Source organism: Agrococcus sp. GW821-FHT14H11 (genome assembly GCF_058803545.1).
In genome coordinates, this window is the sequence record NZ_JBXAPA010000003.1 from 1 (window position 1) to 55,096 (window position 55,096).

55 protein-coding genes and 2 tRNA genes (1 of these 57 cut by a window edge) are annotated in these 55,096 nt (G+C 74.0%); 39 read left to right on the forward strand and 18 right to left on the reverse strand.

What is annotated here, in order from left to right; translation table 11 throughout:
- A partial coding sequence (locus tag AC1RNL_RS03920) for a DUF8185 domain-containing protein (RefSeq protein WP_492934509.1) occupies nt 1-218 on the forward strand: 218 nt, incomplete at its 5' end.
- A gap of 12 nt (nt 219-230) precedes the next feature.
- Here the strand turns inward: AC1RNL_RS03920 and AC1RNL_RS03925 are convergent.
- Genes AC1RNL_RS03925 through AC1RNL_RS03935 form a run of 3 tightly spaced genes read right to left on the reverse strand, consistent with a single transcriptional unit; the run spans nt 231 to nt 2,434 of the window.
- Nucleotides 231-662, reverse strand: a complete 432-nt coding sequence (locus AC1RNL_RS03925; RefSeq protein ID WP_246991352.1) for an NUDIX domain-containing protein — start codon at nt 660-662, stop codon at nt 231-233.
- 4 nt (nt 663-666) lie between these two features.
- Nucleotides 667-1,704 (reverse strand): App1 family protein phosphatidate phosphatase, encoded by a 1,038-nt coding sequence (locus AC1RNL_RS03930; protein ID WP_128189625.1) that lies wholly within the window; start codon nt 1,702-1,704, stop codon nt 667-669.
- 34 nt (nt 1,705-1,738) lie between these two features.
- The gene (locus AC1RNL_RS03935; RefSeq protein WP_400530592.1) at nt 1,739-2,434 is read right to left on the reverse strand and encodes an SOS response-associated peptidase; all 696 of its coding nucleotides are present in this window, start codon (nt 2,432-2,434) and stop codon (nt 1,739-1,741) included.
- Nucleotides 2,435-2,483: 49 nt separating this feature from the next.
- On the opposite strand from AC1RNL_RS03935, the gene AC1RNL_RS03940 reads away from it, so the two are divergent.
- From AC1RNL_RS03940 to cydC, 5 genes are all read left to right on the forward strand, one after another.
- The gene (locus AC1RNL_RS03940; protein ID WP_192575870.1) at nt 2,484-3,125 is read left to right on the forward strand and encodes a TetR/AcrR family transcriptional regulator; all 642 of its coding nucleotides are present in this window, start codon (nt 2,484-2,486) and stop codon (nt 3,123-3,125) included.
- A 104-nt stretch (nt 3,126-3,229) separates the two neighbouring features.
- Complete coding sequence (locus tag AC1RNL_RS03945; RefSeq protein ID WP_128189622.1) at nt 3,230-4,654, forward strand: cytochrome ubiquinol oxidase subunit I; 1,425 nt, start codon at nt 3,230-3,232, stop codon at nt 4,652-4,654.
- A gap of 9 nt (nt 4,655-4,663) precedes the next feature.
- On the forward strand, nt 4,664-5,698 hold the full coding sequence (cydB, locus tag AC1RNL_RS03950; RefSeq protein ID WP_128189621.1) for a cytochrome d ubiquinol oxidase subunit II: 1,035 nt from the start codon (nt 4,664-4,666) through the stop codon (nt 5,696-5,698).
- 92 nt (nt 5,699-5,790) lie between these two features.
- Complete coding sequence (gene cydD / locus AC1RNL_RS03955; protein WP_492934510.1) at nt 5,791-7,401, forward strand: thiol reductant ABC exporter subunit CydD; 1,611 nt, start codon at nt 5,791-5,793, stop codon at nt 7,399-7,401.
- Nucleotides 7,398-9,029, forward strand: coding sequence for a thiol reductant ABC exporter subunit CydC (gene cydC, locus AC1RNL_RS03960; RefSeq protein WP_492934511.1), 1,632 nt, complete (start codon nt 7,398-7,400; stop codon nt 9,027-9,029). Before cydD ends, cydC begins: the two co-directional genes overlap by 4 nt.
- A gap of 13 nt (nt 9,030-9,042) precedes the next feature.
- Here cydC and AC1RNL_RS03965 read toward each other — a convergent pair whose 3' ends face one another.
- Together AC1RNL_RS03965 and AC1RNL_RS03970 are read right to left on the reverse strand one after the other, a co-directional pair.
- A complete protein-coding gene (locus AC1RNL_RS03965; RefSeq protein ID WP_310124796.1) occupies nt 9,043-9,687 on the reverse strand; it encodes a DedA family protein in 645 nt (214 codons plus the stop codon).
- Complete coding sequence (locus tag AC1RNL_RS03970; protein ID WP_492934512.1) at nt 9,684-10,469, reverse strand: aminotransferase class IV; 786 nt, start codon at nt 10,467-10,469, stop codon at nt 9,684-9,686. The genes AC1RNL_RS03965 and AC1RNL_RS03970 overlap by 4 nt, the downstream gene beginning before the upstream one ends.
- Before the next feature lie 12 nt (nt 10,470-10,481).
- On the opposite strand from AC1RNL_RS03970, the gene AC1RNL_RS03975 reads away from it, so the two are divergent.
- Nucleotides 10,482-11,780 carry an anthranilate synthase component I family protein gene (locus tag AC1RNL_RS03975; protein WP_492934513.1) on the forward strand — a complete coding sequence of 433 codons (1,299 nt, stop codon included), beginning with the start codon at nt 10,482-10,484 and terminating at the stop codon, nt 11,778-11,780.
- Nucleotides 11,781-11,801: 21 nt separating this feature from the next.
- On the opposite strand, the gene AC1RNL_RS03980 is transcribed toward AC1RNL_RS03975, so the two are convergent.
- The 3 genes from AC1RNL_RS03980 to AC1RNL_RS03990 form a co-directional block, all read right to left on the reverse strand.
- Complete coding sequence (locus AC1RNL_RS03980; RefSeq protein WP_240671340.1) at nt 11,802-12,152, reverse strand: metalloregulator ArsR/SmtB family transcription factor; 351 nt, start codon at nt 12,150-12,152, stop codon at nt 11,802-11,804.
- Nucleotides 12,149-13,087: an SRPBCC domain-containing protein gene (locus tag AC1RNL_RS03985; protein ID WP_492934514.1), complete on the reverse strand. Its 939-nt coding sequence runs from the start codon at nt 13,085-13,087 to the stop codon at nt 12,149-12,151. The genes AC1RNL_RS03980 and AC1RNL_RS03985 overlap by 4 nt, the downstream gene beginning before the upstream one ends.
- A 93-nt stretch (nt 13,088-13,180) precedes the next feature.
- The gene (locus tag AC1RNL_RS03990; protein WP_128189615.1) at nt 13,181-13,654 is read right to left on the reverse strand and encodes an SRPBCC domain-containing protein; all 474 of its coding nucleotides are present in this window, start codon (nt 13,652-13,654) and stop codon (nt 13,181-13,183) included.
- Nucleotides 13,655-13,742: 88 nt separating this feature from the next.
- Here AC1RNL_RS03990 and leuS point away from each other — a divergent pair, with 88 nt between their 5' ends.
- From leuS to holA, 4 genes are all read left to right on the forward strand, one after another.
- A complete protein-coding gene (gene leuS / locus AC1RNL_RS03995) occupies nt 13,743-16,325 on the forward strand; it encodes a leucine--tRNA ligase (protein ID WP_492934515.1) in 2,583 nt (860 codons plus the stop codon).
- 235 nt (nt 16,326-16,560) lie between these two features.
- On the forward strand, nt 16,561-17,139 hold the full coding sequence (locus AC1RNL_RS04000; protein ID WP_146356385.1) for a ComEA family DNA-binding protein: 579 nt from the start codon (nt 16,561-16,563) through the stop codon (nt 17,137-17,139).
- Between the two features lie 16 nt (nt 17,140-17,155).
- The gene (locus tag AC1RNL_RS04005) at nt 17,156-19,378 is read left to right on the forward strand and encodes a ComEC/Rec2 family competence protein (protein WP_492934516.1); all 2,223 of its coding nucleotides are present in this window, start codon (nt 17,156-17,158) and stop codon (nt 19,376-19,378) included.
- Between the two features lie 9 nt (nt 19,379-19,387).
- Complete coding sequence (gene holA / locus AC1RNL_RS04010) at nt 19,388-20,377, forward strand: DNA polymerase III subunit delta (RefSeq protein WP_492934517.1); 990 nt, start codon at nt 19,388-19,390, stop codon at nt 20,375-20,377.
- A 6-nt stretch (nt 20,378-20,383) separates the two neighbouring features.
- Here the strand turns inward: holA and AC1RNL_RS04015 are convergent, their stop codons facing one another.
- Entirely contained in the window at nt 20,384-20,968 is a 585-nt protein-coding gene (locus tag AC1RNL_RS04015; RefSeq protein WP_310124820.1) for a helix-turn-helix domain-containing protein, read from the reverse strand.
- A 97-nt stretch (nt 20,969-21,065) separates the two neighbouring features.
- Here AC1RNL_RS04015 and speB point away from each other — a divergent pair, with 97 nt between their 5' ends.
- The 4 genes from speB to AC1RNL_RS04035 are packed head-to-tail and all read left to right on the forward strand — an operon-like array spanning nt 21,066 to nt 24,505.
- Nucleotides 21,066-22,049: an agmatinase gene (speB, locus tag AC1RNL_RS04020; protein ID WP_128189609.1), complete on the forward strand. Its 984-nt coding sequence runs from the start codon at nt 21,066-21,068 to the stop codon at nt 22,047-22,049.
- Complete coding sequence (locus tag AC1RNL_RS04025) at nt 22,036-22,425, forward strand: nuclear transport factor 2 family protein (protein WP_128189608.1); 390 nt, start codon at nt 22,036-22,038, stop codon at nt 22,423-22,425. Before speB ends, AC1RNL_RS04025 begins: the two co-directional genes overlap by 14 nt.
- 30 nt (nt 22,426-22,455) lie before the next feature.
- Complete coding sequence (locus tag AC1RNL_RS04030) at nt 22,456-23,829, forward strand: purine-cytosine permease family protein (protein WP_492934518.1); 1,374 nt, start codon at nt 22,456-22,458, stop codon at nt 23,827-23,829.
- Nucleotides 23,819-24,505 carry a cyclase family protein gene (locus AC1RNL_RS04035; RefSeq protein ID WP_492934519.1) on the forward strand — a complete coding sequence of 229 codons (687 nt, stop codon included), beginning with the start codon at nt 23,819-23,821 and terminating at the stop codon, nt 24,503-24,505. The genes AC1RNL_RS04030 and AC1RNL_RS04035 overlap by 11 nt, the downstream gene beginning before the upstream one ends.
- 375 nt (nt 24,506-24,880) lie before the next feature.
- On the opposite strand, the gene rpsT is transcribed toward AC1RNL_RS04035, so the two are convergent.
- On the reverse strand, nt 24,881-25,141 hold the full coding sequence (rpsT, locus tag AC1RNL_RS04040; protein ID WP_128188623.1) for a 30S ribosomal protein S20: 261 nt from the start codon (nt 25,139-25,141) through the stop codon (nt 24,881-24,883).
- A 222-nt stretch (nt 25,142-25,363) separates the two neighbouring features.
- Between rpsT and lepA the strand changes: the two genes are divergently transcribed.
- The 3 genes from lepA to hemW are packed head-to-tail and all read left to right on the forward strand — an operon-like array spanning nt 25,364 to nt 29,071.
- Nucleotides 25,364-27,214, forward strand: coding sequence for a translation elongation factor 4 (gene lepA, locus AC1RNL_RS04045; RefSeq protein WP_128188624.1), 1,851 nt, complete (start codon nt 25,364-25,366; stop codon nt 27,212-27,214).
- A gap of 13 nt (nt 27,215-27,227) precedes the next feature.
- Complete coding sequence (locus AC1RNL_RS04050; protein ID WP_492934520.1) at nt 27,228-27,863, forward strand: DUF1990 domain-containing protein; 636 nt, start codon at nt 27,228-27,230, stop codon at nt 27,861-27,863.
- Nucleotides 27,864-27,865: 2 nt separating this feature from the next.
- On the forward strand, nt 27,866-29,071 hold the full coding sequence (gene hemW / locus AC1RNL_RS04055; RefSeq protein WP_492934521.1) for a radical SAM family heme chaperone HemW: 1,206 nt from the start codon (nt 27,866-27,868) through the stop codon (nt 29,069-29,071).
- A gap of 6 nt (nt 29,072-29,077) precedes the next feature.
- Here the strand turns inward: hemW and AC1RNL_RS04060 are convergent, their stop codons facing one another.
- Nucleotides 29,078-29,962 (reverse strand): DUF4870 domain-containing protein, encoded by an 885-nt coding sequence (locus AC1RNL_RS04060; protein ID WP_492934522.1) that lies wholly within the window; start codon nt 29,960-29,962, stop codon nt 29,078-29,080.
- 217 nt (nt 29,963-30,179) lie between these two features.
- On the opposite strand from AC1RNL_RS04060, the gene hrcA reads away from it, so the two are divergent.
- The 8 genes from hrcA to era are packed head-to-tail and all read left to right on the forward strand — an operon-like array spanning nt 30,180 to nt 37,034.
- Entirely contained in the window at nt 30,180-31,193 is a 1,014-nt protein-coding gene (hrcA, locus tag AC1RNL_RS04065; protein ID WP_128188628.1) for a heat-inducible transcriptional repressor HrcA, read from the forward strand.
- Entirely contained in the window at nt 31,194-32,279 is a 1,086-nt protein-coding gene (locus AC1RNL_RS04070; protein WP_128188629.1) for a DnaJ C-terminal domain-containing protein, read from the forward strand.
- Nucleotides 32,279-33,004, forward strand: a complete 726-nt coding sequence (locus AC1RNL_RS04075; protein ID WP_310124849.1) for a 16S rRNA (uracil(1498)-N(3))-methyltransferase — start codon at nt 32,279-32,281, stop codon at nt 33,002-33,004. Before AC1RNL_RS04070 ends, AC1RNL_RS04075 begins: the two co-directional genes overlap by 1 nt.
- 24 nt (nt 33,005-33,028) lie before the next feature.
- A complete protein-coding gene (locus tag AC1RNL_RS04080) occupies nt 33,029-33,373 on the forward strand; it encodes a histidine triad nucleotide-binding protein (RefSeq protein WP_492934523.1) in 345 nt (114 codons plus the stop codon).
- Nucleotides 33,374-33,407: 34 nt separating this feature from the next.
- Nucleotides 33,408-34,379: a PhoH family protein gene (locus tag AC1RNL_RS04085; protein WP_128188677.1), complete on the forward strand. Its 972-nt coding sequence runs from the start codon at nt 33,408-33,410 to the stop codon at nt 34,377-34,379.
- Nucleotides 34,379-34,855: an rRNA maturation RNase YbeY gene (gene ybeY, locus AC1RNL_RS04090; protein ID WP_146356362.1), complete on the forward strand. Its 477-nt coding sequence runs from the start codon at nt 34,379-34,381 to the stop codon at nt 34,853-34,855. Before AC1RNL_RS04085 ends, ybeY begins: the two co-directional genes overlap by 1 nt.
- Nucleotides 34,855-36,132, forward strand: coding sequence for a hemolysin family protein (locus AC1RNL_RS04095; RefSeq protein WP_492934524.1), 1,278 nt, complete (start codon nt 34,855-34,857; stop codon nt 36,130-36,132). The genes ybeY and AC1RNL_RS04095 overlap by 1 nt, the downstream gene beginning before the upstream one ends.
- Complete coding sequence (gene era, locus AC1RNL_RS04100; RefSeq protein ID WP_146356358.1) at nt 36,129-37,034, forward strand: GTPase Era; 906 nt, start codon at nt 36,129-36,131, stop codon at nt 37,032-37,034. The genes AC1RNL_RS04095 and era overlap by 4 nt, the downstream gene beginning before the upstream one ends.
- A gap of 12 nt (nt 37,035-37,046) precedes the next feature.
- Here the strand turns inward: era and AC1RNL_RS04105 are convergent, their stop codons facing one another.
- Nucleotides 37,047-37,544, reverse strand: coding sequence for a DUF3592 domain-containing protein (locus tag AC1RNL_RS04105; protein ID WP_492934525.1), 498 nt, complete (start codon nt 37,542-37,544; stop codon nt 37,047-37,049).
- A gap of 35 nt (nt 37,545-37,579) precedes the next feature.
- Nucleotides 37,580-38,359, reverse strand: a complete 780-nt coding sequence (locus tag AC1RNL_RS04110) for an FkbM family methyltransferase (protein ID WP_492934526.1) — start codon at nt 38,357-38,359, stop codon at nt 37,580-37,582.
- A gap of 169 nt (nt 38,360-38,528) precedes the next feature.
- On the opposite strand from AC1RNL_RS04110, the gene AC1RNL_RS04115 reads away from it, so the two are divergent.
- The 5 genes from AC1RNL_RS04115 (at nt 38,529) to AC1RNL_RS04135 (ending at nt 43,845) form a co-directional block, all read left to right on the forward strand.
- A complete protein-coding gene (locus AC1RNL_RS04115; RefSeq protein WP_492934527.1) occupies nt 38,529-39,749 on the forward strand; it encodes a sensor histidine kinase in 1,221 nt (406 codons plus the stop codon).
- Nucleotides 39,746-40,393 (forward strand): response regulator, encoded by a 648-nt coding sequence (locus AC1RNL_RS04120; protein WP_246991301.1) that lies wholly within the window; start codon nt 39,746-39,748, stop codon nt 40,391-40,393. The genes AC1RNL_RS04115 and AC1RNL_RS04120 overlap by 4 nt, the downstream gene beginning before the upstream one ends.
- 177 nt (nt 40,394-40,570) lie before the next feature.
- The gene (gene leuA, locus AC1RNL_RS04125) at nt 40,571-42,334 is read left to right on the forward strand and encodes a 2-isopropylmalate synthase (RefSeq protein ID WP_364194198.1); all 1,764 of its coding nucleotides are present in this window, start codon (nt 40,571-40,573) and stop codon (nt 42,332-42,334) included.
- Nucleotides 42,335-42,337: 3 nt separating this feature from the next.
- Entirely contained in the window at nt 42,338-43,069 is a 732-nt protein-coding gene (recO, locus tag AC1RNL_RS04130) for a DNA repair protein RecO (RefSeq protein ID WP_128188640.1), read from the forward strand.
- Nucleotides 43,066-43,845, forward strand: a complete 780-nt coding sequence (locus AC1RNL_RS04135; RefSeq protein ID WP_146356344.1) for an isoprenyl transferase — start codon at nt 43,066-43,068, stop codon at nt 43,843-43,845. Before recO ends, AC1RNL_RS04135 begins: the two co-directional genes overlap by 4 nt.
- 7 nt (nt 43,846-43,852) lie before the next feature.
- On the opposite strand, the gene AC1RNL_RS04140 is transcribed toward AC1RNL_RS04135, so the two are convergent.
- Entirely contained in the window at nt 43,853-44,461 is a 609-nt protein-coding gene (locus AC1RNL_RS04140) for a nucleotidyltransferase domain-containing protein (RefSeq protein WP_146356342.1), read from the reverse strand.
- Nucleotides 44,462-44,647: 186 nt separating this feature from the next.
- Here AC1RNL_RS04140 and AC1RNL_RS04145 point away from each other — a divergent pair, with 186 nt between their 5' ends.
- The 4 genes from AC1RNL_RS04145 to dnaG are packed head-to-tail and all read left to right on the forward strand — an operon-like array spanning nt 44,648 to nt 50,299.
- The gene (locus AC1RNL_RS04145) at nt 44,648-46,027 is read left to right on the forward strand and encodes a glycine--tRNA ligase (RefSeq protein ID WP_400530535.1); all 1,380 of its coding nucleotides are present in this window, start codon (nt 44,648-44,650) and stop codon (nt 46,025-46,027) included.
- The gene (gene dusB, locus AC1RNL_RS04150) at nt 46,024-47,178 is read left to right on the forward strand and encodes a tRNA dihydrouridine synthase DusB (protein ID WP_492934528.1); all 1,155 of its coding nucleotides are present in this window, start codon (nt 46,024-46,026) and stop codon (nt 47,176-47,178) included. The genes AC1RNL_RS04145 and dusB overlap by 4 nt, the downstream gene beginning before the upstream one ends.
- On the forward strand, nt 47,168-48,424 hold the full coding sequence (locus AC1RNL_RS04155; RefSeq protein ID WP_492934529.1) for a deoxyguanosinetriphosphate triphosphohydrolase: 1,257 nt from the start codon (nt 47,168-47,170) through the stop codon (nt 48,422-48,424). The genes dusB and AC1RNL_RS04155 overlap by 11 nt, the downstream gene beginning before the upstream one ends.
- 9 nt (nt 48,425-48,433) lie before the next feature.
- Nucleotides 48,434-50,299 carry a DNA primase gene (gene dnaG, locus AC1RNL_RS04160; RefSeq protein WP_492934530.1) on the forward strand — a complete coding sequence of 622 codons (1,866 nt, stop codon included), beginning with the start codon at nt 48,434-48,436 and terminating at the stop codon, nt 50,297-50,299.
- A gap of 3 nt (nt 50,300-50,302) precedes the next feature.
- On the opposite strand, the gene AC1RNL_RS04165 is transcribed toward dnaG, so the two are convergent.
- The 3 genes from AC1RNL_RS04165 to def form a co-directional block, all read right to left on the reverse strand.
- Nucleotides 50,303-51,001 carry a hypothetical protein gene (locus AC1RNL_RS04165; RefSeq protein ID WP_492934531.1) on the reverse strand — a complete coding sequence of 233 codons (699 nt, stop codon included), beginning with the start codon at nt 50,999-51,001 and terminating at the stop codon, nt 50,303-50,305.
- Nucleotides 51,002-51,120: 119 nt separating this feature from the next.
- Nucleotides 51,121-51,193 (reverse strand) — tRNA-Asn (locus AC1RNL_RS04170).
- Nucleotides 51,194-51,256: 63 nt separating this feature from the next.
- On the reverse strand, nt 51,257-51,820 hold the full coding sequence (gene def / locus AC1RNL_RS04175; RefSeq protein WP_492934532.1) for a peptide deformylase: 564 nt from the start codon (nt 51,818-51,820) through the stop codon (nt 51,257-51,259).
- A gap of 41 nt (nt 51,821-51,861) precedes the next feature.
- On the opposite strand from def, the gene AC1RNL_RS04180 reads away from it, so the two are divergent.
- The 4 genes from AC1RNL_RS04180 to AC1RNL_RS04195 all read left to right on the forward strand — a co-directional run bounded on the left by AC1RNL_RS04180 (nt 51,862) and on the right by AC1RNL_RS04195 (nt 54,532).
- Nucleotides 51,862-52,803, forward strand: coding sequence for a DMT family transporter (locus tag AC1RNL_RS04180; protein WP_492934533.1), 942 nt, complete (start codon nt 51,862-51,864; stop codon nt 52,801-52,803).
- Complete coding sequence (locus tag AC1RNL_RS04185; RefSeq protein ID WP_492934534.1) at nt 52,800-53,999, forward strand: glycosyltransferase; 1,200 nt, start codon at nt 52,800-52,802, stop codon at nt 53,997-53,999. The genes AC1RNL_RS04180 and AC1RNL_RS04185 overlap by 4 nt, the downstream gene beginning before the upstream one ends.
- Before the next feature lie 26 nt (nt 54,000-54,025).
- Nucleotides 54,026-54,099: transfer RNA gene (locus AC1RNL_RS04190), tRNA-Ile, on the forward strand.
- A gap of 112 nt (nt 54,100-54,211) precedes the next feature.
- Nucleotides 54,212-54,532, forward strand: coding sequence for a hypothetical protein (locus AC1RNL_RS04195; protein ID WP_492934535.1), 321 nt, complete (start codon nt 54,212-54,214; stop codon nt 54,530-54,532).
- Between the two features lie 23 nt (nt 54,533-54,555).
- On the opposite strand, the gene AC1RNL_RS04200 is transcribed toward AC1RNL_RS04195, so the two are convergent.
- Nucleotides 54,556-55,096, reverse strand: partial view of a 4a-hydroxytetrahydrobiopterin dehydratase gene (locus AC1RNL_RS04200; RefSeq protein WP_492934536.1) — the 3' portion only. The gene runs 164 nt beyond the window's last position; 541 of the gene's 705 nt are visible here — the last part of the coding sequence; its start codon lies off the right edge, out of view — the gene reads right to left on this strand; the stop codon is at nt 54,556-54,558.

Here is a 55,096-nt window from a genome sequence, read left to right on the forward strand (position 1 = left end):
CCGTCGAGGCCGCGCTGCCGCGCTCGCCCGGCGAGGCGGTGCGGCGCCGCGCGGAGCGCGCGGTCTGGGCGCGCGCGGTCGACCCGAGCGGGCTGACCGCCGGGCAGGCGGCGGCGCTCGTGGCGATGCGCTTCCTCGGCGACGCGCCGGTGCGGGTCACCGAGGCCGGCGGCTGGGTGCGCGCCTCGGGGCACGCGGGCGAGGTGCTCGCCCGCTAGGCAGGCGCTCGGTCAATCGAGGCCGAGCAGCTCGGCGAGCCCCTCGGGCACGAGCGTGAGGTCGGGGTCGGCGCGGTGCTCGGCGGTCAGCCACCACACCGGATGGCCGGCGTCGGTCGTGCACGGCAGGATCGCCTCCGCATCGACGTGCACCTCGAAGACGAACACGATCTCGTGGCGCAGGCCCTGCGGCAGCCGCAGGGGGCTCTCGAGCACGCCGAGCAGCCGCGGCTCGACCGCCTCGAGGCCGAGCTCCTCGCGCAGCTCCCGCACCACCGCATCCGCCGCCCGCTCGCCGAGGTCGATGCCGCCGCCGGGCGGCCGGGCGTAGGTGCGTCCGTCGACGCCCGCGCTCGTGACGAGCAGCCGCCCCGCGGCGTCGCGGATGGCCGCGACCGCGATGGCACGCGGCCCGTCGTGGGTGCCCGAGATCTGCAGCCTCACGGCGTCACAGCACCGCGAGCTCGGGGATGGCGCCGAGCTCCTTCGCCAGGCCGCCGCCGTTCGACGACCACACCCACGGGTGCATCGACCGCGTCTCGGCGTGCTTGCGGCCACCGGCCAGCACCGCCTCCTGTGTCGACAGGGCTCGGATCGCCACGGCGCGCACGTTCTGCGGGTGGGCGTTCGCGAACTCGCCGTAGAGCTCCTCGTCGTGCTGGCCGTCGTCGCCGACGAGCAGCCACTGCATGTGCGGGAACTCGCGCGCGAGCCGCCGCAGCTGCGCGCGCTTGTGCTCCTTGCCGGAGCGGAAGAAGCGGTCGTGCGTGGGCCCCCAGTCGGTCAGCAGCAGGCTGCCCGCGGGGTAGAGGTTGCGCGAGAGGAAGCGCGTGAGCGCGGGCGCCGCGTTCCAGGCGCCGGTCGAGAGGTAGATGAACGGGCTGCCGGGATGCTGCTGCGCGATGCGCTCGTAGAGCACCGCCATCCCGGGGACCGGCGTGCGCCCGTGCTCGTCGAGCACGAAGGCGTTCCAGGCGGCGAGCAGCGGCCGGGGGAGCGACGTCACCATCACCGTGTCGTCGATGTCGCTGACGATGCCGAAGCGCGTGGCGGGATCGACGACGAAGACCGGCGCGACGACGGGCGCAGAGCCGGGCACCGACACCGTCACCTCCTGCCAGCCGGGATCGAGGCGGATGGGCACGATGGCGTCGAGCACGCCGCCGCGGTCGGCGGTCACCACGTGCCGCACGCCCCCGCCCTCGATCGTCACGTCGACGTCGTTCAGGGAGAGCGACGTGAACGAGCGCCAGCCGCGCACGTCCTCGTACTGCGCGCCGCGCTCGCCGCCGGGCTCCACGAGCAGCACGCGCGCGAGCACGCGCACCCAGCCGTCGCCGCCGTACCCGGGGTAGGCGACGATCGCGGGCAGCCGGCCGGCGCGCAGCGCGATGGCCTCGCGCTGCTCGTGCAGCCAGTCCTCGACGCGCGCCGCGGTGTGCTTGATCGGTTCAGGGATGCGCGCGAGCGGATCGAGCTCCTCCATGCGTGACCTCCCGAGCCGTGGATGCGACTCGACCCTACTCGGTGGGAGCGGGCGCGATGAGGTCGGGCCCCTGCTCGCGCACGCTGCCCACCCGTCGGTCGACCGGGTGCAGCGCGAGCGAGGCGACGACGTCCGGCGCCTCGGCGACGACCGCCTCGAGGGCGGCCTCGCCGTCCTCGGTCGGGTCGAGCCACGCGTCGCGCAGCTCGGGCGAGACCACGAGCGGCATGCGCTCGTGGATGCCGGCGAGCTGCCCGGCCGACGCCGTGGTGAGGATGCTGGTCGAGAGGAGCCACGTGCCGTCGGGCTGCTTCCACCACGCGTACAGGCCGGCGAACGCGATGGGCGCGTCGCCGTGGATGTAGAACGGCGTCTTCTCGTCGCCGGCGCGCCGCCACTCGTACCACCCGTCGGCCGGCACCAGCGCGCGCCGCTCGCGCACCGCATCCCGGAACATCGGCTTCGAGGCCGCGGTCTCGCTGCGGGCGTTGAACGCGCGCTGGCCGACCGAGACGTCGTCGGCCCACGCGGGCACGAGCCCCCAGCGGGCCGACTCGAGCCGTCGCGCGGGCGGCGCGTCGTCGCGCGGCCGAGGCTCGACGACGATCGGCACCTGCGTGGTCGGCGGGATGTTCCAGCTCGGCTCGGGCAGGTCGGCGCCCGACTCGTCGATCTCGAAGAGCGCCACGAGGTCGGGCGTGGGGGTGGCGAGGACGTAGCGGCCGCACATGGATGAAAGGGTCTCACCTCGCGGCGCCGCCATGCGAGATGATGTGCCCATGAACGATCGCAGCGACGACGGGCCGTCAGTCCCGTCGGTCACCGTCCGCCACGAGCCGGTGCAGGCCAGGGCGGCGCAGCGCGTCGAGGCGCTGCTCGACGCCGCGGCGGCGGTCGTCGTCGAGCACGGCATCGAGCACCTGACGACCGCGCTGGTCGCCGAGCGCGCCGGCGCGTCGATCGGCACCGTCTACCGCTACTTCCCCGACCGCGTCGCGGTGCTCGTCGCACTCGCGGAGCGCAACCACGAGCGGATGCGGCACGCCGTCGGGCGGGTGCTGGCGATGCCGCACGAGACCTGGCAGGAGGCCGCGGAGGCGCTCTTCGACACGATGATCGAGATCTTCCGCGAGCTGCCGTCGTTCCGCTCGCTGCGCGCGGGCGAGGGCCTCGACCTCGGCCCGCAGCACCGCGAGCCGGTCGCGCCGCAGTTCGCCGCGGTCGTCGAGGCCCACGTGCGGGAGCGCTGGGGGATCGAGCTCGACGACGCGGGCCGCATCGACCTGGAGAAGGCGATCGGCGGGCTCGACGCGCTCGTGACGTACGCGTTCCTGCACGACGCCGACGGCGATGCGCGCTACCTCGAGCTCGGCCGCGAGTGCGCGCTCCGGCACCTCACGGCCGCCTTCGGCGAGGCCTGAGCGACCCCTCCCTCGGGGACCCGGGAGGTATCAGACAGCGCTCGGCGTGTCTTTGCCGATCGATGGGCGACCGGCGTTGAATGGAGGGTGTCGAAAGGCGGCCCATGCCCATCGTTCCCCTCGCGCAGGAGCTCGATCCGCTCGTCCTGTCCCAGTGGCAGTTCGGGCTGACGACGGTCTACCACTTCCTGTTCGTGCCCATCACCCTGGGCATGGTCTGGCTCACGGCGGGCTTCCAGACCGCGTGGGTGCGCACCGGCAACGTCGAGCACCTGCGGCTGACGCACTTCTTCGGGAAGCTCTTCCTCATCAACTTCGCGATCGGCGTCGCGACGGGCATCGTGCAGGAGTTCCAGTTCGGCATGAACTGGTCCGACTACTCGCGGTTCATCGGCGACGTCTTCGGCGCCCCGCTCGCCTTCGAGGGGCTCATCGCCTTCTTCTTCGAGGCGACGTTCATCGGCCTGTGGATCTTCGGCTGGAACCGGCTCTCGCCCAAGGTGCACCTGCTCACGATCTACATGACGGCGCTGGGCACGATGGCGAGCGCCTACTTCATCCTCGCGGCGAACGCCTTCATGCAGAACCCCGTCGGGTTCGTGATCAACGAGGACCGGCAGCGCGCCGAGCTGACCGACATCGGCGCGGTGCTCACCAACCCCGTCGCGCTCGCGTCGTTCCCGCACACGATGTTCGCCTCCGTGATGGTGGCGGGCGCGGTGATGGTCGGCGTCTCGGCCTGGCACCTCAAGCGCGGCCAGCACACCGGGATGATGCACCGGTCGCTGCGCGTCGGCCTCTGGAGCGTCGTCGGCGGCGGCATGCTCACCTTCATCACCGGCGACATGGTGTCGCTCGCGATGGTCGCCGCGCAGCCGATGAAGATGGCCGCTGCCGAGGCCCTCTACGACACGGCCTCGGGCTACGACGCATCCTTCTCCCTCTTCAGCCTCGGCACGCCCGACGGCGAGCACGAGATCTTCTCGGTGCGCGTGCCCTACCTGCTCGCGCTGCTGTCGACACACGACCCGCTCGGCACCGTCGAGGGCATCAACGATCTGCAGGCCGAGTACACCGCCCTCTGGGGCGAGGCCGACTACACGCCCATCATCTGGGTCACGTACTGGTCGTTCCGCTGGATGATGGGCCTCGGCTTCCTCTCGTTCGGCATCGCGCTCGTGGGCCTGTGGCTCACGCGCAAGGGCCGCGTCGACCTGCCGCGCTGGGTGTGGACGGTCGCGATCTGGAGCCTGCCGCTGCCGCTGCTGGGCATGACCGTCGGGTGGATCTTCACCGAGATGGGCCGGCAGCCGTGGCTCGTCTTCTCGCAGATGCGCACCGAGGACGGCGTGAGCCCGGGCGTCACCGGCGCCGAGGTGCTCACCTCGCTCATCGCGTTCACCCTCATCTACGGCATCCTCGGCGTCATCGAGTTCCGCCTCATGCAGCGCGCGGCTCAGCGCGGCCCGGCCGACGCCCCCGAGCTCGACGAGACCGGCAGGCCCGCGCAGCCGGTGACGGTCTACTAGGAGGCGGCGATGGACCTCTCGCTCATCTGGTTCCTGCTCATCGGGTTCATGTTCGTCATGTACTTCGTGCTCGACGGCTTCGACTTCGGCGTCGGCATGAGCCTGCCCGTGCTCGGGCGCTCCGAGACCGACCGGCGCCGCATCATCAACGCCATCGGGCCGGTGTGGGACCTCAACGAGACCTGGCTGATCGTGGCCGGCGCGAGCCTGTTCGCCGCGTTCCCCGAGTGGTACGCGACGATGTTCTCGGGGTTCTTCCTCGCGCTCCTCGTGCTCCTGCTCGGCCTCATCGTGCGCGCGGTGTCCTTCGAGTTCCGGCATCAGCGCGACTCGGCCCGCTGGCGCGCGGGCTGGGACCTCTGCATCGTCGTCGGCTCCGCCATCCCGGCGCTGCTGTGGGGCGTCGCGTTCGCGAGCCTCGCCCAGGGCCTGCCGATGGAGCCGCACCAGGGCGGAGCGCTCATGACCGGCGGCCTGCTGTCGCTGCTGAGCCCCTACGCGCTGCTCGGCGGCATCACGACGCTCGGGCTCTTCCTGGCGCACGGCGCCGTGTTCCTCGCGCTCAAGACCGACGGCGACCTCAAGCAGCGCGCGCACGCGCTCGCCGGCCGGGCGCTGCTCGGCACCGGCGTCGTCGCCGTCGTGTTCCTCGCGTGGACGGTCGCCCAGAACCCCACGCCGCTCGTCGTCGTGCTCTCGGCGCTCGCCGCGGTGGCGCTCGTGGGCGCCTGGCTCATGAACGGCGTGGGCCGCGACGGGCGCGCGTTCGCCCTCACCGCCGCGACCGTCGCCTTCGCCGTGCTCGCGCTCTTCGGCTCGCTGCTGACTCGCGCGGGCGGGCCGTTCGTCATGCCGGCGTCGAACCCGACCGCCGACTTCGTCGGGCTCACCGTCGCGAACGCCTCCTCGAGCCCCTACACGCTCGAGGTGATGACGTGGGCGGCGCTCATCTGCCTGCCGCTCGTGCTGGCCTACCAGGCGTGGACCTACTGGGTCTTCCGCCGGCGCGTCACCGTCGCGGCCGTCGAAGCGGCAGCGCACTGACCGAGCCGAGCCTCCCGATCGCCGACGTGCCGAGGGCCCACCGGCCGCAGCCGCCCGCGCGCGCCAGCCGCGCCCCGCTCGATCCGCGCCTGTTGCGGCACGCCCCCGGCGCGCGAGCTCACCTGCTGCGGGAGGGGGTCGTCGCGCTCGTGCAGACGGGCGCGATCGTCGCGTTCGCGTGGTTCGCGGGGCACGCGATCGGCGCCGTCGTGCAGGGAGCGCCGCCGGCGTCGGTCGTGCCCGACGTCGCGCTCGCGGCGGTCGCCGTACTCGTGCGGGCCGCGACCGCGTGGCTGTCGGGCTCGCTGGCGCCGGCAGCCGCCGCGCGAGTGCAGTCGCAGCTGCGCACCGCGGCGCTCGCGCGCATCGGCGAGCACGGCAGCCCCGCCGGGGCCGCCGACACCGCGACGGCGCTCGGCCGGGGGCTCGCGGCGCTCGACGGCTGGTTCGGCCAGTTCCTGCCGCAGCTCGTGCGCACGGTCGTCGCGACGCCGATCGTGGTCGCGGCGCTGTGGCTGCAAGACCCCTTCAGCGGCATCGCGGTGCTGCTGTGCCTGCCGCTCATCCCCGTCTTCATGGTGCTCATCGGCCTCGCGACCGAGCGGCTGCAGCGCGAGCAGTGGGCGTCCACCGCCAAGCTCGCCCGCTCGTGGCTCGACACCCTCGAGGGGCTCGCGACGCTGCGGCTGTTCGGCCGCGACCGGCGCGCGGCCGCGCGCGTCGACGCGCTGAGCGACCAGCACCGCGAGCGCACGATGGCGGTGCTGCGCGTCTCGTTCGTGTCGTCGATGGTGCTCGAGCTCGCCGGTGCGCTCTCGGTGGCGCTCGTCGCCGTCTCGGTCGGCATCCGACTCGTCGAGGGCGACATCGCGCTCGGGCTCGCCTTCAGCGTGCTCATCCTGGTGCCGGATGCGTTCCTGCCGGTCCGGCAGGTCGGGGCCGCGTACCACGCGTCGACCGAGGGCCTCGAGGCGTCCCGCGCGGTGCTCGACCTCATCGAGGCGCCGGCGAGCACCGTGCGGCCGGCGCCCGCCGCGGGGCCCGGCCTCGTCGTCGAGTCGCTCGAGGTGCGCCGCGGGGAGCGCTGGCTGCCGCCGGTGTCGCTGCGCGCGATGCCCGGCGAGCTCGTGGTGCTCGCCGGGGCGTCGGGCGCGGGCAAGTCGAGCGCCTTCGCGGGGCTGCTCGGCCTCGCCCCGGCGCGCGGCCGGGTCGGCCTCGACGGCGCGGTGCCGGATGCGTCGGCGCTGGCCTGGGCGCCGCAGGGCGCCTGGGACGCCGTGGTGACCGGCACGGTGCGCGACAACGTCGCGCTCGGCCGGCCCGACGCATCCGGCAGCGCCGCCGGATCCGACAGTGCCGCCGAAGTCGACCGCGCCGTCGAGGCCGCGCTCGCCCGCGCCGGCATCGCCGTCGACCTGCAGGCCCGGCTCGAGCCGGCGACCGGCGGCTCGCTGGGGCTCTCGGGCGGCCAGGCGCAGCGCGTGGTGCTCGCGCGGGCGCTCCACCGCGTCGCGACCGGCGCCGCGGTGCTGCTCGCCGACGAGCCCACGAGCGCGCTCGACGCCGACAGCGAGCTGCGGGTGCTCGAGGGGCTGCGCGCGGCGGCCGACGACGGGGCGATCGTGCTCGTCGCGAGCCACCGGCCCGCGGTGATCGCGGCCGCCGACCGGGTCGTGCGACTGGGCGCGGAGGTGGCGGCGTGACCGGCCGCGAGGTGCTCAGGACCCTCGGCCAGCGGCGGCGCATGGCCGGCGGCATCGCGGCGGCGGCGCTCACCGCGACGCTCGCGATCGCGCTCATGGCCACCGCCGGCTGGCTGCTCGCCGCCGCGTCGTCCCAGCCGCCGATCCTGCACCTGCAGATGGCGATCGTGGGCGTGCGCGCCTTCGCCATCGGGCGCGCCGCCGGTCGCTACCTCGAGCGGCTCGTCTCGCACGAGGCGGCGTTCCGGATGCTCGGCTCGGCCCGGCGCGCGGCCTTCGACCGGCTGCGGCCGGTGGCGCCCGTCGGGGTCGGCCGCTCGAGCGAGCTCATGCCGCGGCTCGTGGGCGACGTCGACCGGCTGCAGGACTGGCCGCTGCGCGTCGTCGGGCCGCTGACGGCGAGCGGCATCGCGGTCGGGCTCGCGATCGCGACCGTGGCATGGATCCTGCCCGCCGCCGGGGCGGCGCTGCTCGTGGCCGTGGTCGTCGCGGGAGGGCTCGCGGCGCTCGTGACCGCGCGCATCGCCGGCAGCGCCGACGCGGCGCTCGGGCCGCTGCGGTCGCGGCTCGAGGCGGCGCTCGTCGACCACGTGCGCGCCCTCGACCTGCTGCGCGCCTACGGTGCGGAGCGCGAGCGGCGCCGCGCGCTCGAGGCGCTCGACGCCGAGCTCGTGCGCCGCGCCCGCCGGCACGCGCTCGCCGCCGGGGCGGGAGCCGGGCTCATCGCGCTCGCCGCCGGCGGCAGCGTGCTCGCCGCCGTGCTCATCGCGGCCCCGGCGGTCGCGGAGGGCGGCCTCTCGGGCCCGCTCGCCGCGCTCGTGGCGCTCATCGGGCTCGCGGTCTTCGAGGTGTGGGGCGCCGCGCCGCCGGCGGTGATCGCCTGGCGCGAGTCGCGCGCCGCCGCCGAGCGGGTCGCCGAGGCACTGCCCGATGAGGCCTCGGCGGCCGCCGTGCCCGCCGACGGCGGAGACGCGGTGCCGCCGTCGGGCGCGCTCGAGCTCTCCGGCCTGCAGGCCGCGTGGCCCGGGCGCGCACCCGCCTTCCGGCCGGTCGACCTCGTCGCGCAGCCGGGCGAGACGGTCGCGGTCGTCGGCCCCTCGGGCGCCGGCAAGTCGACCCTCGCGCTCGCGCTCGTGCGGCTGCTCGAGTCGACCGGCGGCTACCGCATCGGCGGGCGCGATGTGCGGGGCATCGACCCGGACGCGCTGCGTCGCTCGGTGCTGCTGGTCGAGCAGCGCCCGCACATCTTCGACGAGGACCTCGAGCAGAACCTGCGCTTCGCCCGCGACACCGCCGACGACGCCGAGCTGTGGGCGGTGCTCGAGCGGGTCGGCCTCGCCGACTGGGCGCGCGAGCGCGACGGGCTCGCGACGCAGCTGGGGGAGCGCGGCGGCCTCGTCTCCGGCGGGCAGGCGCAGCGCATCGCGCTCGCCCGCGCGCTGCTCGCCGACGTGCGCGTCCTCGTGCTCGACGAGCCCACCGCATCCGTCGACCGCGAGCTCGCCGAGCCGATGCTCCGCGACATCCTCCAAGCTGCCCGCGGCGACGGCCGCATCGTGCTCGCCATCAGCCACGCGCCCCTGCCGGCCGACCTCGTCGATCGCACGGTCGCGGTGCGCGCCGCGTGAGCGCGGGGCAGGCTCAGTCCTCCATGTGGCGCGCCTCGCCCCGCGAGACGAGGTGCTTCACGAGCCACACGAGCAGCAGGAACGCGACGACCGCGCCGACGAGCACGAAGCCGGCGCCGTGGAGCTCGTCGGCGAGCTCTCGGTACGTGCCGCCCGCGAGCCAGCCGGCGGTGGCGTAGGCGCTCGCCCACAGCACGCACGCGGGGAGCGTCCACGCGAGGAAGCGCCGGTACGGCATGCCCGCGCCGCCGACGATGAGCGGCACAAGCGAGTGCGCGACCGGCAGGAACCGCGAGAGGAAGATGGCGATGCCGCCGCGGCGGGAGAGGTAGCGCTCGGTGCGGCGCCAGCGCTCCGAGGCGCGCGGCCAGCGGCGGGCGAGCCACCGGTCGATCGAGGGCCCGAGCCACCGGCCGATCGCGAAGCCGATGGTCTCGCCGCAGAGCGCGCCGACCACGGTCGCGCCGATGAGCGCGAGCCACCACGGCCACTCCTCGACGGCGAGCGCCGCGATGATGACGATCGTGTCGCCGGGCACCACGAGCCCCAGCAGCACGCTCGTCTCGAGCAGGATCGCGAGCCCGGCGATGAGGGTGCGCAGCCACGGGTCGATCGAGCCGATCGTCTCGAGCGCGACGTCGATGAGGTCGTCGATCACGGCCGGCCCGCCGGCATCGTGCGCGCGGCCTCGAGGCGCGCCCGCCAGGCGGCCGCTCGGCTTCCCGGGCCGGTGTCGCCGGGGGCGAGCGCGGGGCCGCCGTGCCATGCCGACACGACGCGGATGCCGCGCAGCGCGTTCGTGAGCCACACCTCGGCGCCCGCGAGGTCCTCGGGTCGCGCCCGCTCCTCGCGCAGCGCGACGCCCGCGTCCCGGGCGAGCTCGGCGAGCACCGCGGCGGTGACCGACGGCAGCCGCGGGATCGCGGCATCCGGCACGTGGAGCGCGTCGCCGCGCCACCACACGAGCGCCGACCAGGTGCCCTCGGCGACGAGCCCCTCGTGCGTGAGCACGGGCTCGACGTCGGCGCCCACGCGCGCCCGCTCCTCGGCCTGGAGCTCGCCGAGCGCGGCGAGGTCGGGGCCCTTCCGCAGCGGCAGCGTGCGCGGGTCGCGCGACGCGGTGACGACCTCGACCGTGCCGCCCGCGGGCGGCGGCGTGCGGAGGCGCAGGCGGATTCCGGCGGGGGTCAGGTCGAGGCGCGGCGACCAGCGCCCGACGGGCACGAGCTGCGCGACGGCGTCGGTCGCGGCGAGCGCGTCGTGCCGGTTGCCGCCCGCGTCGGCCACGGCATCCGCGAACCGCGCCCGGTGCCGCTCGAACGCGAGCACCGCGCCGTCGACGCTCAGCCACGAGTCGGCGGCGAGGGTGGTGCCGACCGGCTCGTCGACGGGGGAGAAGCGGGTGCCCGTCCAGGCGCGCACGCCCCCGTCCCCGCTCATAGGATGCACCTTATGCCAGCGACCTCTGCGGCTCTCCTGCCGCACCTCGGCGCTCGGTGGACGGCTCCCGTCGAGACGAGCCCGGAGGCCGCGTTCGCCGCCCTCGAGGCCGCGGCGGCCGACGTCGTGTGGCTCGACTCCTCCTCGTCGGGCGCCCATGTGCTCGGCACGGGCGAGCACGTGCTCGTCGTGCGCGACGGCGCCGCGACGCTCGACGGCGCGCCGCTCGAGGCCGACGACGCGGTGGCCGCGCTCGAGGCGGCCCGCGCCGCGCTGCCGGGCGCCTGGGTGGGCTGGCTCGGCTACGAGGCGGGGGTGCGGATGCTCGGGCTCGAGCCCGCCGCGGGGCGCTTCCCGGAGGCGGCGTGGCTGCTGCTCGACCGGTGGGTGGTGGTCGAGGGAGGGCGGGCCCAGCTGCAGTCGCGCCTCGGCGAGCCCTGGGCGCTGCCACCCGCGCCGCCGGTCGCGCTGCCGCCGATCGCGCACGTCGACGCGCGTCGGCTGCGCTGGCGCGACGACGACGCAGGCTACGCCGAGAAGGTCGAGCGCTGCCGCGAGCACATCCACGACGGCGACTCGTACGTGCTGTGCCTCACGACCGCCATCGAGGCGCCGCCGCTCGACATGGTCGCGACCCACGCGCGGCTGCGTGCCGCGAGCCCCGTGCACCACGGCGGGCTGCTGCGCATCGCCGGGGTGACGCTCTCGAGCGCGAGCCCCGAGACGTTCCTCCGCGTCGAGCACGGCATCGCCACCACGCGGCCCATCAAGGGCACGCGCCGCCGCGGCGCCGACGACGACGCGGCGCTCGCGACCGAGCTGTTCGAGAGCGAGAAGGAGCGCGCCGAGAACGTCATGATCGTCGACCTGTGCCGCAACGACCTGCAGCGCGTCTGCGTGCCGGGCACCGTCGAGGTGACGAGCCTGCTCGGCGTCGAGACCTACCCGACGGTGCACCAGCTGGTCTCCACGGTGCAGGGCCGGCTGCTGCCGGGCCGCGGGCCGCTCGACGCCGTGCGCTCGCTCTTCCCCGCCGGCTCGATGACGGGCGCGCCGAAGCGCCGCACGGTCGAGCTGCTGCAGGCGCTCGAGGGCGCGCCGCGGGGCGTGTACGCCGGATGCTTCGGGCTGGTCGCCGGGGAGTCGTGCCAGCTGGCGATGACCATCCGGGGCGTCGTCGCCGACGCGGCGGGTGCCCACATCGGCGTCGGCGGCGGCGTGACGGCGCTGTCGGAGGCGGCGTTCGAGGTCGACGAGCTGCACGTGAAGGCCGCCGCGATGCTCGCGTCGCTCGTGCCGCTCGGCGCCTGAGCCGCGCGGGAGCCGCCCGGGTCAGTCCCCGCCGGCCCCCGCTCGCGCCTCGGCGCGCTGCGCGAGCCGGTCGAGCCGCGACTCCCACTGCCGCCCGATCGCCTCGAGCCGGTCGGCGAGCGCGCTCAGGCTCGCGCCGATCGCCCGGTGCCGCACCGAGCGGCCCTCGCGCACCGAGTCGACGAGGCCCGCGGCCTCGAGGATCGCGAGATGCTTCGCGATCGCCTGGCGGCTCACCGGCAGCTCGGCTGCGAGCTCGCTCGCCGAGCGTGCGCGGCTGCCGAGCAGCTCCAGGATCGCCCAGCGCGTGTCGTCGGCGAGCGCGGCGAGCTGCCGGGTCGGCGCATCGGGGGCCGTCGGGCGCGCGCTCACGAGACCGCCGCGAGCACGTGCGCGCGGAGGCCGTCGAGCACGAGCTCCCAGCCGACCCTGTTGCCCTCCATGCGCTCGTCCCGCTCGTCGGCGGGCACGCGCATCCATCCCGACTCCACCACGGTGACGCGCGTGCCGCTGTGCTCGGTCTCGTCGAGGTCGAACCGCACGTCGCACGACTCGGGGCCGGGCTCCGCCTCGTCGAGCTCGCCCCAGCGGAACGCGAAGGCGTCCGGCGCGCGCAGCAGCCGGATCGCGACCGGCCACCGGCGCCCCTCGTGCTCGAACGTGCCGGTGACTCCCTCCCGCAGCCCGCCGGGGAAGTCGGCCGGATGCCCCCACCAGGCCTCGATCGACGCGGGGTCGGTGAGGTGGCGCCAGACGAGCTCCTTGGGCGCCGGGATGTCGAGGCTGCGGGTGATCGTGCCGGCGAATCGGTCGACGACCGCGGGCGTCCAGCGGCGCGCCAGCAGGGCGACGAAGTCGTCGAGCTCCTCCGTCCAGCCCTCGCGGTTGTCCTCCATCGCCCGCCGGGCCGCTGCGTCGTCGCCGAGCAGCTCGAAGCCCGTCTCGACCACCGTCACCCGCGTCGCATCCGCGGTCCGCTCGAGCGTGAAGGTGACGAGCGTGCTGTTGTCCTCCCGGATCGGCTCGCCCGGCGTGCCCCAGCGGAACGCCCACGCGTGCGGGCGCTCCCAGCGCTCGATCGCGCCCGGGAAGTCGCCGTGCGCCGGCCAGCCGAAGGAGCCGGTCGCGCCGGTGCCCGTGCCGTCGGGGAAGTCGGCCCGCTGGCCGAACCACTCGGCGATCTCGCGCGGGTCGGTGAGGGTCTCCCAGACCACGTCGATCGGCGCGCGTACCTCGATCGTGCGGATCACGCGCATCCCCGCCTCGTCGATGCGCGCCTCGGGCTCGTGGCCGCGTGCGTCGTGCATGGCTCCTCCTGCAATCGTCCGGTTGCAGGTGACGCTACGCCTCGCGACACCGAAGCGCAACCGTTGGGTTGCGCACGTGCGGCAGGGCCGGGCTCAGGCGGCGCGGAGCGACTCGGCGAGGTCGACCAGCTCGTCGAGCTCGACCGTCCAGCCGGCGGCGAGCGCGCGCAGCGCCTCGCGGCGCGTCGCGTCGTCGCCCTCGAGCGGGAAGCCGTGCTCGACGAGGTGCACCTGCGTCGAGCCGTCGACGTCGCGCAGGGTGATCTCGACCGTCGACGCCCGCTCGGAGAGGATGCCCTCGGCCCAGTCGAAGACGAAGCGCGACTCGGGGTCGAGCTCCTGCACGCGCGCGGCGAGCACCACCTCGCCCGACCACGCGAAGCGGCCGGTCGCGCCGGCCACGACGCCGTCGGGGAAGGCGGCGATGTCGCCGAGCCAGCGGGCGAGCAGCTCGGGCTCGGTGAGGCAGCGCCAGACGGCGCTGCGCGGCGCGTCGACGGCGACGATGCGGGTGACGCGCGCTCCGGGCACGTCGACGGTCGCGGGCGGGTTCTCGAACTCCGGCACCGACGACCTCCCTCCGAGGCTCGCTGCCCCGCTCGCGCTCGATTGTGTCACGAGGTGCCCGGCACGGGTCGCCGTAGACTCGGAGGATGTGCGGCCGCAACCGGCCGACGCCACCCAGGAGCCTTCAGTGACCGACGAGACCTACGACTTCGCCCGCATCCAGCAGCGTTGGCTGCCCGTGTGGGATCGCCTGCGCCCCTTCGCGACCGACGACGAGACCGACGCCCGGCCGCGCAAGTACGTGCTCGACATGTTCCCGTACCCCTCCGGCGACCTGCACATGGGCCATGCCGAGTCGTACGCCTACGGCGACGTGCTCGCGCGCTACTGGCGCCAGCAGGGCTTCAACGTGCTGCACCCGATCGGCTGGGACTCCTTCGGCCTGCCGGCCGAGAACGCGGCGATCAAGCGAGGCGTCGACCCCAAGGCCTGGACCGAGTCGAACATCGAGCAGCACAAGCGCTCGATGCGGCAGTACGCGACGGCGTTCGACTGGGACCGCATCCTGCACACCTCCGACCCGGCCTACTACAAGTGGAACCAGTGGCTGTTCCTCGAGCTGTACAAGGCGGGCCTCGCGTACCGCAAGCCGTCGAACGTCAACTGGTGCCCGAAGGACCAGACGGTGCTCGCGAACGAGCAGGTCATCGACGGCCGCTGCGAGCGCTGCGACACCCCGGTCGTGAAGAAGAAGCTCACGCAGTGGTACTTCAAGATCACCGACTACGCCGACCGGCTGCTCGACGACCTCAACCAGCTCGAGGGCCGCTGGCCCGAGAAGGTGCTGCGCATGCAGCGCAACTGGATCGGCCGCTCCGAGGGCGCCGAGGTCGAGTTCGAGATCGAGGGCCACCACTCGCGCGTGCCGGTCTTCACGACCCGGCCCGACACCCTCTACGGCGCCACGTTCATGGTGGTCGCCCCCGACTCCGACCTCGCCGCCGAGCTCGTCGCGGGCGCCCCGGCGGAGGTGCGGATGCGGTTCCAGGCCTACCTGGACGACGTCGGCCGCATGACCGAGATCGACCGCCAGAGCACCGAGCGCGTGAAGACGGGCGTCGACCTGCAGCGCTTCGCCATCCACCCGCTCACGGGGGAGCGGCTGCCCGTGTGGGCCGCCGACTACGTGCTCGCCGACTACGGCCACGGCGCCGTGATGGCCGTACCCGCGCACGACCAGCGCGACCTCGACTTCGCCCGCGTGTTCGACTTGCCCGTCAAGGTCGTGGTCGACACGAACGCGCCGGTCACGGGCGTCATGCCGGCGATCCCGCTCGACGAGCACGGCAACGCCGTGCTGCCCGACGACCTGCCCGCGCTCGACCCGAAGACCACCGGCGAGGCGCTCACCGGCGACGGCCGCATGATCAACTCGGGCGAGCTCGACGGCATGTCGAAGCAGCACGCGATCGGCCGCATGGTGCAGCTGCTCGAGGCGAAGGGCGTCGGCCGCGCCGCGAAGTCGTTCCGGCTGCGCGACTGGCTCGTGAGCCGGCAGCGCTACTGGGGCACGCCCATCCCCATCGTCCACACGGCCGACGGGCAGGAGGTGCCGGTGCCGCTCGAGCAGCTGCCCGTGACGCTGCCCGACTCGGCGGGCCTCGACCTGTCGCCGAAGGGCACGAGCCCGCTCGGCGCCGCCGACGACTGGGTGAACGTGCCGTCGCCGATCGACGGCAGCCCGGCGCGCCGCGACCCCGACACGATGGACACGTTCGTCGACTCCTCCTGGTACTACCTGCGGTTCCTGAGCCCGAACGACGACACCCAGGCCTTCGACCCGCGGCAGGTCGAGCGCTGGGCGCCCGTCGACCGCTACGTGGGCGGCGTCGAGCACGCCATCCTGCACCTGCTGTACGCGCGCTTCATCACGAAGGTGCTGTTCGACCTCGGCCACGTGCCGTTCACCGAGCCGTTCGAGTCGCTGCTCAACCAGGGCATGGTGATCCTCGACGGCGCGAAGATGTCGAAGTCGAAGGGCAACCTCGTCACGCTCTCGGAGGAGCTCGAGCAGTTCGGCGTCGACGCCATCCGCCTGTCGATGAGCTTCGCCGGTCCCCCCGAGGACGACATCGACTGGAAGGACGTCAGCCCCACCGGCGCGCAGAAGTTCCTCGCGCGCGCCTGGCGACTGTCGAAGGAGCCGCTCGCGCGGGCCGGCACCGACCCGAAGCCGGGCGACCGCGCGCTGCGGCGCGAGACGCACCGGTTCCTCGCGGATGCGCCGGGCCTCATCGAGAGCCTGAAGTTCAACGTCGTCGTCGCGCGCCTCATGGAGCTGACGAACGCCACCCGCAAGGCGGTCGACTCCGGCCCCGGCGCCGCCGACTCGGCGGTGCGCGAGGCGGTCGAGACGATCGCGCTCGGCCTGTCGCTCTTCGCGCCGTACACGGCCGAGGACATGTGGGCGAACCTCGGCTTCGAGCCGTCGATCGCGAACGCCGGCTGGCGCAAGGCCGACCGCTCGCTGCTCGTGGAGCAGTCGGTGACCGCCGTCGTGCAGGTGAACGGCAAGGTGCGCGACCGCGTCGACGTGCCCGCCGACATCGCCGACGCCGACCTCGAGCGCACTGCGCGCGAGCTGCCGGGCGTCGTGCGCTCGATCGGCGACGCCGAGGTGCGCCACGTCGTCGTGCGAGCCCCGCGCCTCGTGAACTTCGTGATCGGCTAGCAGCGCGGTCCGCTGGTCGAGCCGCGCGGCGCAGCCGCGCGAGTCGAGACCACCCACCCCGCCTCCGCTGGTCGAGCCGCGCGGCGCTTGCTCCGCTGGTCGAGCCGCGCGGCGCTTCCTCCGTTGGTCGAGCCGCGCGGCGCAGCCGCGCGAGTCGAGACCACCCACCCCGCCTCGTCCACAGCCTCCCGCCCCGCCCGCACTCGCCGGCGGGGCGCGGCCGTACCGTGCCCGGATGGCCAGTGGGGATGGGCGGCTCGCGGATGCGCGCTGGCGGCTGGGCGCAGGGGCCGCCGTGCTGCTCGTGCTCGGCGCCGTCGCGGGCGGCGTCGCGCAGCGGATGGTCGTCGACGCGCAGCCGGCCGCGATCGTGCCCGCGCCGGTCGCGACGGCATCCGCTGAGCTCGTCGTCGACGTGCAGGGCGCGGTGGCGGAGCCCGGCGTCTACCGCCTGCCGGCGGGCGCCCGCGTGCTCGACGCCGTCGCCCGCGCCGGCGGCACGGTCGACGGGGCCGCGCCCGGCGCGCTCAACCTCGCGCGAGCGGTGGTGGACGGCGAGCAGCTGGTGGTGCCGACCGCCGAGGAGCAGGCGGCGCTCGCCTCGGCCGCGCCGGAGGAGGGCGGGCTCGTCTCGCTCAACCGCGCCGACCAGTCGGCGCTGGAGACCCTGCCGAGGGTGGGGCCGTCGCTCGCGACCGCGATCGTCGCGCACCGCGACGAGCACGGCCCCTTCACCGACGTCGCGCAGCTCGACGACGTGCCGGGCATCGGGCCGGCGCTGCTCGCGACCCTCACGCCGCTCGTGACGCTGTGAACGCGAGCCCGGGCTGATGCGCGACCTGCGGCTCGCGCTCCCGGTCGCGATCGCGTGGGCGGTGCTGGCGGCGCTCAGCCCGCACGCGGCGGCGGTCGGCCCGGCGGCGGTCATCTGCGCGCTCGTGGCCGGCGCGTGCCTGCTCGGCGCGCGCGGCGCATCCGCACGCCGTCCCGACGGCCGCGTCGCAGCGGCGCTCCGCAGCGCGGGTGTCGGGGCGGCGCTCGCGGTGCCGCTGCTCGCCGGCGCCGACGCGGCGGCCGCGGCCGCGCTCGACGAGTGCGACGCCCTGTCGCTGCTGGTGCTCGGCGAGGCGGCGCCCGCCGAGGTGCTCGCCACCGGGTGCGACGGCGGCGGCATCGTGCGCAGCGCCGTGCTGCTGCGCACCGAGGCGCCGCTGCGGATCGGCGCGACCGCGACCGGCGGCTGCGAGGCGTGGCTCGACGGCATCCGCTGGCTCATCACGTGCGAGCGGCTCGAGGTCGCGGAGCCGCCGCCGTGGGCGTCGTGGGCGGGAGCGCTGCGCGACGGCCTGCTCGGCGCCTCGGCGCAGCTGCCCGGCATGGGCGGCGAGCTGCTGCCGGGGCTCGCGATCGGCGACGAGCGGCGCGTGGGCCCCGTTCTGCGCACCGCCATGCTCGACGCGGGGCTCAGCCACCTCACCGCCGTCTCGGGCGCCAACTGCGTCATCGTCGTGGGTGCGGCGTTCCAGGCCGCCGCTGCGGCCGGCGCGCGCCGCCCGGTGCGGGTCGCCGTCGCGGGCGCTGCGCTCGCGGGGTTCGTCGTGCTCGTGACGCCCGAGCCGTCCGTGGTGCGGGCCGGCACGATGGCGGCGATCGCGCTCGTCGGCATCGTCACCGGACGCCGCACGGGCGCCATCGCGCTCCTGGCGCTCGCGGTGCTCGTGGTGCTCGCCGCGCAGCCGCACCTCGCGACGAGCGCGGGCTTCGCGCTCTCGGTGCTCGCCACCTGCGGGCTCATCGTGCACGCCCGCCCGATCGCCGCCTGGCTCGCGCGCGTCGTGCCCATGCCGCTCGCCGCGCTCATCGCCGTGCCCGCCGCGGCGCAGCTGTGGTGCCTGCCGGTGCTCGTCGGCCTCGACGCGCGCGTGAGCGTCGTCTCGATGCTCGCCAACCTGCTCGCAGGCCCCGCGGCGCCGATCGTCACGGTGGTCGGCCTCGCCGCGTGCCTCGCCGCACCGCTCGCGCCGGCGGTGGCGACGGGGCTCGCGTGGATCGCGTGGCTGCCGGCGGCGTGGATCGCGCAGGTCGCGATGGTCGCGCAGCAGCTCCCGGCCGCGCAGACGCCCTGGCCGGCCGCGCCCTGGGGCGTGGCCGCCGCATCCGCCATGCTCGCGCTCGTCGTCGCCGCGCACGCGCGCGGCAGGCTCGGGCGCGGCATCGCGGCGGCGCTCGTCGTCGCGCTCGTCGCCGGCTCGACCGCGGCGTGGCCCGCCGTGCGGCTCGGCGCGCTCGCCGACTGGCGCATCGCGCAGTGCGACGTGGGGCAGGGGAGCGCCACGGTCGTGCGGCACGGCGGCGCGGTCGTGCTCGTCGACGCGGGCCAGGAGCCGGCGCGCATCGACGGGTGCCTTCGGATGCTCGGCGTGCAGCGGATCGACCTGCTCGTGCTCACGCACTTCGACGCCGACCACGCCGGCGGGGCGCCCGCGCTCGTGGGCCGCGTGGGGCTGCTCGTGCACGGGCCGGTCGACGATCGCGCCGCCCCGCTCGTCGCCGAGCTCGCGGCGGCGGGCGCCGCGACGCAGGAGGCGCGCCGCGGCGACGCCTGGCAGGCGGGGGAGGTACGGGTGGATGCGCTGTGGCCGGTGGGCGAGCTGGAGCCCGGCAACGACGCGAGCGTCGCCGTCGCCATCGACCTGCCGGGCGAGGGCCTCGAGCTCGTCGTGCTGGGCGACCTCGGCGCCGAGACGCAGTCGCGGCTGCTGCGTGCTGGGGTGCCGCCGGCCGCCGTCGTGGTCGTCGCGCACCACGGCTCTGCCGATCAGCTGCCGGCGCTCTACCGCCGACTGGGCGCCGCCGTGGGGCTCGTCGGGGTGGGCGAGAACGAGTACGGCCACCCGACGGATGCGGCGCTCGCGATCGTGCGGAACGCGGGCGGCGTCGTGCTCCGCACCGACGAGCTCGGCACCGTCGCGCTGTCGGTCGGCGACGAGCAGGCCGGCGAGGTGCCCGGCGAGGTGCGCGTCTGGTCGGAGCGCGTGGGCGCCCCGCCGTAGGCTGAGGGCATGGCGGCGAGCATCCCGAAGATCGGCTGGGAGCAGATCTCTCCCGCGCCGGTCGTGCTGGTCTTCGGCAGGGAGTCGTACCTCGCGGGCCGCGCCCTGCAGCGGCTGCGCGCGCTGCTGCTGCTCGAGGATCCCGAGCTCGAGGTGCACGACGTCGACGCCGGCCAGTACAGCGACGGCGCGCTCGAGCTCATCGCGAGCCCCTCGCTGTTCGACGAGCCGCGCCTCATCCGCGTCGAGAACGGCGTCAAGGCGACCGACGCGTTCATCGCCGACGCCCTGCGCTACCTGGCCGCGCCCGTCGACGGCACGACCCTCGTCATCCGCCACGACGGCTCGACCGTGCGCGGCAAGAAGATGCTCGACGCCATCCGCTCCACGCCGGGCGCGATCGAGGTGGTGTGCCAGCCGCTGAAGCGCGACGAGCTCGTGCCGTTCGTGCGGGCAGAGCTGCGCCTGCTCGAGCGCGACGCGACGCCCGGGGCGATCGCCGCGCTCGTCGACGCGTTCGCGTCCGACATCGCCGAGCTCGCGAACGCCGTGCGCCAGGTGGCGCAGGACACCGACGGCACCGTCACCGAGCAGGTCGTGCGCACCTACTACGCCGGCCGGGTCGAGACGACGGCGTTCGCCGTGGTCGACGCCGTGATCGCCGGCGATGTCGCGCGCGCCCTCGTCACGCTGCGGCAGGCGATCGCCACGGGCGCCGACCCGGTGCCGATCGTCGCCGCCTTCGCCATGCGCTACCGGCAGCTCGCGAAGGTCTCGGGCGCCGGCGGCGGCGACGGGCAGGCGGCGCGGCAGCTCGGCATGCAGGACTGGCAGGTGCGCAACGCCCGCCGCGACCTCCGCGGCCTCTCCGACGCGCTGCTGTGCGACGCGATCGAGGCGATCGCGCACGCCGACGCCGCGGTCAAGGGCGCCGAGCGCGACCCGCAGCACGCGGTCGAGCGCCTCGTGCGGCAGCTCGCGATCCGCCAGGCGGCCTGAGCGCCGCTACGCGGATCCGCTCCAGGGCGCCGGCACGAGCACCCAGATCGCGACCGCGGGGCGGTCCTCCTCGACGCGCCACGTGTGCGGCTCGCGGCCGGGCAGCGTGAGTGCGTCGCCCGCGCGCACGACGACCGTGCGGTCGGCGAAGCGCACCGACAGCGTGCCCTCGACGACGTGGAGCACCTCGACGTCGCAGCTGATCGTGTAGAGCTCGCTGCCGCCGTGCGCGTCGGGCTCGAGCTCCGACCGCAGCACCTGCACGCGCTCCTGGCTGCGGGGGGAGAGCATCCGCTCGTCCGCCCCGAACCCGCCGAGGTTGATCCTGGGCGCATCGGCGTAGGAGATCAGCTGCACGTCGGGCTCGGCGAAGAGCGCGCCGACGGGCAGCGACAGCACCTGGCACAGCTGCACGAGGGTCGAGACGCTCGGGGAGGTCTCGTCGCGCTCGAGCCGGCTGAGGAAGCCCTTCGAGAGGCCGGTGCTCGTCGCGACCTGGCTGAGCGACATGCCCTGCGAGGTGCGGACCGCCCGCAGCTTCGCGCCGATGGCGAGCGCGGTCTCGTCGGCCGACGGGTGGATCGCGCGCATGCTGCTCCTGCCTCGCCGGCCGTCCGCTTGACGCGGTCGGGGCCCCGGCGTACCGTGTGGTCAATCGTTGCGCCCAGAGTATCGAAAGTTGTCTAGTATGCAACCCTCTCCGAACGCCGCCCAGAGCCCGCGCGGACCGGTCGACGCGAGCGCAGTGCCGCGCTTCGCAGGCATCGCGACCTTCGCCCGCCTGCCGCGCCTCGACGAGGTGGGGCGCGCCGACATCGCCGTCGCGGGCGTGCCGTTCGACAGCGGCGTGAGCTACCGCCCGGGCGCGCGCTTCGGCCCCGCGCACGTGCGCGAGGCGTCGCGGCTGCTGCGGCCGTACAACCCGGCGCAGGACGTGTTCCCCTTCGCCTCGCAGCAGGTCGCCGACGCGGGCGACCTCGTCGCGAACCCCTTCGACATCGCCGCGGCGGTCGCCGAGATCGAGGCCGGCGCGCGCGAGCTGCGCCGGCACGCCGACCGCCTCGTCGTCATCGGCGGCGACCACACGATCGCGCTGCCGCTGCTGCGCGCGGTGCACGCCGAGCACGGCCCCGTCGCGGTGCTGCACTTCGACGCGCACCTCGACACCTGGGACACGTACTTCGGGGCGCCCGTCACGCACGGCACCCCGTTCCGCCGCGCCTCCGAGGAGGGGCTCATCGACCTGACGGCGAGCATGCACGTCGGCACCCGCGGGCCGCTCTACGACAAGGGCGACCTCGAGGACGACGAGCGCCTCGGCTTCGCGGTCGTGACGAGCGAGTTCGTCGAGGAGCACGGCGCGGGGGCCGCGATCGAGCGGATCCGAGGCAGGGTGGGCGACGCGCCGCTCTACATCTCGATCGACATCGACGTGCTCGACCCGGCGCACGCGCCCGGGACCGGCACGCCCGAGGCGGGCGGGCTCACGAGCCGCGAGCTGCTGCGCATGCTGCGGGCGCTCGCCGACCTCCGGATCGTCGGCGCCGACGTCGTCGAGGTCGCTCCCGCCTACGACCACGCGCAGCTCACGGCCGTCGCCGCGAGCCACGTCGTCTACGAGCTGCTGAGCGCGATGGCGCCCCGCGAGGGAGCGTCCCGTGCGCACGCCTGATCGCGCCGAGGTCGAGGCGGCGGCCGACGCCATCGTCGAGGCGTTCGCCGCCACCGACGGGCCGCGCTACTTCGCCGCCTTCGCCGCCGACGCATCCTTCGTCTTCCACACCGAGCCGGCCAGGCTCGACGACCGTGCCGCGTACGAGCGCCTCTGGCAGGAGTGGGTCGACGGCGGCTGGCGCGTGGTCGCGTGCAGCTCGAGCGACCGCCTCGTGCAGCCGCTGCCGGGCGCCGCGGTCTTCACCCACACCGTCGACACGACCGTCGAGACGGGCGAGGGCCGCGAGTCGTACCGCGAGCGCGAGTCGATCGTCTTCGCCGTCGACGGCGACCGCCTGGTCGCCGTGCACGAGCACCTCTCGCCGCTCGGCTGAGACCCACCGACCCACCGCTGAAGGAGACCGATGTCGCTCTACTCCCGCCTCGAACGCCGACTGCAGGCGAACGCCGACGACGCAGGGCCGGTGCGCGGCACCTACGGCTCCGGGCGCATGCTCATGATCTGGCTCGCCGCCAACCTCGTCGTGACCACGCTGCTCACGGGCACGCTGTTCGTCCCCGACGTGCCGTACGGCCTCGTGCTCGGCCTCATCGTGGGCGGCACGGTGCTCGGCGCCGCCGTGCTCGTGCTGGTCGGCGCGATCGGCACCCGCACGGGCCTGCCGACCATGGCGCTCACCCGCGGGCCGTTCGGCATCCGCGGCAGCCTGCTGCCGCTCGCCGCCAACGTCGTGATCCTCATGGGGTGGAGCTGGGTGCAGGCGATGCTCGCCGGCATCTCGCTCGACTACATCGTCGCCTCCGTCACCGGCTTCTCGAGCCCGGTCATCTTCGCGGTGCTCTGCCAGACGATCGTGGTCGTGCTCGCGATCTTCGGCCACGCGGGCGTCGCCCGCGTCGAGCCGTGGTTCGCCGCCGTCATCCTCGCGATCGCCGCCTACGTCTTCGTCGTCGCCTTCTCGTCGTTCTCGCCGGCAGAGTTCGCCGCGATCCCCGGCACGGCCGAGCCGTTCTACACGCCCGGCCTGGTCTTCGACGTCGTGCTCGCGACCGCCATCTCGTGGACGGTGCTCTCGGCCGACTTCAACCGCTTCGCGCGCACGACGCGCGGCGGCGCGATCGGCTCGGGCATCGGCTACACGCTGTCGACGGTGACGGCGATGACGCTCGGCGCCACCGCGATCGGCTACGTCGTGCTGAGCGGCGGCGAGGCCGTGCCGTTCGACCCGGTGACCGTGATCGACCCGTTCGGCGCGATCTTCGCCGTCGCGATCTTCCTGTCGGTGATGGCGACGAACACGATGGTCGTCTACGGCATGGTGACGTCGGTCGTGAACGCGATCCCGGGCCGGCGCATCCCGTTCCTCGCGACCGCGCTCGTGCTCGGCGTCATCTCGATCATCGGCGCGACGTTCTTCGGGCTCCTCGAGCAGTTCACGACCTTCCTCGTGCTCATCAGCGCGCTCTTCGCGCCCGTGTTCGCGATCATGATCGTCGACTACTACCTGCTGCGGCGCCGCTCCTACGACGCCGACATCCTCCGCCCGAGCGGCGGCCGCTACTGGTACCGCGGCGGCGTCAACTGGCTCGCGATCGGCAGCTGGGCGGTCGGCGCGACCCTCGCCTACGTGTGGGCGTACGTCTGGCCGCTGCCGATCGGCGCGACCGTGCCGGCCTTCGCCGTCACCTTCCTGCTCTACCTCTTCGTCTCGCTGCCCGGGCGCTCGAAGGGCGGGGCGCCGGCGCCGCACCTCGCCGAGACGGCGGATGCGCGCTGACCCGGCGGGCGCGCCGGCGTCGCGCGCGCAGGCGAGCGGCCTGATCGACCTCAGCCACCCGATCGAGCAGGGCATGCCCGTCTACCCGGGCGATCCCGAGGTGCGGATCGCGCCGGCCCTGACGCTCGCAGCCGACGGCGTCGACGTGGCGCGGCTCGAGCTCGGCTCGCACACCGGCACGCACGTCGACGCGCCCTCCCACACCGTGCCGGGCGGGCGGACGATGGCGCACGTGGCGCTCGACGAGCTCGTCGGCGACGCGATCGTGCTGCGCGTGCAGGGCGCCGGCGACGGCGAGCGCATCGACCTGCAGCGGCTGGAGGCCGCGGCGCCGCTGCCGGAGCGCCTCCCGCCGATCGTGCTGCTCGACACCGGCTGGGCGCGGTGGTTCGGCGATGCGCGGCGCCTCCGGCACCCGTCGCTCGCGGCGGAGGCCGCGGCCGAGCTGCTGCGCCGGGGCATGCGCGTGCTCGCCGTCGACACCCTGAGTCCCGACCCGACGGGGGAGGCGGATGCGTCGTTCCCGGTCCACGAGGCCGTGCTCGGCGCCGATGGCCTCATCGTCGAGAACGTGCGAGGCCTCGAGCTCGTGCCCGACCGCGTGCGCGTCGGCTTCTTCCCGCTGCGGCTCGCCGGCGACGGCGCCCCCGTGCGCGCGGTCGCCTTCCCCGCCTGACGCCTCCAGCGCATCCGACTGGCGCCTCCGGCGGTCGAGTGGCGTCGTGCGCGATCGAGTGGCGCCGTGCGCGATCGAGTGGCGCCGTGTGCGATCGAGTGGCGCCGTGCGCGATCGAGTGGCGCCCGCTGCACCGCGCGCTCCAAGGCGCCACTCGATCGCCGGAGCCGCCACTCGCTCTCCAGAGGCGCCACTCGACGACGCGGGACGCCACTCGATCGCCGAGGGCGCCACCCGATGTCACGGGGCGCCACTCGATCGCCGGAGACGCCACTCGGCGGGTGGGGGATGCGCCGGCGTGGGTGGCGCGGGCGCCGGCACGCACGACGAAGGGGGCCCCGTCCGGGACCCCCTTCGTCGTGCGTGCGGCTCAGCTCAGAGCGACGCGACCTGCTTCGCGATGGCCGACTTGCGGTTCGCGGCCTGGTTGCGGTGGATGACGCCCTTCGAGACCGCCTTGTCGAGCTTGCGGTTCGCCGCGGCGACCTTGACCTGCGCGGCCTCCTTGTCGCCGGCGGCGATGGCCTTGCGGGCCTCGCGCACAGCGGTCTTGAGCTCGCTCTTGACGGCGCGGTTGCGGAGGGTCGCCTTCTCGTTGGTGAGGATGCGCTTGATCTGCGACTTGATGTTCGCCATGGTGTCCTGTCCTGGTTCGAAGCGTGGTTGGCGGCGGCTCGTGCTCGTCAGAGCCCCGCCGCGACCCGACCCCGCGCGACGGGCGCGCAGGAGAAGGGGAAGCCAACGGATGACTCTACCAGCGGCCGCGGCCCGCTCGCAACGCGGCCGACCGCATCCGCTGTGGAAGAATGGGACCTTCCGCACCCAGCTCCACCGAGCCCATCCCGACGAGAAGGACCCGTGAGCCCCCGAGCCTCCAAGGCACTCGAGCCTGCCTCGACCGATCCGGCGAGGATCCGCAACTTCTGCATCATCGCCCACATCGACCACGGCAAGTCGACCCTCGCCGACCGGATGCTGCAGCTGACGGGCGTCGTCGACGACCGCTCGATGCGCGCCCAGTACCTCGACCGCATGGACATCGAGCGCGAGCGCGGCATCACGATCAAGTCGCAGGCCGTGCGCATGCCGTGGGAGCTCGACGGCGAGACCTTCGCGCTCAACATGATCGACACCCCGGGCCACGTCGACTTCACCTACGAGGTGTCGCGCTCGCTCGCCGCGTGCGAGGGCGCGATCCTGCTGGTCGACGCCGCGCAGGGCATCGAGGCGCAGACCCTCGCGAACCTGTACCTGGCGATGGACAACGACCTCGAGATCATCCCGGTGCTCAACAAGATCGACCTGCCGGCGGCTGACCCCGAGAAGTACGCGGCCGAGATCGCGCGGCTCATCGGCGGCGACCCCGACGACGTGCTGCGCGTGAGCGGCAAGACGGGGGAGGGGGTGGATGCGCTGCTCGACCGGGTGGTCCGCACCGTCCCCGCGCCGGTCGGCGACGTCGACGGACCCGCGCGCGCGATGATCTTCGACTCCGTCTACGACGCCTACCGCGGCGTCGTCACCTACGTGCGCATGGTCGACGGCACGCTGCGGCCGCGCGAGCAGGTCGTGATGATGTCGACCGGCTCCAAGCACGAGGCGCTCGAGATCGGCGTCTCGAGCCCGGAGCCCATCCCGTCGAAGGGGCTGAGCGTCGGCGAGGTCGGCTACCTCATCACGGGCGTGAAGGACGTGCGCCAGTCGAAGGTCGGCGACACCGTCACGACCGTGAAGTCGCCCGCGACGACGCCGCTCAAGGGCTACGCCGACCCGAAGCCGATGGTGTTCTCGGGCCTCTACCCGATCGACGGCAGCGACTACCCGGTGCTGCGCGAGGCGCTCGACAAGCTGAAGCTCTCCGACGCGGCGCTCGTCTACGAGCCCGAGACCTCGGTGGCGCTCGGCTTCGGCTTCCGCTGCGGCTTCCTGGGCCTGCTGCACCTCGAGATCATCACCGAGCGCCTCGAGCGCGAGTTCAACCTCGACCTCATCGCGACCGCGCCGAGCGTGGTCTACCAGGTGCAGACCGAGGACCGGCAGACCCACATCGTCACGAACCCGAGCGAGTTCCCCGACGGCAAGATCCACTCGGTCATCGAGCCGATGGTGCGGGCGACGATCCTCGCGCCGAAGGACTACGTCGGCGCGATCATGGAGCTCTGCCAGACGCGCCGCGGCACGCTCGGCGGCATGGAGTACCTCTCGGAGGACCGCGTCGAGCTGCGCTACCGGCTGCCGCTCGGCGAGATCGTCTTCGACTTCTTCGACCAGCTGAAGTCGCGCACGCAGGGCTACGCCTCGCTCGACTACGAGCTCGACGGCGAGGAGGAGGGCGACCTGGTGAAGGTCGACATCCTGCTGCAGGGCGAGCAGGTCGACGCCTTCAGCGCGATCGTGCACCGCGACAAGGCGTACGCCTACGGCGTGCTCATGGCGGGCAAGCTGCGCGAGCTCATCCCGCGCCAGCAGTTCGAGGTGCCGATCCAGGCCGCGATCGGCGCGCGCATCATCGCCCGCGAGACGATCCGCGCGATCCGCAAGGACGTGCTCGCCAAGTGCTACGGCGGCGACATCACGCGCAAGCGCAAGCTGCTCGAGAAGCAGAAGGAGGGCAAGAAGCGCATGAAGATGGTCGGTCGCGTCGAGGTCCCCCAGGAGGCGTTCATCGCCGCGCTCTCGACCGGCGAGACGAAGAAGGACGCGAAGTGAAGGACGGATCGCAGTGAAGCCCATCCACGAGCGCGCCACCAACTACGGCGCCGTCGGCGCGACCGCCCACTTCGACTTCTCGCGCTTCCCCCCGAAGGGCTTCGAGGTCATCCAGCGCCGCGCGCGCATCGGCCACGGCCGGCCGCGCTACGACGCGGCCGTCGCGGCGCTGCGCACCTGGAAGGTGCAGCGGCTGTCGGGCATCGAGGTCGACGTCGTCGGCTCGGAGGAGGGCACCGTCTACCGCCCCGTCGGCTTCGACGGCACGGAGGCGACCCGTGCGGCGAGCATCGAGCCGCAGCAGGACTTCGGCCCCGACGGCGAGCCGTTCCTGCAGCCGGGCGACTCGATCGACCAGCGCGTGCGCGTGCTCGGCATGCAGATCCACGCCCCGATGCGCGTCATCGCGATCGAGGACGAGGCGAGCAGCCACGGCGTGATCCTCGGCACCCTCGAGGGGCACCCGGAGGCGGGCGAGGAGCGCTTCACGATCGAGATCGTCGAGGACGAGACCGTCTTCCTGCACTTCCGCGCGCTCGTGCGCGACGCGAAGTGGTGGGTGCGGCTCGGCTCGCCGATCGCGCGCGCGATGCGCCGCCGCTACCACGACCGCTACATGGACGTGCTGCGGTCGATCGACGTCCGCTGACGATGGGCAGGCTGCCGGAGGGCGAGGCCGCGCCGGCCGACGGCGCGCTGCCGCAGGGCATCGCGGTCGACGCGCCGTTCGGCGTCTACGTGCACGTGCCGTTCTGCTCGGTGCGCTGCGGCTACTGCGACTTCAACACCTACACCGCCGACGAGCTGCGGGGCGCGACGCGCGCGGGCTACCCGGCCGACGTCGCCGCCGAGCTCGCGCTCGCCGGCCGCGTGCTCGGGGCGCTCGGCCCGGTGCGGCCCGCGCAGACGGTGTTCTTCGGCGGCGGCACGCCCACGCTGCTGCCGGCCGACGACCTCGTGGGCATGCTCGCCGGGGTCGCGGATGCGTTCGGCCTGGCCGAGGGCGCGGAGGTCACGGTCGAGGCGAACCCCGACTCGATCGACGCGGGCGGGCTCGCGCGGCTGCGCGACGGCGGCGTCACGCGGGTGTCGTTCGGCATGCAGTCGGCGGTGCCGCACGTGCTCGCGGCGCTGGACCGCACGCACGACCCGGCGCGCGTGCCGCAGGTGGTCGCGTGGGCGCGCGACGCGGGGCTCGAGGTGAGCCTCGACCTCATCTACGGCGCACCCGGCGAGTCGCAGGACGACTGGCAGCGCTCGCTCGACGCGGCGGTCGCGATGGGCCCCGACCACGTCTCGGCGTACGCGCTCATCGTCGAGGAGGGCACGGCGCTCGCCCGCCGCATCCGGCGCGGCGAGCTCGTCGCGCCCGACGACGACGCGCAGGCGGCGATGTACGAGGCGGCGGATGCGACGCTCGGCGCAGCGGGATACACCTGGTACGAGGTCTCAAACTGGGCCCGCGGCGACCGCGTCGCCCGGCACAACCTCGCCTACTGGCGCGGGCACGACTGGTGGGGCTTCGGCCCCGGAGCGCACAGCCACGTCGGCGGCGTGCGGTGGTGGAACGTCAAGCACCCGGCGGCGTACCGCGACCGGCTGCTGGCCGGCGCATCGCCGGCGCTCGCGCGCGAGGTGCTCGACGACGAGACGCGGCGCGTCGAGCGGGTGCTGCTCGAGTCGCGCATCGCCGAGGGGCTCCCGATCGCGCTGCTCGACGACGAGGGCAGGCGCGCGGTCGCGGGGCTCGTCGCCGAGGAGCTCGTGGACGGCAGAGCCGCCCTCGCCGGCCGGGTGGTCCCGACGCTGCGAGGGCGGCTCCTGGCCGACGCCGTGGTGCGCCGGCTGCTGCCCTGAGCGGGCCTACTTCACCATCCGCCAGTTGAACGGGTAGCGGTACGAGCCGCCGCCGTTGACGCGCATCGCGCCGATGATCGAGAAGATCACCTGCAGCAGCGCCGGCACCCAGTAGAGCATCGGGACGATCGCACCAAGTCCGAACGTCACGATGGCGAGCACCGAGCCCAGCACCAGGATGGCGATCGCGAGGATCGTCATGAAGATGCCGAAGTTCAGCGCCTCCTTCGACTCCTGCTTCGCGAAGGCGCTGCGGTCCTTGTAGATCATGTAGACGATGAGCGGGCCGATCCAGCCGCCGAAGCCGCCGGTGACGATGGTCGAGAGCCCCGACAGGTGCCCCCACATCCCGGCGTTCTTCTCGTCGACGGGCGACATCGGCGCGGAGGTCGCGTACTGCGGCTGGCCGGGCGCGCCGTACTGCGGCTGCCCCTGCTGGGGCTGACCGTAGCCCGCGCCCTGCTGGCCGGGAGCGCCGTAGACCGGTGCGCTGCCGGGCTGGGCGAACGGCTGCTGCGCGCCGCCCTGCTGGCCGTAGCCGCCCGGCTGCTGCGGGGCCGACGCACCCTGGCCCGGCTGCCCCCACGCGGGCGGCGCCTGCGGCGCGGACGGCTGGCCGAGGTGGCTGCCCTCCGGCTGGTGCTGGCCGTGCTGCCAGTCCTGGCCGACCGCGGGCTCGTCGTCGGGCGTCCCGCTGAAGGCGGGCTGGCCGGGGGCCTGGTCGGCCGCCGGCGCGGTGAAGGACTGGGCGGGCTGGCCGACGCCGGGCGTGCCGGGCGCGGCGGGCGCGCTGGGGGCCGCGTGCTGCTCGTCCGTCACGGAGAAGCCCTCGGCGGGCTGGTCCGCGGGATCGTGCTGCCCCTCGCGGCGCGGAGCGTTGGGATCGGACATGACGTGCCTCTCGTGTCAGTTCGGACGGCACGCTGGGGCGTCCCGCTGTGCACATTGTGCGCCCGGGTGGCTGGGGATGGCATCCGAACCGCCGCGACCGGCCCCTCGGCGCGAGGCGGTAGGATTGGCAGTCAGCAGACGGGAGTGCCAGCGCGCGGGCGAGCGCCGCCGCGGCAGGGACGACGGGCGGTCGCCCGGACGACGAGGGGAGCGCGGCATGGTCTCGGATCGCGGCCTCGAGGTGCTGCGCGCGATCGTGCAGGACTACGTGGCGCTGCGGGAGCCCGTGGGCTCGAAGTCGATCGTCGAGCGGCACACCTTCGGCGTCTCGGCGGCCACGATCCGCAACGACATGGCGCTCCTCGAGGAGGAGGAGCTGATCGTCGCCCCGCACACCTCCTCCGGCCGGGTGCCGACCGACAAGGGCTACCGCGTCTTCGTCGACCGGCTGCAGCGCATGCAGCCGCTCACGGCGGCGCAGCGCGCCGCGATCCACCGCTTCCTCGACGAGTCGGTCGACCGCGACGACGTGCTCGCGCGCACCGCGCGCCTCCTCTCGCAGCTGACGAACCAGGTCGCGCTCGTGCAGGTGCCGCTCCGCCGGCCCGCGGCCGTGCGCCGGGTCGAGCTGGTGGCGATCGCCGAGACGCGGCTGCTCGCCGTGCTCATCCTCGACTCCGGCCGCGTCGAGCAGCGCCTGCTCGACGCGCAGCAGGCGATCGAGCCCGAGCAGGCCACGGCGCTCGGGCGGGCGTTCACCGAGACGCTCGCCGAGCTGCCGCCCAAGGAGGCCGCGTCCCGCCTCGCCGGCGCTGCCGCATCCGCCCCCGCATCCATCGCCCGCGCGACCGCCGCGGTCGCGCAGACGCTGACCGAGATGCTGCAGGCGGCGGGCGGCGACCGCATCGTGATCGCGGGCGCCTCGAACCTCGTGCGCGAGGAGCGCGACTTCCAGGGCACCGTGACCCCGGTGCTCGACGCGATCGAGGAGCAGGTGACGCTCCTGCGCCTGTTCCACGAGATGGGCGCCGAGGGCGAGGTCGCGACCCGCATCGGGCGCGAGCTCGCGGGACCGCTGGGGGAGGCGTCCGTCGTCGCCTCGACCTACAGCGCCGACGACAGCGAGGGGCACGTGGGCGTGCTGGGCCCGACCAGGATGGACTACGCAGGGAACATGGCCGCGGTGCGCGCAGTTGCGCGCTACCTGACGCGGCTGCTGAGCGAGGACTGAGTGACCGACCACTACGAGACGCTCGGCGTCGCACGCGACGCCGGCCAGGACGAGATCAAGAAGGCGTACCGGCGGCTCGCGCGCGAGCTGCACCCGGACGTCAACCCGAGCGCTGACGCGGCCGAGCGGTTCAAGGACGTCACGCACGCGTACGACGTGCTGGGCGACCCGCAGTCGCGCGCCGAGTACGACCGGGGGCCGAGCCTCGGCGGCGGCGCCTTCGGCTTCGGCGACATCTTCGAGCAGTTCTTCGGCGGCGGCCGCTCGGCCGGGCCGCGCTCGCGCCGGCAGCCGGGGCAGGACAGCCTGCTGCGCGTCGACCTCGAGCTCGCCGACGTCGTCTTCGGCGTGCACCGCGAGCTGCGCGTGCAGACCGCCGTGCTCTGCGAGACGTGCGACGGCGCGTGCACCGCACCGGGCACGAGCGAGGAGCGCTGCACGATGTGCGGCGGCTCCGGCCACGTGCAGCGCCAGGTGCGCTCGCTGCTCGGCAACGTCGTCACCACCCAGCCGTGCGCGGTCTGCCAGGGCTTCGGCAGCGTGATCCCGCAGCCGTGCCCCACATGCGCCGGCCATGGCCGCGTGCGCGCCGAGCGCACGATCCCGGTCGACATCCCCGCGGGCGTCGACACGGGCCTGCGCATCCAGCTCCCCGGGCAGGGCGAGGTCGGCGAGGCCGGCGGCCCCGCGGGCACGCTGTACCTCGAGGTCAACGTGCGGCACCACGACGTCTTCAGCCGCGCGGGCGACGACCTGCTCGGCACCCTCGAGGTGTCGATGCCGGATGCGGCACTCGGGGCGCGCGCGACGGTGGAGGGCATCGACGGGCCGGTCGACGTCGAGGTGCGCGCCGGCACGCAGTCGGGCGACGTCATCACGATCGACGACCGCGGCGTGACGCGGCTGCGCGGCGCCGGCCGGGGCGACCTGAAGCTCGGCGTGCAGGTCGTGACGCCGTCGCGCATCGATCGCCGCACCGAGGAGCTGCTGCGCGAGCTGCGGGAGCGCACGAAGGCGCCCGCGCCGCACCTGGCCGCGTTCAAGCAGGGCCTGTTCGCGAAGATGCGCGACCGCCTGCGCCTCTGATGGCCCACTGCTACTGGCACGACGCGCTCGCCGGGAGCGCGGCGGGCGACGTCGTCACGCTCACCGGCGAGGAGGCCCACCACGCCGCGGTCGTCTCCCGGATGCGCCGCGGCGAGCGGGTGCTCGTGAGCGACGGCCGGGGTGTGCTCGCGGAGGGCGTCATCGAGCGCGCCGAGCCGCGCGCGGTCGACGTCGTGCTGCACCGGGTCGAGGAGGTCGCGGCGCCGCGCCCGCGCATCGGCCTCGCGCAGGCGCTCGCGAAGGGCGACCGCGCCGAGCTCGCGGTGCAGGCCTCGACCGAGCTCGGCGTCGACGCGATCGTGCCCTGGCAGGCGCGGCGCAGCGTCGTGCAGTGGCGGGGCGAGCGCGGCGACAAGGCGCTCGAGCGCTGGCGCCGGGTGGTGCGCGAGGCGGGGAAGCAGGCGATCCGTGCGCGGCTGCCGGAGGTGGAGGGCGTCGTCGACACGGAGGGCCTCGCCGCGCTCGCCGGCGACTGGCGGCTCGTCGTGCTCGATCCGGCCGCGCCCGGCTCGATCGCCGACGTGCCGGTCGACCGCGACGTGCTGCTCATCGTGGGCCCCGAGGGCGGCATCGACCCGGCCGAGCTCGAGCGGCTCGATGCGGCCGGTGCCGTGCGGGCGCGGATGGGCGACCACGTGCTCCGCACCTCGACGGCGGGCCTCGCGGGCATCGCGGCGCTGTCGATGCGACTCGGCCGCTGGTGAGCGGGCCGCGGGTAGGCTGGGCCCATGGCTGAGCAGACCGTGTTCGAGAAGATCGTCGCGCGCGAGATCCCGGCGGAGATCGTGCTCGAGAACGACCGCATCATCGCCTTCAGCGACATCCACCCGCAGGCGCCGATGCACGTGCTGGTGGTGCCGAAGACGGCGCGCTACCGCGACGTCGTCGAGCTCGCCGCCGGCGACCCGGAGCTACTCGCCGAGATGGTGCAGATGGCGCAGGCCATCGCCCGGGAGCGCGCCGACGGCGACTTCCGGCTCGTGTTCAACACCGGCGAGCTGGCGGGCCAGACGGTCTTCCACGCGCACGCGCACGTGCTCGCCGGCTCGCTCGAAGAGGGCTCGCTTGCCTGACGCTTCCCAGTCGATCGAGATCGACGGCATCGAGATGGTGCGGCTGCTCGGGCCGCAGGACCGGCTGCTCACGCGCCTCGAGCGCGAGCACCCCGACGTGCGGGTCGCGGTGCGCGGCAACCTCGTCACGCTCGAGGGGCCGGAGGACGACGTGCAGGTCGCGACGCGGCTCGTGCAGGAGCTCGTCGACCTCGTGCGCCAGGGCGCGAACCTCAGCCAGACCGAGGTCTCCGAGGGCTCGCGCATCCTCCGGCAGGACTCCACGCGCAGCCTCTCCGACGCGATCGGCGAGGTCATCCTCACCTCGCGCGGGAAGTCGATCCGCGCCAAGACCGAGGGGCAGCGCTCCTACGTCGAGGCGATCGACCACCACACCATCGTCTTCGGCATCGGCCCCGCCGGCACCGGCAAGACCTACCTCGCGATGGCGAAGGCCGTGCAGGCGCTCCACCGCAAGGAGGTCAGCCGCATCATCCTCACGCGTCCCGCGGTGGAGGCGGGCGAGCGCCTGGGCTTCCTGCCCGGCACGCTCACCGACAAGATCGACCCCTACCTGCGGCCGCTCTACGACGCGCTCAACGAGATGATGGACCCCGAGCTCGTTCCGAAGCTGCTCGCGACCGGGGTCGTCGAGGTCGCGCCGCTCGCCTACATGCGCGGGCGCACCCTCAACGACTCGTTCATCGTGCTCGACGAGGCGCAGAACACGAGCCCCGAGCAGATGAAGATGTTCCTCACGCGCCTGGGCTTCGGCTCGAAGATGGTCGTCACGGGCGATGCGACGCAGGTCGACCTGCCCGCCGGCACCTCGGGCCTGCAGGTGGCGCAGCAGGTGCTCGGCCGCATCGACGACATCCACTTCGCCATGCTCACGAGCGCCGACGTCGTGCGGCACACGCTCGTCGGCGAGATCGTCGACGCCTACACCGAGCACGACCAGCGGGCGATGGCGCGCCAGGCGCGGCAGTCGCAGCAGTCGCACCACGCCCGCCGCGGGAGGCACTGATGGCGATCGACCTGCTCAACGAGACCGAGGCGACCGTCGACGAGGCGCAGCTCGTGCGGCTCGTCGCCTTCGACCTCGAGAAGCTCTTCGTGCACCCCGACGCCGACGTGTCGCTCGTGCTCGTCGACGTCGCCGCGATGGAGCAGCTGCACGTGCAGTGGATGGACGAGCCCGGCCCCACCGACGTCCTGTCGTTCCCGATGGACGAGCTGCGGCCCGGCTCGCACGACCGCCCGACGCCCGCCGGGCTGCTCGGCGACATCGTGCTGTGCCCCGAGGTCGCGCAGGCGCAGGCGGCCGAGGCCGGCCACAGCCTCATGGCCGAGCTCCGCCTGCTCACCACGCACGGCCTCCTGCACCTGCTCGGCTTCGACCACGCTGAGCCCGCCGACCGCGACGAGATGTTCACGCTGCAGGACCGGCTCCTCGCCGGCTTCGAGGAGCACGACCGGGCCACGCCGGGGCGCATGCCCTGATGTTCGAGACCGTCCTCTTCGTCGTCGCGGCGCTGCTCATCGCGTTCGGCGCCTGGCTCGCCGCGTGCGACGCGGCGCTCGGCGTCGTCTCGCGCGCCGAGCTGCAGATGTCGGCGATGACCGCGCGCCGCTCCCGGGCGATGCTCGCGATCGCCGACGACCTGCGCGGCCACCTGATGACGCTGCAGTTCGGCCGCATCATGTGCGAGACGATCGCGGCGGTGCTCATCACCCTCGCCGTCGACTCGCTCGTGACCGAGTGGTGGATCACGCTCCTCATCGCCGCGGGGGTCATGATCGTCGTCTCGTTCGTGCTCGTCGGCACGAGCCCGCGCGCCGTCGGCCGCACGCACGCGATCGCGCTGCTGCGCGCATCCGCCGGCTTCCTGCGCTTCTGGCGCGTGCTCATGGGGCCGGTCGCGATCCTGGTCGCGACGGTCGGCGACAAGGTCACGCCCGGCCGCCAGCGCGAGACCGCGTTCACGACCGAGGCGCAGCTGCTGTCGATGGTCGACGCGGCCGCCGAGTCCGACGTGCTCGAGGACGACGACCGCGAGCTCATCCACTCCATCTTCGAGTTCAACGAGACGCTCGTGCGCGAGGTGATGGTGCCGCGGCCCGACATGATCGTGGTCGACCGCGACACGACGGCCACGGATGCGCTGCGGCAGTTCCTCGACAACGGCCTGTCGCGCATGCCGGTCGTGGGGGAGTCGACCGACGAGGTCGACGGCATCCTGTACCTCCGCGACGTGGTGCGCAGCCGCACCTGGCGGCCCGACGCCACCGAGACCGCGGGCGAGCTCGCGCGGCCCGCCCTGCTCGTGCCCGAGTCGAAGAAGGCCGACGACACGCTCGCGCTCATGCAGGCCGAGCGCGTGCACGTCGCGATGGTCGTCGACGAGTACGGCGGCATCGCCGGCCTCGTCACGCTCGAGGACCTCGTCGAGGAGCTCGTCGGCGAGATCCACGACGAGCACGACCGCGGGCGCAGCGAGGTCGTGGAGGCGGGCGACGACGTGTGGCGCGTCTCGGCCAGGCTCCAGATCGACGAGCTCGGCGACCTGTTCGACCTCACGCTGGACGACGAGGACGTCGACACCGTCGGCGGGCTCGTGCAGAAGGAGCTGGGGCGCATCGCCGAGGTCGGCGACGTCGTCCACGTGCACGGCCTGCGGATCGAGGTGCGCTCGCTCGACGGGCGCGGCCGGAACGCGGGCGAGATGGAGGTGTCGCGCCAGGTCGCGGCCGCCGCGGAGCCCGAGGGGGCAGCATGACCGAGCAGCAGCAGGGCCCGCATCGCAGCGGGTTCGTCACCTTCGTCGGCCGGCCGAACGCCGGCAAGTCGACGCTCATGAACGCGCTGGTGGGCGAGAAGATCGCGATCACCTCGTCGAAGCCGCAGACGACGCGGCACGCGATCCGCGGGGTCGTGCACCGCGACGACGCGCAGCTCGTCATCGTCGACACCCCGGGCATGCACAAGCCCCGCACGCTGCTCGGCAAGCGGCTCAACGCGGTCGTGCAGACGACGCTCGGCGACGTCGACGTCATCTGCCTCTGCGTCCCGGCCGACGAGCCGCTCGGCCCGGGCGACCGCTACATCGACCAGCAGCTCGAGGGCTTCCCGCGTGCGCGCAAGGTCGCGGTCGTGACGAAGACCGACGCCGCCTCGCGCGAGCGCGTCGCCGCCCAGCTCCTCGCGGTGACGGAGCTGCGCGAGTGGGATGCCGTCGTGCCGCTCTCGTCGGTCGCCGGCACGCAGCTCGACGTGCTCGTCGACGCGCTCGTGGGCCTCTTGCCCGAGGGCCCGCCGCTCTACGAGGCCGAGACGACGACCGAGGAGCCGCTCGACGTGCGCATCGCCGAGCTCGTGCGCGAGGCCGCGCTCGAGGGCGTGCGCGACGAGCTGCCGCACTCCATCATGGTGACGATCGACGACATCGTGCGCCGCGAGGACCGCGACCTCACCGACGTCTACGCCAACCTGTGGGTCGAGCGCGACAGCCAGAAGGGCATCATCATCGGCCACAAGGGCTCGCGGCTGCGCCAGGTGGGTGCGGATGCGCGGGCCGAGATCGAGCGCATCGTCGGCACGCAGGTGCACCTCGACCTGCGCGTCAAGGTCGCGAAGGAGTGGCAGGGCGACCCGAAGCAGCTCGGCCGCTTCGGCTTCTGATCGCGCCGCGGCTCAGCGCCGCGCGCTCGACGCGTCGGCGGGCGCATCCGCCTGCTGCGCCGCGCGCCCGCGCAGCGCGCGCGTCACGAGCGCGGTCGCGGCGATGAGCAGGGCGATCGCCGACAGCACGACGCCCATCCCGGCGACCGGCGTCCAGCCGCTCTCGAAGCCCAGCACGACGGCGCGGTCCGGGTCGGCGGGGTCGACCGCGACCTCCACCGCGTCGCCCGCCCGGGCGACCTGCTCGTGGTCGGACTTGGCGACGACCGTGCGCTCGACCCCGTCGGGCCCGCGGTAGGCGACCACCACGTCGCGCTGCGACGCCCGTTGCGAGTCGGACGCCTCCACGACGGTGCCCGCGACCCGGTCGCCGGATGCGGCGAGCGCCTCGTCCGCCGCCACGCCGAGCTGGCCGACGGCGAGCAGCGCGGGTCCCAGCAGCGCGAGCGCCGCGAGCGCGAGCGCGGTCAGGAGCCGTCGGGGGCGGGGTCGTCGAGCGGGCTGCGGCACCGGGCGAGCCTACCTGCGGCCGAGCGGCAGAGCGCTCAGGCCGCGGCGCGGAAGAGGTAGTTGCGCGTGCCGAGCACGACGCGCTCCGCGGGCTGCCAGCCGTCGTCGCGCCACGTGGCCATCGCGTAGCCGCGCTCGCGCAGCAGCGCCGCGACCTCGTCGGCGGTGCGGCCGTAGCGCGCGAGGTGGCGGTCCTCGATCTCGAGCAGCAGCGACGGCATGTCGCGCTCGAGCACCGCGGCGGCGCCGTGCAGCACCTCGGGCTCGAAGCCCTCGACGTCGGCCGTGATGAAGTGCACGCGCTCGATCGACCGCGCGGCGCACACGTCGTCGATGGTCGTGACGGGCACGTGGATGCGCCGGGTGGCGCCCGGGCGCGCCGGCGCGGTCGTGGCGAGGCCGTCGGCGAGGTGCGCGTGGCCGCTGATCGGCAGGCCGAAGCGCACCGGCAGCACGAGCGGCAGGTGGCCGACGGTGCGGCCCATGCCGGAGTCGGAGAGCCGGATGTGGCCGGCGCCGGTCGCGCGCCGGGCGGCCGACAGCAGCGCCCGCGGGCGCGGCTGCGGCTCGAAGCTGTGCACGGCGCCGTCCGGGCCGACGAGGTCGGCGAGCGGGATCGAGTACATGCCGTAGGCGGCGCCCACCTCGAAGCAGACGTCGCCGCGCCGCACGAGGTGGTGGAGGCCGCGGATCTCGGGCTCGACGAGCCGCAGCCGGGCGGCGGCGCGCATCCCGGCGGCGGCCACCGCGAGCCGGGTGCGCGCACGGGTGCGCTCCGGCCGGTCGGGGGCCGTCTCGATCGCGGTGTCTTCCACGTGCCCTCGATCCTGTCGGGAGCTGCACCGGTGCAGCGAGGCAGAGCCTATCCGGCGCGGCCGCACGCGCGCGCAGGCGCGACCGGCCCGCGCGGGCGGCCTCCGCCGAGCGGATGATTCCCGGCGGGCGGGCCCGGACCGCGCCCGACGCCGCCCTACGCTGGCGTGCGTGACCACCGCATCCGCCGTCGACCCCCGGCGCCCCGCCGGCGGCGGGCGCCTCGACCGGCGCACGCTCCGCGCGGATGCCATCCTCGCCGCGGTCACGCTCGCCCTCCTCGGGCTGCCGATGGTGCTGATGGCGGCGCTGCCGATCGACACCCCGTGGCTGCTCGCGGCGGTCGTCGCCGTCGCCATGGTGGGCGCGATCCTCGTGCGCCGCGCCCGCCCGGTGCTCGCGCTCGCCGCGCTCACCGCGCTCGGGGCCGTGCACGTGCTGCTCGCCGCGCCGCTCTTCCCGGTCTGGTTCGCGGTGCTCGTCGTGCTCTACTCGGCGGGCCGCTTCTCGCGCTGGCCGGGCCGGCTCGCGGCCTTCGCGCTCGCGCTCGCCGCGTCGCTGCTCGCGTCGTACTGGGTGACCACCACGGGCGGGTTCGCGTCTCCCGGCGCGGCCGCGAGCGAGGTCGTGCGCCTCACGGCGATCCTCTGGATCCCGCCGATGCTGCTGTTCTCGATGGCGATCCTCGTCGGCTGGGGCGTCGCGGCGGCCGCCCGCACCGAGGCGGCGACGGTCGTCGCGCAGGTGTCGCAGCGGCGCGCCGACCAGGAGGAGGAGCGGGCGGCGCTCGCGCGCGACATGCACGACGTCGTCGCGCACTCGCTCGCCGTCGTCATCGCGCAGGCCAACGGCGCGCGCTACGCGGCCGATCCGGCTGTGAAGGACGCCTCGCTCGAGACGATCGCCGGCACGGCGAAGCACGCGCTCGGCGACGTGCGGCTGCTGCTCGAGCAGCTGCGCCACAGCGAGGCGCCCGACCCGATCGCGTCGCTCGACGGCGTCGACGTGCTGGTCGAGCGGATGCGCGCGGCCGGCCTCGACGTGCGGCTCGAACGGGCGGGCGGCCCGGTCGCGCTGCCGCGCACGGCCGACATCGCCGCCTACCGGATCCTGCAGGAGGCGCTGACGAACGCGCTGCGGCACGGCGACCGCGCCCAGCCGGTGCACGTGCGCCTGCTCGGCGGCGCCGGCGCGGTGATCGACGTGCACAACCGGATGCTCGCGATGCCCGGCCGCGCGGGCCACGGCGTGCGCGGGATGCACGAGCGCGCGCGGCTCGCCGGCGGCGAGCTGTGGTCGGGCATCGACGACGGCTGGTTCCGCGTGCGGGCGGCCTTCCCGGCGGGCATGCAGCACCCGTTGGCTGCCCCGGCGCAGGGAGGCCGCGCATGATCCGGGTGCTCATCGTCGACGACCAGGCGCTGTTCCGCAGCGGCATCCGCATGCTCGTCGAGTCGCAGCCCGACCTCGTGTGCGTCGGCGAGGCGGCCGACGGCGCGCAGGCCGTGCGCCTGGCCGACGAGCAGCAGCCCGACGTGATCCTCATGGACGTGCGCATGCCCGTGCTCGACGGCATCTCGGCGACCGACCGGATCGTGCGGGCGCGGCCCGGCGCGCGGGTCGTGGTGCTGACGACCTTCGACCTCGACGAGGCAGCGGCGCGCGCGATCCGGGCCGGTGCATCCGGCTTCATCCTCAAGGACGCGGAGCCCGAGCTCGTGCTCGCGGCGATCCGCACGGTGCACGCGGGCAACGAGGTCGTCGCCGCGAGCGCGACCCGCGAGCTGTTCAAGGCGTTCGGCCGGCAGCGCCAGGCGGCGCCGCCCGCGTTCGGCGGGCTCACCGAGCGCGAGCGGCAGATCTTCTCGCTCGCGGCGAAGGGGCTGTCGAACACCGAGATCGCGCGCACGGAGTTCGTCTCCGAGGCGACGGTGAAGACGCACATCTCGCGCATCCTCGCGAAGCTGGGGCTGCGCGACCGCGTGCAGCTCGTCGTCTTCGCCTACGAGCACGGGCTCGCGGGCGAGGCGGCGTAGTCCCCGTCCTGCGCCCGCGCGGCCGCGGCATCCTGCTCCGCGGATGGCGAGGGGTGTAGCCTGGACCCATGCAGAGCGTGCTGCTCCTTCCTCGCCGCGACGAGGCCTGAACCCCGGGCTTCCTCGTCGCGGAGGTCGTCCTGCCCGGACTTCAGGAGCAAGCGACAGGAGCGATCGATGAAGAACATGCAGCAGCCGTCCGGGATGCCGGCGCACCGCTACACCCCCTACCACGAGCAGATCAAGGTCGACCTGCCCGACCGCACGTGGCCCTCCAAGCGCATCGAGCGCGCGCCCCGCTGGTGCGCCGTCGACCTGCGCGACGGCAACCAGGCGCTCATCGACCCGATGACGCCCGACCGCAAGCTCGAGATGTTCCAGCTGCTGGTGCGGATGGGCTACAAGGAGATCGAGGTCGGCTTCCCGTCGGCGAGCCAGACCGACTTCGACTTCGTGCGCAAGCTCATCGACGAGCGGCTCATCCCCGACGACGTCACCATCCAGGTGCTGACGCAGTGCCGCGACCACCTCATCCGCCGCACCTTCGAGTCGATCGACGGCGCGAAGCAGGCGATCGTGCACATCTACAACTCCACGAGCGCGCTGCAGCGCGACGTGGTGTTCCGCTCCGACCGCGAGGGCGTGAAGCAGATCGCGATCGACGGCGCGAAGCTGTGCCTCGAGCTCGAGGGCATGCTGAGCGGCACGCAGGTCTTCTACGAGTACAGCCCCGAGTCGTACACCGGCACCGAGCTCGACTACGCGCTCGAGGTCTGCAACGCGATCATCGAGGTGCTCGACGCGCGCCCCGAGCGGCCCGTCATCATCAACCTGCCGGCGACCGTCGAGATGGCGACCCCCAACGTCTACGCCGACTCGATCGAGTGGATGCACCGCCACCTGGCGCGGCGTGAGTCGGTCATCCTGTCGCTGCACCCGCACAACGACCGCGGCACGGGCGTCGCCGCGGCCGAGCTCGGCTACATGGCCGGCGCGGACCGCATCGAGGGCTGCCTGTTCGGCAACGGCGAGCGCACCGGCAACGTCGACCTCGTCGCGCTGGGCCTCAATCTGCTGACGCAGGGCATCGACCCCGAGATCGACTTCTCCGACCTCGACGGCATCCGCCGCGTCGCCGAGCACTGCAACCAGCTGAAGGTGCACGAGCGCAGCCCGTGGGCCGGCGACCTCGTCTACACCGCGTTCTCGGGATCGCACCAGGACGCGATCAAGAAGGGCTTCGAGCGGATGGCCGCGGACGCCGCAGCGCAGGGCCGGAGCGTCGACGAGATCACGTGGGCCGTGCCGTACCTGCCGATCGACCCGAAGGACGTCGGCCGCAGCTACGAGGCCGTCATCCGCGTGAACTCGCAGTCGGGCAAGGGCGGCGTCGCCTACCTGCTGAAGTCCGACCACGGGCTGGACCTGCCGCGACGCCTGCAGATCGAGCTGTCGAACATCGTGCAGTCCCGCACCGACAGCGAGGGCGGCGAGGTCTCGAGCGCCGACATCTGGCACATCTTCACCGACGAGTACCTGCCCGCCGGACCCCACACCGCGGCCGAGCGGTGGGGCCGCTTCGAGCTGGTGGCGTTCGAGACGACCTCCTCGAACGACGGCGCGACGACCCTCACGGCGCGGCTCCGCGACGGCGAGAGCGTCCGCGAGGTGCGCGCCGCCGGCAACGGGCCGATCGACGCGATGCTGTCGCTGCTGCGCGAGGAGGGCGTCGAGGTGACGCTCACCGATTACGTCGAGCACACGATGGGCGCGAGCTCCGACGCGACCGCCGCCGCCTACATCGAGCTCGAGGTCGCCGGCGAGCGCGTCTGGGGCGTCGGGCTCGACCCGAGCTCGACGTCGGCGGCGCTGCGCGCGATCGTCTCGGGCGTCAACCGGGGCCTCCGCATCCACGACCGCAGGGCGATCCCGGTCGGCTGACCCGTGCCGACCTACCGCGACGAGGGAGTCGTCCTCCGCACCCACCAGCTGGGGGAGGCCGACCGCATCGTCACGCTGCTGACGCGCGAGCACGGCAAGGTGCGGGCTGTCGCGCGCGGCGTGCGGCGCACCTCGTCGCGGTTCGGCGGCCGGCTCGAGCCGTTCATGGTCGCCGACCTGCAGCTCGCGGTCGGCCGCAGCCTCGACATCGTCACGCAAGCGGTGACCCTCGGCTCCTACGCGCCGGTCATCGTCGCCGACTACCGCAGCTACACCGCCGCAACGGCGATGGTCGAGACCGCCGACCGGCTCACCGACGAGGACGGCTCGCGCCAGCAGTACCTGCTGCTCGTGGGTGCGCTGCGCTCGCTCTCGCGCGGCGAGCACGACCCGTCGCTGACGCTCGACTCGTACCTGCTGCGAGCCCTCTCGGTCGCCGGCTGGGCGCCGTCGTTCGCCGACTGCGCCGTCACGGGCGAGCCGGGGCCGCACCGCGCGTTCGTGCCGCAGCTCGGCGGCATGGTCGCCGACCACGCGGCGCCGCCCGGGGCGATGCGCATCGACGAGCCGACGCTCGCGCTCCTCGGCGCCCTGCTCACGGGCGACTGGGCCGCGGCCGAGGCGACCCCGCAGGGCGTCCGCACCCGCGCATCCGGCGCCGTCGGGGCCTACGTGCAGTGGCACCTCGAGCGGGGGCTGCGCTCGCTCGAGCACGTCGACCGAGGAGCCAGGTGAGCGAGACGCGGCCCATCGACTGGACGGGCGAGCAGCCGCCCGCGTACCCGGCCGGCAGCCTGCCCGCGCACGTCGCGATCATCATGGACGGCAACGGGCGCTGGGCCAACGCCCGCGGCCTCACGCGCACGCAGGGGCACGCCGCGGGCGAGGAGCGCCTGCTCGACGTCGTCGCGGGCGCCTTGCAGGTCGGGGTGCAGCACCTGTCGGTCTACGCCTTCTCGACCGAGAACTGGAAGCGCAGCCCCGACGAGGTGCGGTTCCTCATGGGCTTCAACAAGGACGTGCTGCGCCGCCAGCGCGACCAGCTCGACGCGTGGGGCGTGCGGGTGCGCTGGGCGGGGCGCCGGCCGCGCCTGTGGCCGTCGGTGATCCGCGAGCTCGAGGAGGCCGAGCGCCGCACCGCGGGCAACACGGCGATGACCCTGCAGATGTGCGTCAACTACGGGGGCACGCACGAGATCGCGGATGCGGTGCGCTCGATCGCCGAGGACGTCGCGGCCGGGCGGCTCAAGCCCTCCGCCGTCGACGACCGGCTCGTGCGCAGCCGCATGTACAACCCGGACGTGCCGGACGTCGACCTCTACATCCGCTCCTCCGGCGAGCAGCGCATCTCGAACTTCCTCACGCTGCAGGGCGCCTACGCCGAGATGGTCTTCCTCGACCGGCTGTGGCCCGACTTCACGCGGCGCGACCTGTGGCACGCGCTCGACCAGTACACGGGGCGCGACCGGCGCTTCGGCGGCGCGGTCGACGCGCCGCAGCCGACCGGCTGAGCGGCGCTCAGCCTGCGGCGAGCAGGCGCTTGCGCCAGGGGTGGTCCTCGGCGATGCGCTCGGCGAGCCACGCGCGGGCTTCGGCGTCGAGGGCCGGGAGCGCCTCGTCGAGCCAGGCGACGTCGGCCTGCTCGGCCGCGGCGTACGCGAGCACGATCTGCGGCTTGGCGTAGCGGATGCCGTCGACCGCCATCAGCGCGTCGTCGAGCGGCATCGTGACGGCGGTGTCGCGGCGGAAGCGCCAGGACTCGCTGTCGCTCGGGTCGAGCAGCACCTCGTACTCCCACTGCCCGTAGGCGCTGCGGCGCAGCCAGATGCTCGTGGTGCCGAGCGGCAGCACGTCGGAGTCGTGGGGGAGGAGCGGCTTCAGCGCGCCCTGGAAGGCGCACCACAGCTGCCACTTGCCGCCGAGCCAGCCGCGCAGCAGGCTCAGCTCGCTGCGGGGGATGACGAGGTCGATGTCGCCGTGCGGGCGGCTGCGCTCGAGCGCGCGGTCGAGGGCCCAGCCGCCGCCGATCCACCAGGTGCCGGAGTAGCCGTCGAGGAGCTCGGCCGCGTCCGCGGGCCAGCGCTCGGCCCAGGCGCCATAGAGCTCTCGCTGCTCATCGCTCTGCATCGGCCCTCCTCGCCGAGTCCTTCGGGGCGCTCGCGCCCCAAGCCTCGACCCTATCCCAGCACCGCATCCGCGCATCGCCCACATGCGCGAGGCACAGCGACCGGGAGCGCCTCGCCCGCTCGGTAGAATCGAGGTTCACGTGCCGCGCCCCAGCCAGGGGCGCCCGGCCGATACCGAGGAGCATCCGTGGCCCAGAACCGACTCGACGCCGTCATCAACCTCGCGAAGCGCCGTGGCTTCGTGTTCCAGGCGGGCGAGATCTACGGCGGCTCCCGGTCGGCGTGGGACTACGGCCCCCTCGGCGTGGCGCTCAAGGAGAACATCAAGCGCCAGTGGTGGAAGACGTTCGTGCAGGGCCGCGACGACATGGTGGGCCTCGACTCGTCGATCATCCTGCCGTCGGCCGTGTGGCACGCATCCGGCCACGTCGCCACGTTCACCGACCCGCTCGTCGAGTGCCTGCAGTGCCACAAGCGCCACCGCCAGGACCACCTCGAGGAGGCCTACGAGGCGAAGAAGGGCCGCGCCGCCGCCTCGATGGACGAGATCACGTGCCCCGACTGCGGCACGACGGGCAAGTGGACCGAGCCGCAGCTCTTCTCGGGCCTCATGAAGACGTACCTCGGCCCGGTCGACAACGAGGCGGGCCAGCACTACCTGCGCCCCGAGACCGCGCAGGGCATCTTCGTGAACTTCTCGAACGTGCTCACCGTCTCGCGCAAGAAGCCGCCGTTCGGCATCGGCCAGGTCGGCAAGGCCTTCCGCAACGAGATCACGCCCGGCAACTTCATCTTCCGCACGCGCGAGTTCGAGCAGATGGAGATCGAGTACTTCACGCATCCCGACGAGGCCCCCGCGTGGTTCGACCGCTGGGTCGAGGCGTGCTGGGACTGGTTCGTCGACCTCGGCGTCGACCCGGCGAACATGCGCCGCTTCGACGTGCCCGAGGAGGAGCGCGCGCACTACTCGGCCGGCACGATCGACGTCGAGTACCGCTTCGGCTTCCAGGGCTCGGAGTGGGGCGAGCTCATGGGCATCGCCAACCGCACCGACTTCGACCTCTCGTCGCACTCGGAGGCCTCCGGCAAGGATCTCGTCTACTTCGACCAGGCCACCGGCGAGCGCTACACGCCGTACGTCATCGAGCCGTCGTTCGGCCTCACGCGCAGCCTCATGGCGTTCCTCGTCGACGCCTACGAGGAGGAGGAGGTGCCCAACAGCAAGGGCGGCACCGACACCCGCACCGTGCTCCGGCTCGACCCGCGCCTCGCGCCCGTCAAGGTCGCGGTACTGCCGCTGTCGCGCAACGAGCAGCTCTCGCCGCTCGCCCGCGACATCGCCGCGCGGCTGCGCAAGCTCTGGGCGATCGACTTCGACGACGCCGGCGCGATCGGCCGCCGCTACCGCCGGCAGGACGAGGTCGGCACGCCGTACTGCGTCACCGTCGACTTCGACTCGCTCGAGGACGGCGCGGTGACCGTGCGCGAGCGCGACTCGATGGCGCAGACCCGCGTCGCGATCGACGACCTCGAGGCGCACCTGGCCCAGGGGCTCGTCGGAGCGTGACGAGCACCGTGAGCACGACCCCGGCGCTGTCGATCGGGCCCATCGCCCTCGACACGCCGGTCGTGCTCGCGCCCATGGCCGGCATCACGAACACCGCGTTCCGGCGGCTCTGCCGCGAGTTCGGCGCCGGACTGTACGTGAGCGAGATGATCACCTCGCGCGCGCTCGTCGAGCGCACGCCCGAGACGATGCGCCTCATCAGCCACCACGAGTCCGAGACGCCGCGGTCGGTGCAGCTGTACGGCGTCGACCCGCGCACGGTCGAGCAGGCCGTCGGCATCCTCGTCGACGAGGACCGCGCCGACCACATCGACCTCAACTTCGGCTGCCCGGTGCCGAAGGTCACGCGCCGCGGCGGCGGCAGCGCGCTGCCGTGGAAGCGCGAGCTGTTCGGCGCGATCGTGCAGCGCGCCGTCGAGCGCGCCGGCGGCATCCCGGTGACCGTCAAGATGCGGAAGGGCATCGACGACGACCACCTCACCTACCTCGACGCCGGGCGCATCGCCGAGGATGCCGGCGTCGCGGCAGTCGCCCTGCACGGTCGCACCGCCGCGCAGCACTACTCGGGCACCGCCGACTGGGCCTCGATCGCGCGCCTCAAGGAGGCCGTGACATCCATCCCCGTGCTCGGCAACGGCGACATCTGGCAGGCCGAGGATGCGCTGCGGATGGTGCGCGAGACCGGCGTCGACGGCGTCGTGGTCGGCCGCGGGTGCCTCGGCCGCCCGTGGCTCTTCGGCGACCTCGCGGCCGCGTTCGCCGGCAGCGACGCCCGGCACCGGCCGAGCCTCGGGCAGGTGGCGGATGCGTTCCGCCGGCATGCGGAGCTGCTGGTCGAGTTCTTCGGCGAGGAGGACCGCGCCTGCCGCGACATCCGCAAGCACGTCGCCTGGTACTTCAAGGGCTACCCCGTCGGCGGCGACGCGCGCCGCGCGCTCGCGGCGGTCGAGTCGCTCGCGCACCTCGACGAGCTGCTCGGCGGCCTCGACCGCGACGTGCCCTACCGGGCCGAGGGCATCGAGGGGCAGCGCGGCCGCGCCGGCAGCCCCCGGCGCCCTGCGCTGCCCGACGGCTGGCTCGACAGCCCCGAGCTGAGCGCCGCGCAGCGGGCGGCGCTCATCGAGGACGAGAGCGACACCCGTGGCGGCTGAGCCGCGCCGCGCGGCGCCGAAGGGGTACGGCGACCACGACGTCGAGCGCTGGCTGCCCGAGACGCACACCTCCGCGCGCACCGACTTCGCGCGCGACCGGGCGCGGCTGCTGCACTCGAGCGCATTCCGGCGGCTCGGGCAGAAGACGCAGGTGCTCTCGCCCACGATGGGCTTCGACGACTCGCGCACCCGCTTGACCCACTCGCTCGAGGTGGCGCAGATCGGCCGCGAGATCGCCGCCGAGCTCGGGCTCGACCACGACGTCGTCGACACCGCGTGCCTCGCCCACGACATCGGGCATCCGCCCTTCGGCCACAACGGCGAGAAGGGCCTCAACGAGTGGGCGCTGGCGATCGGCGGCTTCGAGGGCAACGCGCAGACGCTGCGCGTCATCACGCGGCTCGAGCCGAAGGTGATCGACGGCCGCCCGTACGGGCTCAACCTCACGCGCGCGAGCGTCGACGCCGCGTGCAAGTACCCGTGGCCCGCCGCGACCGACGTCCACGACGCATCCGGCCGGGTGAAGTTCGGCTTCTACGCCGACGACCGCGACGCGTTCGAGTGGATGCGCCTGGGGGCGCCCGAGGGCAGGCCGAGCATCGAGGCGCAGGTGATGGACCTGGCCGACGACATCGCCTACTCGGTGCACGACTTCGAGGACGCCGTGGTCGGCGGCTACGTCGACGTGGCGAAGCTGCAGAGCCGCGTCGGCCACGACGAGCTCGTGTCGATGATGCTCACGTGGGTGGGGCCGGAGTTCACGCGCGACGAGCTGCTCGCCGCCTTCGACCGGCTCGACGACCTCGACACGTGGCTGCGCTCGTTCGACGGCTCGCGCGCCGACCACGCGCGCCTCAAGAACCTCACGTCGAAGCTCATCGGCCGGTTCGCGAACGCGGCGATCCGGGCGACGCGCGAGAGCCACGAGGGGCCGCTCGCGCGCTTCGGCGGCACCGTCGAGGTGCCGCGCGAGGTGCGTGCCGAGATCGCGGTGCTCAAGGGCACGGCCGCGAGCTTCATCCTCGCCGAGCGCCGGCAGCCGATCTACGCGAGCCAGCGCCGCATCCTGCAGGAGCTGTGCGACGCGCTGCTGCGCATTGGCCCCGCCGCGCTCGACCGGGCCCACGCCGACGACTGGCGCGCCGCATCCGACGACGCCGGGCGCGCCCGCGTGGTGGTCGACCAGGTCGCGAGCCTCACCGACCGCGGCGCCTTCGCGTGGCACGAGCGCCACGTCGGGGACTGAGGGGGAGCGATGGCGGGCCGGATCCGACGCGCGGACATCGACGAGCTGCGCTCGCGCATCTCCATCGTCGACGTGGTCGCCGAGCACGTCACGCTGAAGACCGCGGGCGTCGGCAGCATGAAGGGGCTGTGCCCGTTCCACGACGAGCGCACGCCGTCGTTCCACGTGCGGCCGGCGGTGGGCCGCTACCACTGCTTCGGCTGCGGGGAGGACGGCGACGCCTTCCAGTTCGTGATGGCGATGGACCACACGTCGTTCCAGGAGACCGTGGAGCGCTTCGCCGCGCAGCTCGGCTACACGCTCCACTACGAGGACGGCAAGCCGCAGGAGGAGACGAGCGGGCGGCTGCGGCTGCTCGAGGCGTCGAAGGCCGCCGAGGCGTACTTCCGCGAGCAGCTGCTGACGCCGGGCGCGGCGCTCGGGCAGCGCTTCCTCGGCGAGCGCGGCTTCGACCTCGCAGCCGCCGAGCGCTTCGGCGTGGGCTTCGCCCCCGCGTCGTTCGACGCGCTGAAGTCGCACCTGCGCGGCCGCGGCTTCACCGAGGCCGAGCTGCTCGGCGCGGGCCTGCTGAGCGAGGGGCAGCGGGGCAGCTACGACCGGTTCCGCGGCCGGCTGATCTGGCCCATCCGCGACGTCGCCGGCGCGACCGTCGGGTTCGGCGCACGGCGCCTGGCCGACGACGACAAGGGCCCGAAGTACCTCAACTCGCCCGAGACACCCATCTTCCGCAAGAGCCAGGTGCTCTACGGGCTCGACCTCGCGAAGCGCGACATCGCGCGCGGCCACGAGGCGGTCGTCGTCGAGGGCTACACGGATGTCATGGCGTGCCACCTCGCGGGCGTCACGACCGCCGTCGCGACGTGCGGCACCGCCTTCGGCGTCGACCACATCAAGGTGCTGCGGCGCGTGCTCGGCGACGTCTCGACGACCGACACCCGCGCGCTCGGCCGCGTCGTGTTCACCTTCGACCCCGACGAGGCGGGCCAGCAGGCGGCCGCCCGCACCTTCGCCGAGGAGCAGCGCTTCGCGGCGCAGACCTTCGTCGCGGTGCCGCCCGAAGGCCTCGACCCGTGCGACCTGCGCCTCGAGCGCGGCGACGACGCCGTGCGGCGGCTCGTGCAGCAGCCGCGGCCGCTGTTCGAGTTCATGCTGCGCCGCATCGTCGCCCAGCACGACCTCGAGACCGTCGAGGGGCGGGTCGCGGCGATGCGGCGCGCGGCGCCGGTGCTGCAGTCGATCCGCGACCGCGCGCTCGCCGACGGCTACATGCGCACGGTCGCCGGCTGGCTCGGCGTGAGCCCCGAGGAGGTGCGCGCCGCCGTGCGGCAGGCGGGGCCGCGGCCGACGCCGGGCGCGGGCGACGCCGGCCGCCCCGGCGGCGCGCCCGCGCATCCGCCCGCCGACGTGGCGCTCGGCCAGCTCGAGCGCGACCCGGCGTCGCGGCTCGAGCGCGACGCGGTCGCCGCGATGCTGCAGCAGCCGGCGGTGCTCGGCCGCGACCTCGCCGCGCGCGGGGCCTCCGCCTACGTCGCGAACCCGTCGCTCGCGGTCGTGCGCGACGGGGTGCTGGCCACGCTCGACGCCTTCGAGGCGAGCGACTTCTCGGAGCGGGTCGCGCAGGCGGTGCCGGCGGAGCTCGTGCCGCTCGTGCGCGCGCTGGCGATGTCGCCCATCCCGCAGACGTCGAAGGAGGGCGTCACCGCCTACGTGCGCGGCATCGTCGGCTCGCTCGTCGACCGCGACATCCTGCGGCGGAAGGCCGAGCTGCTCGGCAGCCTCCAGCGCCTCGGCGCCACCGACCCCGAGGCGTCGAAGCGGCTGCAGGAGCAGCTGCTCGCCCTCGAGCGCGAGCGGCGGTCGCTGCGCGCGGAGTAGCGCCTACGGCACGAGGAAGTTGATCTGGAAGTGCTCGAGCACGACCTCGTCGATGTGCTCGATGCCGCCCGTGTCCGGACCGCACGCGGCGCGGATCGCGCTCGTGGTCTGGCTCGACTGGAAGTTGCGCGCGAACCACGCCTCGGTCGAGCCGTCCTCGCGCTCCTCGAAGAGCGACAGCAGCACCACCGCGACGCCCTGCGACGCCGAGGGGGCGAGCTGGAACGTGTCGGCGTCCCAGTCGTCGGGCGAGCTGTCGGTGAGCGCGGCGAGCGTCGCCTCGGAGCTCTCGACCTCGTCGGTCGAGTCGATGTCCTGCTGGCCCTGGTAGGCCCAGAAGGTGCAGCCGGTCGCGCTCTCGACGACGTGGATGGTCGGGCCGAGCGGGAAGTCGGAGTCGGGCTGCGGCGCGAACGCGCTGTCGGTGGTGATGCTCGTCTCCCAGCCGGGCAGCGTGCCGGGCTCGAGCACGTCGCCCACCTCGAGCAGCTCGGGGAGGGCGCCGGCGCCGGGGTCGGTGCCGGGCTCCGTCGACTCGCTCGGCGCGGGCGCCGGCTCGCTCGGCTGCGGCACCGACGGCGAGGGGTCGTCGATGACGGGCGGCACGTCGGGCGGGAGCGGCACGCAGCCGGCGAGCGCGAGCGCGGCCGCGGCGGTGAGGACGAGCGGCGCGAGGCGCGGGCGGCGGGGGAGAGACGACATCGATGCTCCTGGCTCGAGCGGGCGTGATGCTGGCACCGTAGCGCGGATTCCTGCAGGAACGGCAAGAAGAGCAGCGGTCCGGAAACGAGGAAGGCCCCGCCATGAGGCGGGGCCTGTCGCTCCCCGAGATGGACTCGAACCATCAACCTGCCGGTTAACAGCCGGCTGCTCTGCCAATTGAGCTATCGAGGATCGCTGCGGGAGCGACGACAAGCGTAGCATCCCGTCCGGGCGGGGGTCACATCGGCGGGCGCCTCAGCCCTCGAGGTCGTCCTCGCCCGGCATCCACGTGAGCCCCTCGACGCCCCACTTGTTGCGCTTGATCGCCTTCTGCACGCCCTTCGTGCCGAACGCATCCAGCCGGTCGGCGTAGAGGATGCCGTTCAGGTGGTCGAACTCGTGCTGCAGGATGCGCGCGAGCCAGCCGGAGGCCTCGAGCTCGTAGTGCTCGCCGCGCTCGTCCTGGGCCCGCAGCAGCGCGCGCTCGGCGCGCAGCAGCGCGAAGCGCTCGCCGGGGATGGAGAGGCAGCCCTCCTCGTCGTCCTCGCCGGGGAGGCCGACGGGCAGCGGCGAGATCCACAGCTCCGGGTTCGCGGCGACGCCGCGCGTGCGGACGCCGTCGGCGTCGGTCCAGTCGTAGACGAACAGGCGCTTCGCGAGCCCGATCTGCGGGGCGGCGAGGCCGACGCCGGGGGCGGCCTCCATGGTGGCGAACATGTCGGCGACCAGCGCGGCCAGCTCGTCGTCGAAGGCGCGCACAGGGTCGGCGACGCGGTGGAGGACGGGCTCGCCCGTGATGCAGATGGGCAGAACGGTCATGTCGTCCAGGGTATCGACGGCTGCGGCGGTAGGTTCATCGGGTGCTCTTCACCGCCCTCGACGATCTCGCCGCGGAGATCTCGCTGACGCCGATGCAGGCGCTCGGGATCCCGGTCGCGATCGTGGGAGCGGTGTTCCTGTCGGTGGGCACGCAGTTCCAGCACCGCGGCGTCGGCCACTTCGAGGGCGGCGACCAGCGCGGCGCCCACCTCGGCGGCTCGGCGATGCTGCGCCTCGTGCGCAACCCCGCCTGGGTCGTGGGCACGCTGCTGCTCGGCCTCGCGATCGTCATGCAGCTGGGCGCGCTCGCCCTCGCGCCGCTCATCGTGGTGCAGCCGCTGGGCGCCGTCGCGCTCGTGGTCACCGCCATCCTCAACGCACGCCTGGCCGGCATCCGGCTCGACCACCGCACGATCCGGGCGATCGCGCTGTGCCTGACGGGCATCGGCATCTTCGTCACCGTGGCGGCCATCTTCGCCGTCGAGCGGCCCATCCGCGACCAGCAGCTGCTGACGGTGCTCGCCCTGCTCGTCGTCGCGCTCGCCGGGCTCGGCGCCGCCTGGTGGTGGTTCCGGCACCGCGCGAACGCGTTCTTCTACATCCTGGCCGCCGGCGTGCTCTACGGCTTCGTGGTGACGCTCTCGAAGATCGTCATCAACCGCATCATCTCCAGCCAGTTCGACTGGCTCACGATCGTGTGCGCCGTCGCGCTCGTGATCGCGATGCTCGTCGGCAGCTACGCCGTGCAGCTCGCGCACGCCTCCGGCCCGCCCGACCTCGTCATCGCCGGCCTCACCGTCATCGACCCGCTCGTCGCCGTGCTCATCGGCGTCACGGTGCTCGGCGAGGCCTCGGCGACCCCGCCGTGGGCCATCATCGTGTTCGCCGCCGCTGGAGCGATCGCCGTCACGGGCGTCCTCCAGCTGGCCAGGCACCACCCACAGATCCGGTCGCTGGCGACAGCGCCCGAGGAGGACCAATGACCGACCGGCCCCTGCGCATCCTCATCGCCACCGACACCTTCGCGCCCGACGTCAACGGCGCCGCGAAGTTCACCACCAGGCTCGCCGCGCGCCTCACCGCCCGCGGGCACGAGGTGCACGTCGTCGCGTCGGCGCTCGGACGCGGCCGCCACGGCACGCGCGTCGAGGAGCACGAGGGGCAGCGCTTCAGCGTGCACCGCCTGCGGTCGCTGCTGTACCCGGGCCACGAGTGGCTGCGCTTCGCCTCGCCGTGGCGCGTCTGGCAGAACGCGGCGTCGCTGCTCGACGCGCTGCGGCCCGACGTCGTGCACTTCCAGTCGCACCTCGTGCTCGGGCGCGCGTTCTCGACCGAGGCCAAGAAGCGCGGCATCCGCGTCATCGGCACGAACCACCTGATGTTCGAGAACCTGATGGACCACTCGAACATCCCGCGCGCGCTGCACGCGCCCGCGGTCGACTTCGCCTGGGGCGATGCGGCGACGGTCTTCGGCCGGTGCGACGTCGTCACGACGCCGACGCGCCGCAGCGCCGACTACCTCGAGCGCAAGACCGGGCTCACCGGCGTGCACGCGATCTCCTGCGGCCTGCCGGGCGACGAGTACGCGCCCAACCCCGAGCGCCAGCACGGCCGCATCGTCTTCGTCGGCCGGGTGACGACCGAGAAGCGGCTCGACACGCTCGTGCGTGCGGTCGCGCAGCTGCCTGACGACCTCGACTGGCACCTCGACATCGTCGGCGGCGGCGACCAGATCGACGAGCTCGCCGCGCTCGCGCGCGACCTGCACGTCGCCGACCGCGTCACGCTCACGGGCTTCGTGAGCGACACGGAGCTCCGCGACCGCCTGCGCGCCGCCGAGGTCTTCGCGATGCCGTCGACGGCCGAGCTGCAGTCGATCGCGACGATGGAGGCCATGGCGACGGGCCTGCCGGTCGTCGCCGCCGACGCGATGGCGCTGCCGCACCTCGTGCGCGACGGCGCGAACGGCTGGCTCTTCCGCCCCGACGACGCGACCGACATGGCCGAGAAGCTCGAGCGCGTGCTGCGCCTGAGCGACGAGGAGTACGGCGCGTTCCAGCGCCACAGCCTCGAGATCGTCGCGCCGCACGACATCGAGACCACGATCACCGCCTTCGAGCGCCTCTACCGCGGCGAGGACATCCGCGACCCCGAGACCCGCGTGGAGCTCGCCGACTAGGATCGGCGGATGGGCCGGGAGGCCTCGGGGCGGTAGCTCAGCTGGTCAGAGCAGGGGACTCATAATCCCTCGGTCACGGGTTCAAGTCCCGTCCGCCCTACGGTCGGAACGGACGCTGCCCTCTGCATGCCGGTCCGGACCGGCATGCACGTCCCGTCCGCCCTACCGTCGAGACGCGCGCCGTCCTCAGCGGCGCGAGAGGAGATGCATCCATGATCGACGAGGAGCTCCGAGCGGCGATGCGCGCGCGGCGCGAGGCGGCCGCTGCATACCACCGCGACCGCCGCGACGGCGTCCCCGACCCCGCGTCGATCGAGGAGCGCTTCGCTGCAGCTGTCGGCGCCGACCGAGCACCCGCGCTGTGGGAGCGGATCGCTGAGCTCTGGCGAGAGGCGCAAGCCGTGCCCGACCCGCCCGGCCCGATGCTGACCGTCTACGCACCCCTGCTGCAGGCCTGGGCCGAGAGCCACCCCGAGGTGGACCCGGAGGAGCTCTCGCACATCGTCCACGCGCTGCTGTTCGAGCACCGGTAGGGCGACGCAGGCGCTGCGCGCCCCTACCGGTTCGCCGCGGATGCGTCGATGCAGATGACGCCCTGGTTGCCGTCCTGGTCGGCGATCACGGTGAGCGAGGGCGCGTCGCTGTCGTCGGCGACGGTGCCGCCCGCAGCGAGGGCTGCCGCGATGCGCTCCTGGGCCGCCTCGGGCGCGACGTAGACCTCGAGGTGGAACCGCTGCCGCGAGCCGGCGTGCTCGAGGGCGTCGCCGAACCAGAGGTTCGGCACCCGGCCCGACGCATCCCGGATCTCGTCGCTCGGGGAGCCGTGGCCCTGCGCGTCGGCGCGGCCGGTGAGGAGCGCCGCCCAGACGGGCGCGATCGCGGCGGACTGCGCGGTGTCGAGGCCGAGCTCGATGACGCTCACCGCGGCGGGGTCGGCCGCGAGCCGATGCTCGGCCGCGACCTCGGTGATCCGCCGCGCGAGCTCGACGTCCTGCTGCGTCACCCACTCGACGAGGTGCTCGGAGCCCTCGACGTCGCGGTAGACCGCGTCGTCGCTGCTGAGCTTCAGGTCGACGTGCCCGTGCCCGATGGCGACG

Excerpts from the sequence above, each read along its gene's own strand:
- AC1RNL_RS03930 (WP_128189625.1), bottom strand. The coding sequence starts at position 1,704 with ATGGAGGAGCTCGATCCGCTCGCGCGCATCCCTGAACCGATCAAGCAC.
- AC1RNL_RS03935 (WP_400530592.1), bottom strand. The coding sequence starts at position 2,434 with ATGTGCGGCCGCTACGTCCTCGCCACCCCCACGCCCGACCTCGTGGCG.
- AC1RNL_RS03940 (WP_192575870.1), top strand. The coding sequence starts at position 2,484 with ATGAACGATCGCAGCGACGACGGGCCGTCAGTCCCGTCGGTCACCGTC.
- AC1RNL_RS03945 (WP_128189622.1), top strand. The coding sequence starts at position 3,230 with ATGCCCATCGTTCCCCTCGCGCAGGAGCTCGATCCGCTCGTCCTGTCC.
- cydB (WP_128189621.1), top strand. The coding sequence starts at position 4,664 with ATGGACCTCTCGCTCATCTGGTTCCTGCTCATCGGGTTCATGTTCGTC.
- AC1RNL_RS03970 (WP_492934512.1), bottom strand. The coding sequence starts at position 10,469 with ATGAGCGGGGACGGGGGCGTGCGCGCCTGGACGGGCACCCGCTTCTCC.
- AC1RNL_RS03975 (WP_492934513.1), top strand. The coding sequence starts at position 10,482 with ATGCCAGCGACCTCTGCGGCTCTCCTGCCGCACCTCGGCGCTCGGTGG.
- AC1RNL_RS03985 (WP_492934514.1), bottom strand. The coding sequence starts at position 13,087 with ATGCACGACGCACGCGGCCACGAGCCCGAGGCGCGCATCGACGAGGCG.
- AC1RNL_RS04000 (WP_146356385.1), top strand. The coding sequence starts at position 16,561 with ATGGCCAGTGGGGATGGGCGGCTCGCGGATGCGCGCTGGCGGCTGGGC.
- AC1RNL_RS04005 (WP_492934516.1), top strand. The coding sequence starts at position 17,156 with ATGCGCGACCTGCGGCTCGCGCTCCCGGTCGCGATCGCGTGGGCGGTG.
- holA (WP_492934517.1), top strand. The coding sequence starts at position 19,388 with ATGGCGGCGAGCATCCCGAAGATCGGCTGGGAGCAGATCTCTCCCGCG.
- AC1RNL_RS04015 (WP_310124820.1), bottom strand. The coding sequence starts at position 20,968 with ATGCGCGCGATCCACCCGTCGGCCGACGAGACCGCGCTCGCCATCGGC.
- speB (WP_128189609.1), top strand. The coding sequence starts at position 21,066 with ATGCAACCCTCTCCGAACGCCGCCCAGAGCCCGCGCGGACCGGTCGAC.
- AC1RNL_RS04030 (WP_492934518.1), top strand. The coding sequence starts at position 22,456 with ATGTCGCTCTACTCCCGCCTCGAACGCCGACTGCAGGCGAACGCCGAC.
- AC1RNL_RS04035 (WP_492934519.1), top strand. The coding sequence starts at position 23,819 with ATGCGCGCTGACCCGGCGGGCGCGCCGGCGTCGCGCGCGCAGGCGAGC.
- rpsT (WP_128188623.1), bottom strand. The coding sequence starts at position 25,141 with ATGGCGAACATCAAGTCGCAGATCAAGCGCATCCTCACCAACGAGAAG.
- hemW (WP_492934521.1), top strand. The coding sequence starts at position 27,866 with ATGGGCAGGCTGCCGGAGGGCGAGGCCGCGCCGGCCGACGGCGCGCTG.
- AC1RNL_RS04060 (WP_492934522.1), bottom strand. The coding sequence starts at position 29,962 with ATGTCCGATCCCAACGCTCCGCGCCGCGAGGGGCAGCACGATCCCGCG.
- hrcA (WP_128188628.1), top strand. The coding sequence starts at position 30,180 with ATGGTCTCGGATCGCGGCCTCGAGGTGCTGCGCGCGATCGTGCAGGAC.
- AC1RNL_RS04075 (WP_310124849.1), top strand. The coding sequence starts at position 32,279 with ATGGCCCACTGCTACTGGCACGACGCGCTCGCCGGGAGCGCGGCGGGC.
- AC1RNL_RS04080 (WP_492934523.1), top strand. The coding sequence starts at position 33,029 with ATGGCTGAGCAGACCGTGTTCGAGAAGATCGTCGCGCGCGAGATCCCG.
- AC1RNL_RS04085 (WP_128188677.1), top strand. The coding sequence starts at position 33,408 with ATGGTGCGGCTGCTCGGGCCGCAGGACCGGCTGCTCACGCGCCTCGAG.
- ybeY (WP_146356362.1), top strand. The coding sequence starts at position 34,379 with ATGGCGATCGACCTGCTCAACGAGACCGAGGCGACCGTCGACGAGGCG.
- AC1RNL_RS04095 (WP_492934524.1), top strand. The coding sequence starts at position 34,855 with ATGTTCGAGACCGTCCTCTTCGTCGTCGCGGCGCTGCTCATCGCGTTC.
- era (WP_146356358.1), top strand. The coding sequence starts at position 36,129 with ATGACCGAGCAGCAGCAGGGCCCGCATCGCAGCGGGTTCGTCACCTTC.
- AC1RNL_RS04120 (WP_246991301.1), top strand. The coding sequence starts at position 39,746 with ATGATCCGGGTGCTCATCGTCGACGACCAGGCGCTGTTCCGCAGCGGC.
- leuA (WP_364194198.1), top strand. The coding sequence starts at position 40,571 with ATGAAGAACATGCAGCAGCCGTCCGGGATGCCGGCGCACCGCTACACC.
- AC1RNL_RS04140 (WP_146356342.1), bottom strand. The coding sequence starts at position 44,461 with ATGCAGAGCGATGAGCAGCGAGAGCTCTATGGCGCCTGGGCCGAGCGC.
- dnaG (WP_492934530.1), top strand. The coding sequence starts at position 48,434 with ATGGCGGGCCGGATCCGACGCGCGGACATCGACGAGCTGCGCTCGCGC.
- AC1RNL_RS04165 (WP_492934531.1), bottom strand. The coding sequence starts at position 51,001 with ATGTCGTCTCTCCCCCGCCGCCCGCGCCTCGCGCCGCTCGTCCTCACC.
- def (WP_492934532.1), bottom strand. The coding sequence starts at position 51,820 with ATGACCGTTCTGCCCATCTGCATCACGGGCGAGCCCGTCCTCCACCGC.
- AC1RNL_RS04185 (WP_492934534.1), top strand. The coding sequence starts at position 52,800 with ATGACCGACCGGCCCCTGCGCATCCTCATCGCCACCGACACCTTCGCG.
- AC1RNL_RS04195 (WP_492934535.1), top strand. The coding sequence starts at position 54,212 with ATGATCGACGAGGAGCTCCGAGCGGCGATGCGCGCGCGGCGCGAGGCG.